Below are 57,671 nucleotides of genomic sequence, written 5' to 3'. Positions count from 1 at the left end.
AAATGCTATCGTAACGTGCAGCTAAAGCAACTGTTGCTATTTGGGTTTTATCACCAATTTCTGCTAAGAAAAACAGGATAAAGGTTGCACCAAAAACACCAAATTTTTGCCATCTATTAATACTATCCGTTTCATCATCGAGCTTATCTGGAATAAGCATCCAGAACGCCATACCAATGAAACCAGCTGCAAGGACCCAGACTAAAATTTCGGGGCTCAACACGGTCGTAATCCACTGTCCAAGTACAGCAGAAATACCATGATTAATTAGAGTAGCTAAAAGAATCGCAATAAGAATAGGGATTGGCTTACGGAAACGTGCAGACAGTAAAAGGGCCAATAATTGAGTTTTATCGCCCATTTCAGCGAGGGCAACAATTGAAGTAGAAATCAGAAATTCTTGCATGTCGTTTCTCTGGCTAGCATAAATGCCCATGACCTACCCCTCCTGCTAGCCAAATATCTGCAGAGTGGTAAATCAAAGGTCTTGCCAACTCGGAAACGATGAGACGTTTAAGCTATGATGACCATGTTCTGCTGAACAATTATGTTGATCATCACCTATTCATTCAGAAATGAATAGCGGCTACTCCCCAATGAAGTATGTGCTTATTATATTCGAGCAATTCTATTTTTCAAATAAAAAATTTTATCCATGCCCAAACCAACAAGCGTCCTAGACCCAATAGTAAAGCTAAACAAATACTTAAGTTAATAAATCCAAAATGATTAATGCCAGTTACGTGCTGAGATTGAAATTCAAACGGCAAAATAAGCATAGCCACAAATACTTCCAAACCCATTGCAACGTAGGTCATCCATCCCCAAGGAAAGTGTAAAACACTCACCCATACCCCCATCAATAAAAATACAATCAATAGGATGGGTACCATGATTTTTAAAAAACCCGTCATTTAGTATTTCTCCTTTGCTTAATAACGAGAAATTTCTCCTCTCTCGACACTTCATTTTTCGTCTTTAGATTAACTTAAAACCAATTAAATTAAATATCAAAATAAAACCCCGCCGAAGCGAGGTTTTAATGATTCATTTTAAAATATTAGATTAATAAAGTACGAATATCTTTAAGAAGTTTCGTAAGTTTATTTGTAAAGCGAGCTGCATCTGCACCATTAATTACACGGTGGTCATAAGACAATGACAACGGCAACATTAAGCGCGGATCAAAGTCTTTACCATTCCATACTGGCTGCATTGTTGCAGGTGAAATACCTAAAATTGCAACTTGTGGCCAGTTCACAAGAGGTGTAAATGCTGTACCACCAATTGCGCCTAAACTTGAAATGGTGAAATTCGCACCTTGCAAATCTTTCGGTGTTAATTTCTTATCACGCGCTTTTTGACCTAACACACCCAATTCAACTGCAATTTGCTTAATTGATTTTTGGTCTGGGTTACGAAGTACTGGCACAGTTAAACCATCAGGTGTTGCTACCGCAATTCCCATATGGATTTCATTGCGCAAGAGCACTGATTTACCGTCATCAGATAGATGACCTGCGAATTCACGCTCTTCTTTCAACAAATACGCAACCGCTTTGATAATGAATGCCATAATTGTCAGGCTGATACCTTCTTTTTTGAAGTTGCCTTTCAGTTCATTACGCCAATCTTCTAACTCAGTAATATCAGCCAAATCAAACTGGGTGACTTGCGGAATAAAGTTGTTCAACGACAATTGCGGAATTGAAACTTGCTGCAAACGTGTCAATATTTTTTCTTCTACGCCACCAAACGCAGTGAAGTCAGGAAGCTTTGGCAAACCCGAAACCGCTGGTGCAGCCGAAGCAACTGGTGCTGCTTGCGGTGCAGTTAAACGAGTCTTCACATAAGCAAAGATATCTTCTTTAACAACACGACCATGTTCACCAGAAGTTTTAACTTGAGATAAAACTACACCAAGTTCACGAGCAAGCTTACGCACAGCTGGTCCTGCATAAACTTTAGCATTTTCGGCTTCTTCTTCTTTGGTTAATTTATCATTACCAGAAGAAGCAGGAGCAGATACTGCTTGAGTCGGAGCAGGAGTTGCCGCTTTAGGTGCTGCTGCCTGTGGAGCTGGAGCTGATTCTGCTTTCGCCGCTGGTGCAGCAGCAGGTGCTTGGCCTTCAGCTTCAATTGTTGCCAGCAATACACCTTGTGAAACTTGTTGGCCTGCTTGCAAGTGAATTGCTTTCACAACACCAGCAACAGTACTTGGAACCTCCACAGTTGCTTTATCTGACTCAACAACAACAAGGCTTTGGTCTACATCAACTTTGTCACCAACCTGAACCAAGATTTCAGCAACAACTGCTTTATCTACACCCAAATCAGGAACGTTAATATCAACCGGTCCAGATTGAGTAGCAGTAGATGCTACAGTTTCTTGCTGAGTTGGTGCAGGTGCTGCTGCCGGAGCTACTGTTGTAGAAGCAGGTGCCTCAGCTGGCGCACTTGATGCAGATGTTGTTTTTACTTTAATGAGCACAACACCTTCTTTAACTGTATCGCCTTCTTTAACTTGAATGCTTTCTACAGTACCTGCAACACTGCTTGGTACTTCTACAGTTGCTTTGTCAGACTCAACCACAACGATGCTTTGTTCAACATCAATCTGTTCGCCAACTTTTACTAAAATTTCACCAACTAGTGCTTTTTCAACACCAATATCGGGAACTTGAACTTCAACCACTTGGCTAGTTGTTGCCGTTGCTGGTTGAGCAGCAGTTGAAGGCTGTTGAGCCGCTGCCGGTGCTGCTGTTTGTTCAGCTACTGGTGTAGCTTTTGGAGCTTCTTCTGCTTGAGCTACTGGTGCAGCACCCTCAGCTTCCAGTTCAAGCAATACCGTACCTTCAGTTACGCTATCACCTTCTTTGATTAAGATGCTTTTTACCACACCTGCTGAAGTGCTAGGCACTTCAACAGAGGCTTTATCTGACTCAAGCAAAACAAGGCTGTCATTTTCTGCAATGCTGTCGCCAACTTTTACTAAAATTTCAGCAACAACTGCTTTGTCTACACCAATATCAGGGGTCTTAATTTGCATGCTTAGTTCCCCTCACCTGTTTGCGTTTCATTATATTCAGCAACTGCCTGAACTTCTGGATGCGCTTGAGGAGCCCATGCCACTGGACGGTCAGTATCTAACTCAAAGTTAGAAATTGCGTCTTTAACTAAACGTGCGTCCACTTCACCTTCGTCAGCTAATTTTTTCAAAGTAGCAACAACAATATGTGCAGCATCAACACCAAAGAAACTACGTAAATTAGCACGTGTATCTGAACGACCGTATCCATCTGTACCTAATGCAACAAATGGGCGACCATCTGGAAGATAAGCACGGATTTGTTCACTGTAAGCACGCATATGGTCTGTTGCTGAAACAACGATACCTTCTGTACCACGTAACTGTTTAGATACCCAAGATTCTTTCACTTCTTCAGAAAGTGGGTGTAAACGGTTATATTCTTCACATGCCATACCATCACGTGACAACTCATTGAAGCTTGTTACACTCCAAACGTTTGAGTGGATTTGATATTCATCACGTAAGATTTTCGCAGCTTTGATTACTTCACGAAGAATTACACCTGAACCAAGTAATTGGACAGTTGCTTTTTCATCTTTTTCGAACAAGTACATACCACGTTTAATGCCTTCCTCAGCGCCTTCAGGCATTGCAGGATGCTCGTAGTTTTCGTTCATTACAGTTAAGTAGTAGAACACACGCTCTTGGTTCACATACATACGTTGTAAACCGTCATGTACGATTACAGCTAATTCATAACCAAAACATGGATCATAAGATACACAGTTTGGAATAGTGTTCGCCAAGATATGTGAATGACCATCTTGGTGCTGTAGACCTTCACCATTCAACGTTGTACGACCAGCTGTTGCACCTAACAAGAAACCTTGAGCTTGTGCATCGCCCGCAGCCCATGCAATGTCACCAATACGTTGGAAACCGAACATTGAGTAGTACATATACATTGGAATCATTGGCAAGTTATTCGTTGAATAACTTGTTGCCAACGCAGCCCATGCACTCATCGCACCAGCTTCGTTAATCCCTTCTTGTAGCATGTGACCGTCACTTGCTTCACGGTAATGCATTAACTGTTCTTGGTCTTCTGGAGTATATTTTTGGCCGTGAGCAGCATAAATACCAAGCTGACGGAACATACCTTCTAGACCAAAAGTACGTGCTTCATCTGGAACGATTGGTACTACGCGGTCTTTAATCGCTTTTTCTTTGAGTAAAGAAGCAATTAAACGAACCATCACCATAGTGGTAGATTGTTCTTTACCACCTGAGCCATTCAATACAGCATCAAATACAGATAATTCAGGAATCGCTAAAATTTCACTCTCTTTACGACGTGCAGGTAGGTAACCACCTAACGCTTCACGACGCGCCTTCATGTACTTCATTTCTGGAGAGTTTTCACTTGGGCGATAGAATGGAAGCTCTTCTAACTTATCGTCTGTAAATGGAAGATTGAAACGGTCACGTACATATTTCAAAGAGTCGATCTGCATTTTTTTGATTTGGTGAGTTTTGTTCACCGCTTCAATTTCTTCAGACAAACCGTAACCTTTAACAGTTTTCGCAAGAATAACTGTTGGTTGACCTTTAGCTTTCATTGCTTCTGCATAGGCAGCAAACACTTTGTAAGGGTCGTGACCACCACGGTTAAGATTATCGATATCTTCATCGCTTAAATCTTTTACAAGTTCCGCAGCTTCTGGGTACTTGCCAAAGAATTTCTCACGCGTGTATGCACCACCTTTCACTTGATAGCGTTGGTATTCACCATCAACTGTCTCTTCCATTACCGCTTTTAAAGCGCCTGTGCTGTCTTTTGCAAGTAGTGGGTCCCAATGACGGCCCCATACCACTTTAATGACACGCCAGCCCGCACCACGGAATAAAGATTCTAGTTCTTGAATGATTTTACCGTTACCACGTACAGGACCATCTAAACGCTGTAAGTTACAGTTAACAACCCAGATAAGGTTATCAAGCTTTTCGCGACCAGCAAGTGAAATAGCACCAGTACTTTCCGGCTCATCCATCTCGCCATCGCCAAGATAAGCCCAAACTTTACGATCTTCTTCTTTGATCAAGCCACGGTTCATCAAATATTTTTGAATATGTGCTTGATAAATCGACATGATTGGACCAAGACCCATTGATACGGTTGGGAATTGCCAATAGTCAGGCATTAAATATGGATGCGGATAGCTTGGTAAACCGTTACCGCCAACTTCACGGCGGAAATTACTTAACTGTTCTTCAGTTAAACGTCCTTCAAGGAATGAACGTGCATAAATACCAGGAGCACAGTGCCCTTGGTAATAAATCATATCTCCGCCAAAGCTATTGCTGTTTGCGCGGAAGAAATGGTTAAAACCTACGTCATATAATGTTGCACTTGATGCGAAGCTCGCCAAGTGTCCACCTAAATCGTCACCTGTTTTATTCGCACGAAGTACCATTGCTAAGGCATTCCAACGAATCAATGCACGAATACGGCGTTCCATATCTTGGTCGCCTGGCATTGCAGGTTGTTCTTCAACAGAAATTGTATTTAAGTAAGGTGTATTGAGACGTTGAATTGGAACATGCTTAGCAATTGCTTGTTGGTAAAGTTTTTCCAACAAGAATGCCGCTCGTTCAGTTCCCATATGTTGTAAAACTGAATCGAATGCATCTTGCCATTCTTGGGTTTCTTGTGCGTCGGAGTCACCGTAAAACGCCATAATTCACCTGTTCCTTGTTCTCTAATCTACTTTGTATTTTTACCACGTTTTACCCCTTTCAAGTTATTGCCTCGGGTGAATGTGGGGGGGCCCTATTATTTTCTGAATGAATAGTCATTGACCGAGCAGTAAACAAAATAACAAAAAAACGCCAATAATGGCGTTTTTTTATACAATCTTTGCGTTAAAAAAGGTTTAGCTTAGTTTTAGATTCATAAATTTAATAACCTTACGTTTTTAACTATGCTTTTATGGAAGCATCGCCAAGTAAGTAGTTGGGTTTTTACGTTGACCGTCTTTTACTACTTCATAATGCAAATGTGGACCAGTACAGCGACCTGTACATCCTACATTAGCAATATGTTCACCTGCAGATACTTGGTCGCCTACACGTACCATTAGACGTGAAGCATGAGCATAACGCGTTAAATAACCATTGCCGTGGTTAATTTCAACATATTGACCATAGCCAGTGCCCCAGCCAGATTTAGTTACAATACCTGGGCCTGTAGCATAGATTGGCGTGCCACTCGGAGCAGCCATATCTAATCCACCATGATGTTCTGCACGGCCACCCATAGTGCGGCCACCAAAGTTTGAAGAAACTCGTACAGTATCAGGAAGAGGGTGAGAAACTAACCAAGAGTAAGAATTTGAAGAAGAGGCATTAAAAGAATTTTTTGCGGTTGTGTTACCGTACTTCTTTGCGAGCGACTCATTGTTGAGTTCAACTGTTTTTTGACGTAAGGTCACTGAAACTTTCGCACTCACCGGAAGATCTAAATCATCGGGATGAGTATATGAACCTTGAGATAATGTTTTTGATAGCTGTTCCAATCGATCTGAGTCAGTAGATTGGTTAATTGTTTGATAATCTGCAAAAGCAACTGATGCTGCCGAAGCGGCAAGTGAAAACGCTAATAAAATACGACGCGTGTGCATAAAAACCTCTTGAAACTGTTCTTACTCAAGTTCCTTATGATCTCTTCCTTGATATCGATTGAAATGAACGCTTAAGATTAAGACAAGAATCCATCCGAGAATGACCATGTCTAAACCCGATAACGTTTTTCAACAAACCGGAAAACACATAAAAACAGGAAACCTTACGTTTCTAACAACGCAAGTCGCGCAATGGCAAAGACTTACGAAAATTATCCAACCCTTATTGCCCCAACCGGAACAATGGCAGGTCGTGTGTTATCAAAATGGCTCTTTAATCATTACTGGTGAAAATCAAGCGATGATTAGTCAACTCAGTTATTTACAGAACCAATATGTATCTAAATTATCTCAGCTTGAAGGGTTAAAAGACTTACAACGAATTCAGGTCCGATTGAGAAATAAAAATATTCCAAATGCACCCTCATCTGAGCCATCTAAACCCCTTCCCCCGGAAACACAAGAAATGTTACGTAGTGCAGCCGACTTCGTGAGCGACCCTAAGCTTAGCCAAGCTTTACTACGTTTGGCAAGCAATAAAAAATGACGAGCTTTCTATTTCTTAATTAGAATCATTATTATTATGTGATTATAATCACACTTTTAAATGTTACATTATAACGTAGCCAAGTAAAGACAATGACTTATGTCACGCTCACATATGGAATTGGACATTGACTCTCGTCATCAAATGTTACAATTTCATAATTACTCGGATCACTTTGAACATTGCGTAACAACTGATTATTTAAAGCATGTCCTGATTTATAGCCATCAAACTTGGCAATAATTTGATGACCAAGCAAATACAAATCACCAACTGCATCTAAAATCTTATGTCTAACAAATTCATCGGCGAAACGTAAACCTTCTTCGTTGACGACCCCTGTATCATCAACACCAATTGCATTATCTAAGCTTGCGCCTAGTGCTAAATTGTTTGCCTTCAGATAGTCCAAATCTTTCATGAAACCAAAAGTACGTGCTTCACTGACTTCATAAACAAACGTTTCAGTCGAAAAATCGATAGTCGCAGATTGATATTCTTTAGCAAATGCCGGATGGTCAAAATCAATCGTGAAATTTAATTGAAAACCATTGTGAGGGCTAAAAATTGCTTTCTTATCATCGATGAGTGCTTCAACTGGTTTTAATATTCTTATGAATTTTTTCGGTGCATCCAGTTCTCGTAATCCACCTTGCATTAAAAGATAAATAAATGGACCAGCACTACCATCCATAATTGGAACTTCAGAAGCAGATACCTCAACAATCAGGTTATCAATTCCTAAACCTGCAATCGCACTCATTACATGCTCAATTGTTCCTACTTTTATATCTCCGGTTACCAAGTTGGAACACATAAAAGCTTCTTGAATGAGCAATGCATTAGCAGGGATATCGACTGGCGGATCCAAATCGATACGGCGAAATACAATACCCCCATCCACGGTATGTGGAATGAAATTGATCATCACTTTTTGACCGCTATGAAGACCTATTCCACTCGCTTTTACCACACGATTGAGAGTACGCTGTTTCACCATGCTTTGTAACTTCTTTTTTAAAACCGCTATACGTTAGCATATTTAGTCATTGATCAAAAATAAAAAAAGGCAGTGTTTAAACACTGCCCTTCATTAAATCTAACGATAATTTACTTACGTTGCTGATTTTTCAAGTAATCTTGAATGCTCATTGGAGAAGAACGCGGAGTAGAACTTGCTGTGCTACTGACTTCATTATCGGCGTTTTGACGCTTATTAATTGCAGGAACGTCATCTTCATCAACAGATTGAGCTGATTGAGACGATGCATGGCTTACCGTATTACGTTTTCTTGGTTCAGCATCAGCTGCATTACGAGTTAAACCAGTTGCAATCACTGTTACGCGTAATTCATCACGTGCATCTGGATCAAATACTGTACCGTAGAAGATTTCGCCTTCATCAAGGTCAACAATCTGGTTCACAACGTCAGTAATGATTTCAGTCTCACGTAGCGTAATATCATCACCACCCGTAATATTAATTAACACGCCCTTGGCATTAATAATATTTACGTTATCAAGTAATGGACTACGGATCGCTTGTTCAGCAGCTTGACGCGCACGATCTTCACCACGACCTAAACCAGCACCCATCATTGCGTAACCGCGAGTACTCATTGCAGTTTTCAAATCGGCGAAGTCAAGGTTAATGTGACCACGGTTAACAACCAAGTCAAAGATACTACGTACGGCATTTAACAATACATCATCAGCTTTTTTATAAGCATCTTTCATTGAAATATCGCCATATACGCTCAATAAGCGTTGGTTAGGGATAATAATCAATGAGTCGACATGTGCTTCAAGTGCTTCAATACCACGTTCAGCAGACTTTAAACGGCGGCGGCCTTCAAAGTTAAATGGCGTTGTAACTACACCAACAGTCAAAATGCCCATTTCTTTAGCAACTTCAGCCACAACAGGCGCTGCACCAGTACCCGTACCACCACCCATACCAGCGGTAACGAAAACCATATCCGTACCTTCAAGGTGGTGACGAATGATTTCACGGCTTTCTTCTGCTGCAACTTGCCCTACTTCTGGGTTAGCACCAGCACCTAGACCACGTGTACTTTGCTCGCCTAACTGAATTTTGAAAGGTGCATTCATACAGTCCAGTGCTTGTTTGTCTGTATTGGCACAAACGAATTTAACGCCTTGAATATCAGACTGCACCATATGTTGAACGGCATTACCGCCACCACCACCTACACCAAATACAGTGAAACGGGCTTGACCGTTGCCATCGTTTAGTTCATCTTCTATAAATTCAAATGAGGCCATGACCTTTAGGGTTCCTAATACATTATGGCAGTCACTTCAGCCCGTATACTGCCTTGATTTTCAAAAATAACTAATTTTAAGAATGCTGTGCAATACCAACCTTGTCAAGTACAGCGGTTTTCTCTTACAACTTCCTAACAATTCTACCAATAAATACATACATCCTAAAAAATGGCTTTTAACTTGCTATTAAACGCATTCCAGCCATTTACCATTCGTTCCCATACCGAACGGTCATTTGCCTCTTCAGGCTCTTCAACAGCATCTTGCAACTCACTTTGGCTAAACATGAGCAAACCAGCTGCTGTTGCATACATAGAACGACGTAAGGCTGCTTGATGTTGATCATCAGCATAAACCTGTAACGGCGGATTACCCAAATGTGCAGATACACCCAACATACGACGAGCTAAACTCACCATACCTTCTATTTGACAAGCATCCCCTGTCAATACTACCCCATGGTATAAACCATGAATTGCACCACTTTGTTCGAGTTCATCGCGAATCTGGCTAAAGATCTCTTCATAACGGGCAATAATAATTTCTGACAACTCAATTCGGCTAATTGTTTGAGGGCCATCAATTCCTTCTACCTGAATCATGTGATCTGGCTTAACAGCACTTAAATCGACACAACCATACAGAATTTTAATTCGTTCAGCTTCTTCTGTCGTAGTTTGCAATACAGCTGCAATATCACGTGTAACGTGCTCACCACCGCGTTGCAATGTACGTGCTAGAGCTAAACGTCCATCTAGATAAACAGCAAGATTGGTAATGCCTGCGCCAATATCAACCAGACAAACACCATATTCTTTTTCATCTTTCAGCAAGCTTGCCTCAGCGGTTGCCAGACAAGACACCACCATTTTTTCAACCCCGATATTTGCACCTTTCATGGCACGATCAAGGTTTTGCATAGTCGCTATAGGCATCATCATTAACTGATAATGTCCAGTCATACTATGGGCAGTCATGTTAATTGGATTCTGCACCCATTCAGCAGAATCACCCAACTCAAAGCCTAACGGCACTGCACTTGCTAAATAGTAATCAGAAGTCACATGACTTGCTTTTGCCAATTCTAACGCGCGCACGACTTCATTTGTTGTAATCACATGTGCTGGATTAGATACTGGTGTGCGACCAGAGGCATAAAAACTTTGCAACTCGGTACTCGGAATAGATACCCATGCGCTATGAATGCGACATTCGGCCATATTTTCCGCTTCAGCAACAGCATTTTTAATCGCAGCAATGACTTTATCGAGGCTTACAATTTTTCCTTTATTCATGCCTCGATTGCGAGCAGTTGCCATACCGATAACTTGAATGTTATCCGGCGCATGAATTTTTCCAATCAAAACTGAAACTTTATGCGTCCCAATGTCAATCGCAACAACTGAGGGAACAGCTTCACTCATCACTCATACCATTTCTTTGTTGTTTAATACCAGGCAAATTGCCTATTTTAAAGCCACGTATTATGGCTTTGCTTTTGTTCCACCTGCAATGCTTGTGTCATCACTCGTTACAACAAACTGACCATTCACAATTTTAGGTGGTGTTGCGTTCTTCCATTGAATAGATAATCCATTACGATATCGCAAATCAATGGCTGAGATTTTCGACCACACCGGTTTTAAGTCAGATTGTGCCAGATGACTTAAACGTTGCAACTTATTCATTGTTTGATCTTGGTCAACAATAATACGTAAACCAGAATCAAATTGCATAAACCAAGTCATTCGCTCAGTCAGATATAACTCTTTTAAGCGTAAATTAACAGGATGGAATAATTGATTAATTTCATTATAGCGTCGCATCATCATTTTTGACTGACTTACCGGCCCATGAAGCAACGGAAGTTCAGGATGAATTGTCGGCTCCGCCTCACTAAATACATCGCCTCCATCGCTTAACAAGCGACCTGTTCCCCAACGGGCGATAGCATGTCGAGGCATGACACGAACACGAATACCATTGGGCCAAGCACGAGATACAACAACTCGGTCTACCCATGAAATTTCTAATGTTTTGTCACGAATTTGTTCTAAATCAGATGTGAAATAATTCGCTTTTATAATTGGAGCAACATGTTGCATCACTTGTTGGGTTTCAACAGAAGATGCTGAACCTACAACTTCTAGTTTTGCAACTGTTGCATCTGTAATAACTTTATATAACCCATAAATTCCGACTGCCAGCACTACAAAAGCAATAACCAACAGCACCCATCCACCAGCATTCGCAAGCTTCTGCTTACGCGTAGGCGGTTTATCATGAATAGAGGTGATGGCCGCACGTTTACGGCGCATGGAAGCCGGAAGTTGTGCCATATTTAAGCCGTACCTTCCAATGTTTGCTCAAGAATCGCAACACACAATTCATCAAAGCTATAACCAACCGCTTTAGCAGCTTTTGGAACTAAAGAGTGACTGGTCATACCTGGAACAGTGTTTACTTCTAAAAGCCAGAAATTGCCTTGCTCATCCTGCATTGCATCAATACGGCCCCAGCCTTCCGCACCCACCGCCTGAAAAGCACGTAAACATAAAGCTTGAAGGTTTTTCTCTTCAGCCTCACTCAGACCACAAGGGATACCATACTCTACATCGTTACGTTGATACTTCGCTTCATAGTCGTAGAAAGCAACATCTGCTGGTGGTTGCAAACGAATAACCGGCAAAGGCTGTCCATTGAGGAATGAAATTGTGAATTCACGACCAGTGATCCATTTTTCTGCCATCACCACAGCATCGTGCTGAGTCGCCTTTTCAATTGCAGCAGCAAAGTCTTCTGCTTTCTCAACCTTACTCATGCCGACACTCGAGCCTTCATGTACAGGTTTGATAATAACGGGTAAACCTAACTCAGCAATCACCGCATCTAAATCTGTTTCTTTAGTAATAATGCGATATGGCGCTGTAGGTAAATCGCTACCTTGCCAGATTTGCTTGGTTTTAACTTTATCCATGCCAATAGCAGAACCTTGCACGCCTGTTCCTGTATAAGGCAGATTTAACCATTCAAGCACACCTTGAATTTGGCCATCTTCACCGCCGCGACCATGCAATACAATAAATGCACGATCATAATTTACAAGTTCAGTCACACTGCGGTCTTGTGGATCAAATGCTTCAGCCTGAACACCTGAACGTAACAAAGCGTCCAAAACTGCCTGACCACTATCCAAAGACACAGCACGCTCAGCCGATTTCCCACCAAACAACACGGCAACTTTGCCGAATTTTGTAGCATTTGACACGTTTAAATCCTTAACCCGATTATTCAATACTTTTTGTTTATTTCACATACAAATGGTGTTGTGCAAGTTCTACTGAAATTGCTCCCACGTTACCCGCACCTTGCGTTAATAACAAGTCATTTGGTTGTAACACATTTTGCATGATGTTTTGCAAATTACCTTCAACCGGATCAACCAAAATCGGCTCTACTTGTCCACGTAAACGAATACTACGCGCCAAAGTACGGCTGTCTGCACCCACAATAGGTTTTTCACCAGCTGGGTAAACTTCCAATAATAATAATTGGTCGACTTGAGAGAGCACTTCAATGAAGTCATCAAAACAATCGCGAGTACGAGAGTAACGATGTGGCTGGAACAACATAACCAAACGACGGTCCGGATGGCTTTGGCGTGCAGCTTTAATGGTTGCTTCTACTTCTTTCGGATGGTGTCCATAGTCATCAACTAACTTAACGTTGCCATCAGCAAGTTCAAATTCACCTTGCACTTGGAAGCGACGACCAACACCACTAAACCCTTCTAATGCACGGCTAATTGCATCATCAGAAACACCTTCATCTGTGGCAACACCAATTGCGGCCAAGGCATTTAAAACATTATGTAAGCCTGGTTGATTAATTGTTAAACGCAATGGTTCACGACCTTTACGCAACACAGTGAAGTGCGATTGCATACCATCTTGTTCAATATCAACTGCACGAATGTCATTATCTTCATTAAAACCATAAGTAATGACCGGACGGCCTACACGCGGCAAAATTTCACGAATGTTCGCATCATCACCACAAACGACAGCCAAACCATAAAATGGTAAGTTATGAAGGAACTGTACAAACGTATCTTTTAATTTATCAAAACTACCTTCATAGGTATCCATATGGTCAGCATCGATATTGGTTACAATCGCTGCCATTGGCTGCAAATAAAGGAAAGATGCATCTGATTCATCAGCTTCAGCCACGATGAAACGGCTTTCACCTAATGCCGCATTTACGCCTGTACTGTTAAGTAAGCCGCCAATAACATAAGTTGGATCAAGGTTTTCTTCTGCCAACATCGTCGTCAAAAGACTAGTAGTTGTGGTTTTACCATGTGTACCAGCCACAGCAATACCGTGACGGTAACGCATAAGCTCACCTAGCATTTCTGCACGACGCACAATTGGAACACGCTGTTCAATCGCAGCTTTAATTTCCGGATTTTCCGGATCAATTGCTGTAGAAACTACAAGCACATTGGCATTTTTAATATTTTCCGGTTGATGGCCAATATAAACTTTGATGCCATTTTTCTCTAATTGTTCTGTAGTTTTAGACGCCTTAATGTCCGAACCGGAAATTTTATAGCCTTGGTTACCCAAAACCTCTGCAATGCCACACATCCCAGCGCCACCGATCCCCACAAAATGAATGTGTTTAATACGGCGCATTTCAGGCACTTTAATCAGTTTTTTTGCTTGGTTCGCAGCTGTTGATGGAGACATAGTAAATCCGATTACATTTTTTGGATAAGATCAACCACATGCTGAGTCGCATTTGGTTGGGCATGTTGACGCGCTTTCACTGCCATTTCAGTAAGTAATTGGCGGTTCATCAGCGAAGTGAACAATTCATTTAAAACATCTGGCGTCATGGTCGATTGCTGGCAAATTTTCGCAGCACCGACATCCGCCAGAAATTTGGCATTTGCAGTTTGATGGTCATCAACTGCTATAGGGAGTGGTACAAAAACTGCGGCCACACCTGCTGTTGCAACTTCTGTTACTGTGAGTGCTCCAGCTCGGCAAATAATTAAATCCGCTTCACTATAAGCTTTTGCCATATCTTCAATAAACGGCAAAACGTGTACAGTTAAATTAGCTGGTGCATCTGCATAAAGTGCTTGAGTTGCCTCAACTTGTTGCTGACCACACTGGTGAAAAATATTGAGTGGAACTTGTAATTGTTTTAATGCTGGCGGTAAGCGTTCATTGAGTGCTTTGGCACCTAAAGAACCACCAACAATTAGAATATTTAGAGGCTGTCCTGCTTGCGCACGCTCATCATAACGCCACTTTGGGCTTAAAATATCTGTGATTTCATGACGTACAGGATTTCCTGTTGTAACGACTTTTCCACCAGCAGGAAAGGTATTTGGAAATGCTTCACATACGACTTTAGCAACACGAGACAACTGCGCATTGGTAAAACCTGCAACTGCATTTTGCTCGTGAATCAGTACAGGAATACCTAACAAACGTGCGGCCAAACCACCCGGCCCCGCAACATAACCGCCAAAGCCTGCAACCGCATCAACTTTTAGCTGTTTCATATAACGCATTGCGCTTAAAGTGGCTTTTAAAACTTTAAAAGGTGCAGCAATTTTACGGACTAATCCGTTGCCACGAACACCTTGAATATCAATTTGATATATCGGAATATTTTGATCTTTTAATAATCGGTTTTCCATACCTGTTGGCGTGGCTAACCATGAAACCTGACAACCTTGTTGTTGAAGTTTTTTGGCTACGGCGAGGGCTGGAAAAACATGTCCACCTGTACCGGCAGCCATCATCATGACATGTTTAGGTTTGCTTTGCTGTGAATCGGTCACGGTCTAATTCTTCAACTCAAAAAACAATGGAAATTGTCATCTATTTTTGTAGCCGTTTATTTTAATCCTAAAGCTTCATTAACGAAAAGCTAATTTCACTCGTTTATAACAGAAAGATGTGCTTTTTTGAAAATATGCCTACAAAGCTGTGGTGTATTTAGTATTGTTATTTTATTAATTCATATATTTTCAGGTGATTTCCAATAAATACCGCTGAAAATCACCTGAAATAAATAATTAAGCTATACGACCAGCTTCTAATACATCAAATAGATCATCGGCAATTGATGTACCAAATTGAGCATCAATTTCACGAATACAGGTCGGGCTAGTGACATTAATTTCAGTGACATAATTACCAATCACATCTAAGCCTACAAAAACTAAACCTTTTTCGCGCAAGAAAGGACCAATTTTAGCTGCGATCAATTTATCATTTTCAGTAAGCGGACGCGCTTGGCCTAAACCACCTGCCGCCAAGTTACCGCGTACTTCACCATTTTGTGGAATACGAGCTAGACAGTAAGGAACAGGTTCACCATTCACCATTAAAATACGCTTATCCCCTTCTACAATTTCAGGAATATAACGCTGAGCCATAATTGGACGAGTACCTAGCTCTGTAAGCATTTCTAGGGTAGAACCAATATTTACACCGTCTTGGTACAAACGGAAAATGCCCATCCCCCCCATACCATCAAGTGGCTTAACAATTACATCACCATGTTCTTTAATAAATTCACGAATTAAACTTTGTTGCGATGTTACAAGTGTAGGCACTTGCAGTTCTGGAAACTGCGTTGCAAAGAGTTTTTCATTGCAATCACGCAGTGATTGAGGCTTATTAATAATCCATGAACCTTCGCGCTCAGCTTGCTCAAGCACGTAAGTCGTGTAGACAAAATTCATATCAAACGGCGGGTCTTTACGCATGAGCACGACATCGTAAGCTGCGATAGATTCTTTTTTCTTTTCGCCTAACTCATAATAATGGTTGTAATCTTCGAACACCTTTAACGATGAAATGAGACCGTAAGCCTTGCCTTGATCGATATATAAATCTTGTTGTAATGCATAACCTAATTCATGTCCACGACGGCTCGCCGCCCACAACATTGCCATGGTTGAATCCTTTTTAAGGTTTACGGTTTCAATCGGATCCATGACGACAAGTACACGCATGCTCAAGCTCTTCTTAAAATTTAAATTAGCATGAGTATAACTGAGATTTTTCACTGGTTTTTCTTAATTTCAGTAAAACCTTATCGGTTATTTCTTTATCTTGAATTAAGGTAAATTCAGTTAAAATATGATCATAAAATATTATTTTTAAAGGCTAAACATGAAACTTTATCGCTATTTAACTGGCCCCGATGACTCTGCTTTTTGTGCGCGAGTAACTAAAGCTCTGAATCATGGTTGGGAGTTATATGAAGCACCCACTATGACCTTTAACGGCACGCATGTCATTGTGGGACAAGCAATTTGCAAAACAATTGATGAAAATTATGATCCAGAAATGGATATTTTAGATGTTCTCAAAAATAACGCGTAATTCTAGAAGGGTGCTTTTAATCGATAAAAAGTCCCCTTTAAAACCCAATTAACAAGAAAAACTAATGAGTTAACTCATACAATTCGTTTACTTTGCTAATTAACTTACTAAAAATCAGTTATTAAAAAATAAATATGTCATTTTTTAAGGTAATAGTTCTTTTATTCTAAACAATTAAATGATTATAATTATCATTTATACTTTTATTTTTGTTAATTGATTTTATTTTTATGTTAAGAATTTCTTTATCATCTCCCCAAATGAAGCGTCTTTTCCCGCTGAGCTTACTCAGTTTAATGATCCTGAATATTCAAGATGCCTACGCAGAAGATGTGACTGACTCATCAAAAGTCGCCGCTACCATGCCTACCATAAAAATTGAAGCCATGAGTGAACTCGACCCAATTAAAAGTTATATCGACTACGACAAAGCCAATGTCACACGTAATGGTTTAGACAAAAAAGATATTCCCCAAACCGTTGATACGATTGATGTTCAGAAATATAAAATTTATGGATCGAATGATTTAAGCGTTATGCTACAAGGCACCCCAGGGGTATCAACCAGTTATGATATGCGCGGTGATGGGATCACGATACGTGGTTTTGGTGCTGATACAGGTGATATTTATCGTGATGGCATACGTGAAAGCGGACAAGTACGTCGTAGTACAGCAAATATCGAACGTATTGAAATTTTAAAAGGCCCCGCCTCTGTTTTATATGGCCGTAGTGCTGGCGGTGGAGTTGTGAATATGGTGAGTAAATTCGCCAATTTTGACTCTAAAAGTTCAGTTGGTGCATATGCAGGTTCTTACGACAACTATGGAACAACGGCTGACATTAACCAAGTCATTAATGACAATTTAGCAGTACGTTTAACTGGAGAATATGGCGAGTCAGGCAGCTTCCGCTCTGGCATTGAAAATAAAATTGAAATGTTTTCACCAAGTTTCACTTATAAAAATGACGATGGAACACTCACTTGGACCACACAATACACCTATGACAAATTAGGTCGTGTGCCTGATCGCGGACCATCACGCGACATTCTGCCTGCGGAAACTTCAATCAAAATGGGATTTGCCCAAGACGGCGATTATGTTGATGATATTTTGCAAGTGGTCCGCACCGATGTGAATTATCAATATGCGCCTGATTGGAACTTTCACTGGGCAGCAAGTTACCGACAAGCAGAACAGAACTTTGACCACTTTTATTTTGGAACTTATTGTGGTTTAGATGGTAAAAACTCAAAGAATGAGTCTTGTACTAAAAAAGGTTACATCGACCAAAATTACTACTGGCAACAAACCAGCAATAAGACCACCACCAATACCTTTGATATTAAGGGTAAGTTCAAAACTGGTCAGCTTGAACACCAAATTATGGTGGGTACAGACTGGACTTATGAACAACGAGAGCCACGTCTAGCCAATAAAACTCAAAATGGGTCAGCCATTTATGGTTACGTTAATCCAATCACTGGTGAACGTGAGTACAGTCGTGGCAATGGCCCATTAAAGATTAGTCAGCATAACTATAATGAAGGCACAACTTACGGCGTATTTATTCAAGATTTAATTGGTCTAAATGACCAACTTAAACTCATGCTGGGTGTGCGCTACGATTACTTCGATTTTTCAACCACCAACAAGTTGACTAAAGAACATCGTAATGTAAAAGATGGCAGCTTTAGCCCAAATGTTGGTTTGGTATGGCAACCGCTTCCTGAACATAGCTTTTATACCTCTTACTCTAAGAGCTTTGCACCATTTGGTGGACAAATGGGTGTTAACCAAGTTACTGGAAGCACCGATGTCACAAAAATGGATAAAGAGCCTCAATATAACGAGCAATATGAAGTTGGGGTAAAAAGCGAATGGTTAGATAATCGTTTAAATACTCAATTTTCTGTCTTTGATATTCGTAAAAATAATATTCGCTATAAACCAAATCCTAATGAACAGCCAGATGTATGGGCAACAGCTGGTCAGCATCAATCCCGTGGTCTTGAATTTAGTTTTATTGGCCGTGTACTTGATAATGTCTTTGTCCGTGGTGGTTATGGTTACACAGATGCAAAAGTGAAAGAAGATAAACAAAAGCCTGAACAAGAAGGTAACTATTTAGCCAACACATCTAAAAACACGGGTAATTTATTTGTTCGTTATTTACCAACCGAACAGTGGTATACCGAGGTAGGTGTAACCTATGTAGGTTCGTATTATCCAAATCTTAATAATCAAGTAAAAATGGAAGGTTTTAACCGTGTTGATGCAGCGATTGGCTATAGTGCAGACCCATGGAATGTCACACTTGCAGTAAACAATTTAACCAATAAAGAGTACTGGCGTTCAGACAGCATGCCCGGCACACCACGTAATGTGTTATTGCGTTTGAATTATCAGTTCTAAGTAAAATATTAAAAAGGCATACCTTCTTTAGAAGTATGCCTTTTTCTTTTTAGATACCGTATTTTTCGCGATAAGCTTGCATGTTTGCTAGCGCTTCTTTTTCACCTTTGGGATGGCTGAACAAGGATACAAAGAGAAATTAGGCATGATGCTAGAGTGTAAAAAGTGTGATGAGAAAGATTTCGTAGATTCGCCATTATCTTAAATGAACTATTAAATAAGGCTAAACTCAAGATAGCTCAGCACGGTACTTTTTAAAATTAAAAGTCATATACCAATTGGCATTTGCTGTGATTTCTCACCAACCCTTCAGTTTGTCGTTTAGTTACTTCAACTTCTATCCATGAAAATTTAAATCATCAATACCTGATAATTCTAAAGTTATTGATGATTTAATTAGACCATTTCATAGTCCAAGAACTATGATTACAGCTATTTTTTAAATGGCCACAACAACTGCTTGAAATATCGATTCGATATAGGGGTACGAATGCCCAAACTATCTGCGTAAACTGCTTTTTCTTCGTAGTGAAAAGTGCCAAAAATATGATCCCAAATCACAAAAACCTCGGCAAAATTTTTACTGCCAAAGCCCTGTTTATGGTGCCAACGATGTACTTCAGCAACAGCAAATACATGTTTTAATGGCCCTGCCCGATAGTCTAAGTTGGCGTGTTGAAAACTTAAATGTACCGCAGTAAAGGTTAGCCAACAACCTATCAGCAAGGTTGGTGCCCCTAATATCGTTAACACCAATAAACCAGGCGTTGCCAGTGCAATCGCACTTAATGGATGACGTTTTTCACCATTTAACCAATATAAGCGTTTAGGTTGATGATGAATGGCATGTAATTTCCACAACCAGCGCCGACGATGACTCAGTTTATGCATATACCATAAACCAAAATCGATAATTATCCCCACCAGTAAAAATTGTACCCATATTGGCCATTGAATAGGCCATAATTTAGAAAAAAACTCGAATTTCAGGATAAATTGTAAAATTGTTGCGGTTATTAGAATAAGTGCTACATTAAAAATCGCATGAAAAATGTCAGTGAATGTATCCTCTTGATCATGTAACCATTTTTGTTGATATGGCAAAAAGCGCTCTAACATTGCAACCATAACGCTAATGGATACAATGCATACTAGTGCGGATGGCCAATAGGGTATTTTTTGATAAGCCATCAATAATACTATTGCTAAGGTCGTAACAGATAAAATCGGATAACTCAAATAACGTATTAAAAAATGACTATACTTTAGCATGATGATGTCCTCTATTTAGATTGATCACTACCATGCAGGATTGTTTGATATTTAAATTGAATAAAACGGCTATATTTTATTTAAAAAGTGAATTTACTTAAGATTCAGGCAACAAGATCATCTTGTTTTGAATGTTTTTGACAGCCGAAGGTTGTATGCCAAACATTTGCATACAGGTTCTAGAAAAATGTGCTTGATCGGTAAAGCCACTCTGATACGCTGCTGCAGTTAAATTATTTTCTTCATGTAGATTTTTAAGTGCAATAATCAAGCGTAACCACTTGCGATAACTACGTAATGAAATACCAAAATGAGAATTGAACCAATGTGCTAGACGACTTTCAGATAAGTGATGTAACGCTGCCAGCTCCTGACGTGAAGGAACATAATTATATAATAGATGTTGATAGATATAGCCATTCATTAATTGAGCACGTTCACTAGCTACCATACAATCAAAATAGCACTGTAATTGAGCAAAGGCTTTGGTAATATTATTAGTATGCAAAAAATAAAACCGCAATTGCTCCAGAAGCGTTGTTGGCAGTATTTGTATATGAGAAGTTGAGGCAAAAAATTGATGTATAGCCTGCCCTAAATAATAAGTTCCATCCAAATAAATCGAACAATACTTGCCTTTCTGTAACTGATGCACAGTATTTGCTGGAATGAAAAAACCCCTACCCGTATATAACTGCTCGTATCCAATAATCTGCATAGATTGTAGTGGATCGAGGGGAAAAGTGATCTGATGCGCAAGATGTCGATGTGGTCTGTTATCTCCTGCTTGTCCACAAAAATAACCGTAACCCAAACCAATAGCCATCTGACCTTGCCAATGTGATAGCTGCTCTTTTTTTATCATGTTTATATTTTACAAGATTAACACTAAGATTGAATGCTTTATAAAGATATTTAAATAATTCAGTTATATTAGATTGAGATGGAATATATAAAATTTAAGAGTCCTCAAAAATAAAAACTTGATTTCTTTTAATTTAAGAAATTCTAGAGTTGACATAATGTAATCATACGAAGTTCTTTTTAAATCAATTTCTTATTTCACTTACTAAAACCCAGTCACACTCGATCGGGCTTTTTCATGATTTCCACATTCCACGACTATGATTCAACCCATTTTTTACAAATTTAATGAGATCTACTCAACCATTTAATCCTCTGATAAATGAAAAAGGAAGCCATCGCTTCCTTTTTTCAATTCAATATAGACTTAGATACCGTATTTTTCACGATAAGCTTGCATGTTTGCTAGCGCTTCTTTTTCGCCTTTCGCTTCCAAATAATCCATTAAATCTTTCATGGTAATCAGTGCATGCACAGGGATTTCTAATTCTTTTTGAACTTCTTGAATTGCAGAAAGTTCACCTTGACCACGTTCTTGACGATCTAGCGCAACCAACACACCCGCGATAGTTGCACCAGCATTTTTCAAAATCGTTACAACTTCACGAATAGCAGTACCTGCGGTAATTACGTCATCAATAATCCAGACTTTTTTACCTTCAACCGCAGCACCAACTAAAACACCGCCTTCACCATGATCTTTCGCTTCTTTACGGTTAAAGCCCCATGGTACACTTTTGTTATGGACTTGAGACAAAGCAACAGCAGTCGCTGCTACAAAAGGAATACCTTTGTAAGCTGGTCCAAAAATCACATCAACATTTTCACATTGTGTTAATTTATCAGCATAGCCTTGCGCTAAAAGAGATAAAGCTTCACCATCGTTGAGTAGGCCTGCATTAAAAAAATAAGGACTTACGCGTCCAGATTTTAAAGTAAACTCACCAAATTTAAGCACACCGCGTGATAATGCGAGTTCGATAAATGCTTGCGGGTGAAATGACACAGGCGTTGTCATGAGGTGCTCCAAATTCACAATTGAGGTTAAATTTTCGCATGATACCAAAGGATCAGTATCCAAGTGATGTAAAAATTCTTCGAGTCGTTTCCATTAACGTAAATGGCTTACGTTCTTCAGTAACGAAAGGCTTACTTGAATGGTTAGAACAATCAGATGCCGATGTCGTATGCATGCAGGAAAGCCGCATTACCCATGAACAATGGACTGAAAAATTTAGACCCGAAGGATGGCATACCCATCTCTTTCCAGCAGAGCGTGCAGGTTATGCGGGGACTGCGATATATAGCCGCCTACCCTTTGTCTCTGTTAAAGATGGATTAGGGTTTGAGCTGGCTGACAGTCAAGGCCGCTTTATTTCTGCGGAATTCGATTTAGGTTTGTCACATCCGGTACATATCGCATCATTATACTTACCTTCGGGCTCAAGTGGTGAAGAAGCGCAAGCACGTAAAGATTTATTTTTAGGTGAATACGCAAAAATCTTGAAACAATGGCGTGATGAAAACAAGTCAGTCATCATTTGTGGTGACTACAACATTGTTCATAAACGAATTGATATCAAAAACTGGTCAGGTAACCAGAAATCATCGGGTTGCTTACCACATGAGCGTGCATGGCTTGACCATATTTATGATGAACTGGGCTATGTCGATACTTTCCGTGTAGTTCGCACAGAAGGGGAACTTTATTCATGGTGGTCAAATCGCGGTCAAGCTCGTGCAAAAAATGTAGGTTGGCGTATTGATTACCATGCATGCTCGCCAGACTGGAAAGCACGTACAATTAATGCTTGGGTTTATAAAGATCAATGGTTTAGCGACCACGCACCCGTTATTATCGACTATAAAATTCAAGAATAAGTGAACACTTGTTCACTTACATTGTCGTTTTCGCTTACAGCATATGTCGTTTTTGAGTATTTTTCTTACACAGCTTTAACGGCATTATAGCCCCACGGCACAGGGAAGCAGTCAGGATGACGCAAAAGGATAGGACGCCGTAGGAAGATAAAATAAACTTATGATAAGTTTATTTGCAAGGATGTGACATTGGACGTTGAAATGAGACCCGCATGATCAGGATGATTAAATGCGGGTTTTCTCTTTTCTGTCTCTTATTTTGCGCTAAGTTCTTTTAGTTTTAACTTCTTCTTATTAAGCTCATTATTACCTTGTCTTATGACAATAACATGACATTTCTCTTTCGATTAATCATTAATTTTCATTTGTTTTAAAAGTATCGGTATAAAGTAGTGCTTAAAAGCATTTTGGGTTAGGCTGTGTGATCTCTCTTTTTGACATGGTCCGATAAAATGTTAAAAATTTATGGAATTAAAAACTGTAACTCAATGAAAAAAGCATTTGATGCCTTGCAGGCTAAAGGGCTTAACTATGATTTTCATGATTATAAAAAACAAGGCATTGATGCAGATACTTTAAAAATCTGGTTAAAAGAAATTGGACAAGATACCGTTCTTAACAAAAAAGGGACGACTTGGCGCAAGCTTTCAGAAGAAGAACAAAACCGTGCTCTAAGCAGTGAAGAAAACCTCATTGAAGCACTCATTGCTCAACCAAGTTTGATTAAAAGACCTGTTTTAAAAACTCCACAAGGCTTTATTGTAGGTTTCGATGAAACCGCCTATCAAAATATTCAAGCATAAAAAAACGAGCCAAATGGCTCGTTTTTTTATTAAAACTTTTAGTTCGCGCGAATCCATGTTTGGTTACGACCAAGTGCAGAAACGCCAATATAACCACGTAATTTAAGCTTTTTGCCGCCATCGGTTAACTCACCTTTCAGTTTGTAAGTTTTACCTGATTTTGGGTCTAAAATCGTACCGTTTTCATAACTGTTACCACCTACATTTTTTAAATTATGTACAATGGTGACACCTTTAAGCGGTTTGTTTTTGTACGGACCTTCACATTTTGTACAAGCGTTTTCTTCACCTGGTGTCAAAATGCTCTGAATGGTTGCAGTTAAGGTTCCGTCCTTCTGTTCCGTAAATTTCACTACGGCTTTTGGCTTGTTGGTCTGATCATCAATCGTTTTCCATACCGTTCCATTGAGTGAATCAGCCGCATTGGCAAATGCAGCCATACCAATGAGTCCTAAAGCTAAAGCAATCTTTTTCATTTTTGTAATATCCTTGGGTCTTTCAAGATTTTCAGTATTCAGAAGTCGCAAAGATATTGCAATTTTTGAATGTGACTGTTTCGTGTAACCTTGTAATCTTGCAAAATAAAATTTACAAGAAAACAAGAAACTAGCATAAAAATGGATGCTATATGAATATATCAAATGTTTGGAAATATTATTTTACAGAAACTTTTCTTAAAACAACAATTCGCAAGCCAAGCCAGCTAAATTTGCCGGCTACTGCCTTACGCCCTGTGCTGGATCAGATGTGTCGTGCTTTCCCACGACAAAAAAATGTTTCTGTGCGCCCGATTCGACTAGCAGGTATTAAAGGTGAAGAAATCAAGCCGCAAGATTCTGCGACTCAACTAATTTTTCACATTCACGGCGGTGCTTTTTTCCTTGGTAGTGTCAAAACACATCATGCTTTTATGACGGATTTAGCTGCCCGTACTCAAATGCAGATTATTCATGTGGATTATCCTCTTGCACCAGAGCATCCATACCCTGAGGCAACCGAAGCTCTATACGACATCTATCAGTCTTTAGTGGTCCAAGGCATCCAACCGAAAGATATTATTTTATCTGGTGACTCATGCGGGGCAAATTTAGCGCTAGCACTTTGCTTGCGTTTAAAAGAACAACCCGAACTCATGCCGAGTGGCCTGATTTTATTGTCTCCATTTTTGGATTTAACACTCACGAGTGAGTCTCTTCGGTTTAACAAAAAACATGATGCTTTATTATCTATTGAAGCCCTACAAACAGGCACTCAGTACTATATAGGCAATCATATCGCAGCCGATGACCCGCGTGTTTCACCTATTTTCGACGATTTGCATGGTCTTCCACCAACTTTGGTTCAAGTGGGCTCTAAAGAAATATTATTAGACGATGCCAAGCGTTTTAGAGAAAAAGCTGAAGATGCTGGTGTTAACGTTCAATTCAAACTTTATACGGGCATGTGGCATAACTTCCAGATGTTTAATGCTTGGTTTGATGAAGCTAAACAAGCATTGGCAGATATTGCTGAATTTGCCCATGAGCTTGATAAAACTTAATTTACTGATGAATGATGTGAATAGTCCCAAAACTTTTCACATCATTTTCTTTATAAAAGACATCATGTATAAATTGAAAATCATGTTATGTTTAAAATATAAATTATTTATACAATCCAATTTTAGGATGGTCTAACAAAGAGGCATCTATATTTAGGAGCCCTTACTTACTATGAAAAATCGTTTAATCACTCATCCAATACATAGAACAAAACAGGTGATAATCGATTTCATCCACAATAATCACATTATCAACTGGACTCCATTACAAAAAAGTGCACTGATGCTCACACTTGCCTGTGCAATGAACTTCAGTTGGATTTTATGGAAAGGCTATATTTTAATTACGCCAAGCGTTTGGCAATGGGCAAATCTGCCTTTAGTTGAATCACAAATCTTGCTCAATTTATTTACTTTATTTTTATTAGGCGCTTTGATAATCCCCTGTTATCGCTACAAAAATGATGAATGGGCTCAAAAAGTTATTCCTTTGATTAGTGTACAGTTCTTTGCACTCATGCTATGCCACGATGGATATTTAATTGGCAGTATCAGTCCAGCCACTATGGTCGGTTATGTAGGTACCATCGGTGTGGGTTTGGTGTTATTCGAGCGAAAAATTGTTTATAGCGCCCTTATACCTGCGACGATTATCTTAACAATATGTACGTATCTAAGCATGAAAGGTGTTTTGCCTTATGCGCCATTATTTAATCTTATTGCTATGCAACGAGCCCAAACTAATCCGTTTTGGTTAGGAAGTATGGCTTTTTTTATTATGCCTATTTTATTGGCCTGTTTTATTTTATTTGAAATATTACTCACCCAATGGCGTCAGCGAGAAACTTATATTCAACGTCTAAGCCAAATCGACCCTTTAACCAATGTTTTAAATAGACGTAGTTTAAACACACATTTAGAGTCGCTACACCAACAACAATTTGATTATGCAGTGGTACTTCTTGATATCGATCATTTTAAAAAAATTAATGATATATACGGACATCACCAAGGGGATCAGGTCTTAATTGAAATTGCGCAGTGCCTTTCTGATAATTTGCGCAGTGAGGACATTATTGGTCGATTTGGTGGAGAAGAATTTATTTTATTACTCCCCCACACCGATATTATTCAAGCTGAAAAAATTGCTGAGCGTTGTCGCTGTGCTTTACAAGAATTACCTGTTTGTAGCGCCCAAAATAATCCTATTCATATTAGTGCAAGTTTTGGAATAAGCAGTTCAGCTTTTGCAGAGGACCCTTATCTTGTTATTCGACAGGCTGACCAAGCTCTCTATGCGGTAAAAGCTTCAGGCCGTAATCAGGTACGCACATTTCATCAGACCGAAACTATCAATACCTTATGATTCTTTGAGCTTTGCCAAACTCGCGAGTTGTTGCAAAAGTTCTTGCTGACTAAAAGCACCCGTTAATCGTAAAGCACGAATCTCTTTTTGCTCTGGGCTTAAGAATAAATAGGTCGGTGGTCCTAAAATATTCCATTGTTTGAGTAGCGCTTCATGTGACTGGTCATAATGGCTCAAATCAAGCTTAATTAAATAATATGGCGCAAGAGCAGATTGAACCTCGGGTGCTTTTAAAATACGGTGTTCAATCGGTTGGCAGGCAACACACCAATCTGCATAGACATCAACCACAATAGCTCGATCAGCAGGTGCTGCCGCTAAAATTTTCTCAAAGTCTACCGCACTAGTCGCAATATGCCACGCGGCCATATGATTAGAACTTTGCAAGGTTCGATTTTGAATATGTTGATATTGGTTATAGGCTACAAAAGGTGTAACGATTAATAATAAAATCGCGTAGAGCCCTTGTAGTTGCCCTTTTTTCCAGAAAAACTGATAAACAGCATAGGCTATAAAAGCGAGGCCTAATACTAAACTAAGTACTTGCATGCCCCAATCTGGTAATAAAGGGCGAATAAAATAAAGACTTAAACCCAACATCAGAAAAGCAAAAATTACTTTAATCTGATGCATCCAGTCACCAGCTTTAGGCAAGAATTTTGCCCCTAAAATACTTGCCAGTAACAATGGAATTCCCATTCCAAAACCTAGGCAGAATAAAAGCAAAGCACCTTGCCATTGATTTTGTGTTTGAGAAATAAATAACAAAGTTCCGGCGAGTGGTGCAGTCATACAAGGCCCCACCAAGAGCGCAGAAACGACACCCATAACCCCAGCACCGACCAAAGTGCCGCCTTGTTGCATTGACTGAATACGGTCAAGTCGATTTAACCATGTCTGAGGTAAACGAAGCTCAAATAAACCAAATAAGTTCAGAGCAAAAACAATAAACAGCAAACTAAAAGCAATTAAAGTTGCTGGCTGTTGTAACCAGCGTTGGAAATTTAAACCTGCCGAAGAAGCAATTAAACCCAAGCCCGCATAAACTAACGCCATGCTACACACAAAAGTAAGCGCAATGGTCCATGCTTTTAAACCTTTATGTTCTCGAATAATCAGCGAAGTTAAAATAGGAAGCATTGGTAAAGAACATGGCGTAAATGCGAGCAACATGCCTAAACCTAAAAATAATAAAACTCCATACCAAAGCGAGTGTTCAATTAACTTAGCAGACCAGATCTGATCTTGCGCAATTTGAGGTGTAGCTGTATCAGCTGCTGTCTCTGTACTCTGCTCTTTTTCTAAAGATTCTGAACCCAAGGAAGTTTCGGATTGTGTATTCGCTAAATCTAGTAATCTTTTTGGCGCTGTTCCTGCTTGGTTTTGCACACCCACCAAGCCATCTGCGTCAGTTTGAAATTCAATGGTTTGTGGCGGATAACAAATACGGTCTTTGGCACAGCCCTGCCAAGTCACACTATAGTGCTCTGAAGGCTTAGTCTTAATTTGGAAATTAACTTGATGGTAGTAAACCTGACTTTGCCCATAATTTTCATCATATTGAGCAATCGCTTTAGGTAACTTTAAAGTTAAAGGTTGAGTACCTTGTTGTACGGAAAATTTATGCTGATAGAGATAATAATTTGGCTGAATCTGCCAAGACAAACTCGCAGTATGCGGCTCAGAAGATTCAACCGAAAATGAAAAAGCTTGTTCAGGTGAGAGTAGCTTATCTTGCGCAGAAACCAACTGGCTAAACACAAAAACAGCAACTGCTAGAAAATAAAAAATTCCCTGATGAATAAGCTTTTTCATTAACATAAATTTAAATTGCTTCGATTAGAACAAGAATGCCACGCCTAAGCCACCGTTGTAGCTCTTATCTTGACCCTCTAAATCAACCCCAATACTTGCATCGAGCTGAGTACGATCATTTACAGCGTAGACTAAACCTGTCCCTAAACCATATTCGTAGTCTTGGCTTTCAGCTTTACGGTAAATGAACTCAGAATAACCTGACAACTTACCTGCGATTTTATAATCAATCGTCGGGATTGCAGTTACTGCCCAGTTACTATTTTGTACTTCGTAGCGCATGGTAATTGATGTGCCTACTAAGTCATTATATTTATAAGCGACTGCTGAACTTAGGCTATAAATATCGTCATGTGCAGTAAATTCATCATTTCCAGTGGCAATGATCGCTTCAGCTAACACAGCCATTGATAAGTTTTCATCTTTTAGATCAATTGCTTTTTTCAAACCGATGCTGACATCACCAAAGCCTGAAGTGTCATGTTTTTTACCAGCACGTTTGGTTTGAGTCCATGCTGGACCTTGCCAACCTAATTGTAATTCCAAGCCGTCGGCTAAACCGGTACGGAATAACATATCCTCATTTACAGTTACGGTCTTTTCTTTAACACCATCAACCGTTGACTCTGTATAAGTTGCACTTGGTAAGCCTTGTTCCCAAGCCAATTTACCAACTGGAGTAATCCCTGTTCCAAAGCCTGCACCTGGGCGGTCAAAAGAAAACTCCGCAGCGAAAGTACTTCCAGCAGCAACAGTGGTCAGAGCAAAAGTTAAAATTTGAAATGTTCTCATTCTATTATCCAATCAAGTAGTTAGTTCTTTTGACATTTTTGCCCCATGTTGGCGCAATAACTCTAATGTTTCACGCTCTTCTTGAAGCGCTTCTGACCAATCTATTTCATCAAAGTCACAATCAAAGAACAACTGACTGATTGAAGATAAAATAGTGAGTCCTTCTTCATCACGTGTATTTGGATCAACTTTTTCATTTAATAAACGTTGAACGGCTGGCGCACATGCCGAGCTTGCTGCATCCCATAAAGGACCATAAAACTCTTCTGCATCCCAAAGGTGTACATTCGCTTTGGCTTGAATCAACGCTTCGAGTATATCGAGGTAAACCTGTAATGATTGTTGTTTTTCTTCTTGTGATAGTGGTGTACCAGCTTCATAAGCTTCTGATACATCTTCCCACCATTTAAAAATTCCATCACAAATGATTGATACAGGTGGTCCTTGTTCCGGATCAATAAAGTTCGGATCAAGTCCTTCAGCAAGTAATTTTTGCACTTGCGCGAGTTCTAATTCTTCTATGGCTTTAATTAAAGCTTGCTGCTGGGTGGTTAACATGACCATCTCTCAAAAATATATTAGGGCTATTATGCCTAATCTCTTCTGAAGATTTTAGAGGTTGATTGCATCGCATTGCAAACCTAATGTTGTGAATAGTTTTATTTTCATTAAATATAAAAAAAAGCCCCGAAGGGCTTTTTAGGATTTTAAATTAAACTTCATCATCAATGAATTCTGGTTGACCACCTCTCGGGTGTTCCTTTTTCTCAAAAGTATGTTCAAGGCTACGTTTTAATTTTTCAATCGCTCCATGAATTGAAGCATCAATATTTCCTGCTTTATGGTGTACTGCAACTGGTTTCAAACCTGAAGGACGTGCTTCAATCATACAGTGGATATCTTTGTCACCACCTTTGTCCCCATTTTCATCACTAAAATGAACCGAGAAATGCGTAATACGTTCGCTATGACGTTGGAATTCTTGAGTAAGTTCTGCACGTACATAAGTAATTAAACGTTCACTGTTATGGATGTTTTTATCTGTGCGGATTTCAATATTCATAAATACCATCCTCTCTTTCTTACTGTGGATCTTTTCTATGCAAAACTTTTTTATGTTGGCATGTTTTAAGCATGCATGAACTGACTTCAATTGTACATTTTGATGGTGTAATGGTTTGTTATCTCCTGACTTAAACGTACTGCTTTTAATTTATTTTGAAGATCTTCATATCTTCAATATCAGTCCATCTATAAAAATATGCAAGCTGATTTTTTAAATTTTTATGAAAAATTGAACAAAAGGAGAGCAATTGTGTCCGAATCTTATCTATCTGGAGCAGAACTTATTGAGCAGATTCAAAAGTCTCCTTATTCACGTGATTTAATCGGTTATCACGGGCAACCGCCACAGGTTAAATGGCCTAACAATGCCAAGGTTGCTGTGCAATTTGTGCTTAATTATGAAGAAGGTGGCGAAAAACATATTGAGCACGGCGATGAGGGCTCAGAACAGTTTTTATCAGAGATTATTGGTGCCGCAAGTTACCCAGCTAAACATATGTCGATGGACTCTATGTACGAATATGGTTCACGTGCTGGATTTTGGCGCATTCATAATGAATTCCAAAAGCGCAAACTTCCAATGACCATTTTCGGAGTTGCAATGGCGCTTGCCCGCAATCCTTATATTGTAGAAGCAATTAAGCAAGCTGACTATGATGTTGTTTCACATGGCTACCGCTGGCTTCACTATCAAGATACTGATATTGAAGTCGAAAAGAAGCATATGGAACAAGCTTTAACTGTTTTAGAAAACTTGTTTGAAAATAAAACTATAGGTTGGTACACCGGACGTGACAGCCCTAATACACGTCAGTTACTCGCAGAGTTTCCACAAATACAATATGACTCTGATTATTATGGCGATGACCTACCTTTTTGGACAACGCTTACCGATACTACAGGTGCATCACGCTCTCATCTGATTATTCCTTATACTTTGGAATGTAACGACATGAAGTTCTGCTCACCAGGCGGATTTAATAGTTCAGAACAGTTTTTTCAATATTTGAAAGATAGTTTCGATGTGCTGTATGCAGAGGGAGAAACTGCACCAAAAATGATGTCGATTGGAATGCATTGCCGCATTTTGGGGCGTCCGGGCCGTTTTAAAGCATTACAAAAATTTCTCGACTATATTCAAATGCATGATCGAGTATGGGTATGTCGTCGACAGGAGATTGCCGAACATTGGTATAAAAATCACATAACTAAATAATTGATTTTTAATTTTCAAAATTCATAAGCGAATTAAAACTCGCTATTGGCACTGTTATTGCTAAAACTCCATATCAAGACAACGAGTTTAGGAATAACAGTGTTTTTAGCCAAGTTTAATCAAGCCCCACCAGAACAACTCAAGACTTTGTTAAAAAACTGTGTCCATATTCAAGCATGGGCCGAAAAAATCATCTCAAAACGCCCCTATTCAACAAAAGCATCTCTTTTGGAATATGCAGAACAATTAAGTCAAATGTGGTCATGGCAAGAGATTCAAGCAGCTTTAGCAACTCATCCAAAAATTGGTGAACGCGAAGCTAAAAAACAACTCAATGCAAAAGAGCAAGATTTTTCATCTAAAGAACAAGCTGGCATTTCTTTAGATGAACAAACACAACAAGCTCTGCTGCAAGGTAATCTTGATTATGAGCAAAAGTTTGGCTTTATTTTTTTAATTAAAGCGGCAGGCCTCAGTAGTGATGAAATTTTAAAAAAGCTACATGAAAGACTAAAAAACGACTTAGCTATCGAAAAAACAATTGTACATGAGCAACTCGCAGCGATTGCTCTATTACGTCTATCTCAGGAAATACAAGCATGATCAGCACTCATATTTTAGATACGAATTTAGGTAAACCAGCTGCAGACGTAGAAGTAAAGTTGTTTCATGCAGCAACCCATGAACTGATAGCGACAGCAACCACCAATCAAGATGGTCGAGTGAGTGATTTTGGCATAACAGACTTTGCAGAAGGTGCTTATCAACTTGAATTTGAAATTGCTCCTTATTTTTCATCGCAGCAAGTCAAAACTTTTTTCCCGCGTGTTTGTATCCAATTTTTCATAGAAGACATCAATCAGCATTATCACATTCCTTTATTGATCAGCCCATTTGCTTACTCCACTTATCGCGGTAGCTAACTCAGATATAAATAGGAGAAAAATATGAATTATCAGCAAAAAAATGCGATTTCTCCAGAGCATGAATATTTAGGAATTTCCAAAAGTTTTGCTTACGGCTTACAGCATGTGCTGACCATGTATGGTGGCATTGTAGCCCCGCCCTTGATTATTGGAACGGCAGCTGGCTTAAGCTCAGCACAAATCGGAATGCTCATTGCAGCAGCCCTATTTGTAGGTGGATTGGCAACACTGATTCAAACCATCGGTACCAAATATCTAGGCGCAAAATTACCTCTGGTACAGGGTGTATCTTTCGCGGGTGTGGCCACCATGGTCGCCATTATCACTACAGGCGGTGGTTTACCTGCTGTCTACGGCGCGGTCATTGCTGCATCTCTAATTGGGCTATGCCTTGCACCTTACTTTTCAAAAATTATTCGTTTTTTCCCACCTGTTGTGACGGGATGCGTTATCACGATTATTGGTCTATCTTTATTACCCGTTGCGATTCGCTGGATGATGGGCGGCAACAACAAAGCGCCTGACTGGGGTAGCGTAGAAAATATCTCTTTGGCCCTGCTGACCTTAGGCATTGTGATTGTTCTAAATATGCTGCCGCAAGCAAGCATTCGTCGTTTATCAATTTTGTTGGCTATTGTGGCTGGTACTACCCTCGCCTACTTCATGGGTTTTGGTGATTTTAGTCAGGTGAGTTCAGGCGCATGGCTCCAATTTCCACACTTATTTGCTTTCGGTTTACCGACTTTCGAGCTAAGTGCAATTTTATCGATGCTAATTGTTACCTTAGTGATTATGACGGAAACCACAGCCGATATTATTGCTGTCGGAGACATTGTAGGAACTGAAGTCGATTCAAAACGTATCGCCAATGGTGTTCGTGCAGATATGTTCTCAAGTGCTTTTGCACCTATCTTTGGTTCGTTCATGCAAAGCGCTTTTGCCCAAAATGTTGGACTGGTTGCGATTACAGGCATCAAAAGCCGCTTTGTAGTCGCAGCAGGGGGTGTCATTCTGATTATTTTAGGACTACTACCTATTATGGGTCGTTTGATTGCAGCGATTCAAATGCCCGTACTTGGTGGTGCAGGTTTGGTCTTGTTTGGATCAGTTGCAGCGAGTGGAATTCGCACTTTGGCAAAAATAGATTATAACGATCAGAAAAATTTAATTATTGTCGCAACCGCTTTATCAGCTGGGATGATCCCAATTATTAACCATGAGTTTTATGCTCATTTCCCAGTTTGGGTACAAACTTTGTTCCATTCGGGCATTAGTTCAACTTGTCTCTTTGCTATCTTGTTGAATTTATTATTTAATCATTTACCTTCATTTCGTAGCTCGCGCACCCCACATTTAAGCCAAACAATAAACACAAGAAATACTCATTAAAGATTTAATTTTTAGCGCCCCACTTCGGTGGGCTTTTTTTTAACCGTTGATCAAATTTGGCTTCATTTTTGCTTAAGACCCTGTATCCTTAGCGTGCTTTATTTGGGGGGAGATCATTTAAATGCAATTAAAGCAACTTGCGGCGACTTGTGCCTTGTTATCTGCAACTGCCATGGTTCAGGCGAAACCAATCTGGCAAGATTTTAGTGTGACTGGACTTTATGGTGAAAACTATGAAGTTGTAGATGACAAAGAAACCACGATTACTTTGGAATATGCAGCGAAAGTTAAATACGCTGATGTATTTTTCTTCATGGACCACATGCGTGGCGAAGATGATCATAAAAGTACATATTTTGAATTATCACCACGTTTAAGCTTAGGCGAAGTGTCTGGTAAAAAACTGGCATATGGCCCAATTAAAGATGTGTTGATCAGTACCACTTGGGAAAGTAATACTCAAACTGGCCAAAACTTCGACAACTTCTTGTATGGTTTTGCAGTTGATTTAGATATCCCATATTTCCAATATGCAAATTTAAACTTCTACCGTGCGAATAATGAGAAAACTGACGACGATTATCAGATGACGTTCGTTTATGGCATTCCATTAAAATTAGGATCTGAAGATTTCTTAGTAGACGGTTTCCTTGACTGGTCAACTGCTGAAGGCGACCATGCGAGCGAGTTGAACTGGACAACTCAGTGGAAATGGAATGTAGGTAAACACATTTCTCCTGATACACGCCTATACCTAGGTATCGAGCACTCAGTGTGGAATAACAAATTTGGTCTTCAAGGTCGAGACGAAAATAACGTTAGTGCACTGGTTAAATACCACTTCTAAAATCCAAATTTAGAAGATAAAAACAGCAAGGAAAATTCCTTGCTGTTTTTGTTTTTAATCAAGTGGATTACCCACAATATTACTAATAATCCCCTGCATAATATGTCCACCTTGTTCACGGCGTAATTCTTCATACCATGCTTGTGTAACGGCTTCATCTTTCATATGTGTCACATCACAACGTTTGCGCGCACGAAGTACCAATTCATTAGCACGTTCATTGCGCTTGTTTTGATAGCGACGTAAAGCATCCTCTAGCCCCAAAGTATTAATTTGCAGAGAACGCGCTAAATAAATCGCGTCTTCCATGGCTTGGCAACCACCTTGCCCAATATCAGGTGTTGTGCTGTGTGCAGCATCACCCAAAATCACCACACGACCTTTATAAAATTGAGTGAACGGTTCAATATCATGTATTTCTACCCGATTGGTCTTTTGCGGATCTAAGCGTTCAATAAGCTGCTGTACGGGTTGGCACCAATCAACAAAATATTGTTTTAAAAGTTTTTTATAGTCATCTCGATTATTGTCTAAACCTGCTGGCAAAGGCACATCCAAAAAGAAATAGAATTTGCCATCTGCAACTGGCATTAAAGAAGCTCGCTTGCCTTCGCCCACATAAGTCGTCCATTGCTGGGCTGGAGCCAAATCTTCAGAGATCTCAACCAAACCATTCCAATTTACATAACCTGCGTAACGGCGCTGTAATTGCTGCCCCAATACATAGGTCCGTGTAAGTGAATGCGTACCATCGGCCCCAATTAATAGATCAGCCTGCGTTGAACTGCCATCTGCAAAATGGACCTCGACATAATCAGCTTTGTCTTCAAGACTGACCATTTTTTTGCCTAAATAAATCTGATTACGACCAAATTCATCCATCAACATATTTTGTAAATCAGCACGTGCAACCGGATAAGGTCTTTGGCCCACTTCTTCAATTAATGGCAGTAAACTGAATTGTGTCATCACATCTCCAGTTAAACCGTCCACATAGGCCAAATCATCCATTTGTCCACCAAGTTTGGCGATTTTGTCAGTTAATCCTAGATAGTTCAGACATTTCACACCATTCGACCAGAGCGAAATTGCCGCGCCGACAGGAAGAATTTTTTCAGTTTGCTCAAAAATGCGAACTTGGTGACCAAATTTCTTTAATGCAATGCCTGTGGTTAGACCTCCCATTCCTGCACCAATAATCACCACATTCATAACACGCTCCTATAGATATTCACCTATAGGGTGCTTATGCTAAAAACATGCCATCGTTCAAAATTTATTTAGCTTTTCCACAAAACTGGCATGCACCATGCTTATATATTTATGTATAAAACTCGTCTCGGCACGCTCCGTGTTAGCGCAGTTTTAAATGAAAAATCATGTTTTTAACAAGAAATACGGATACCCCATTATGGCAACATTGCACGCTCCAGCTTTTGAACTTCCTGAGATTTTGAATACTAAAACCAATTTGGCAGATGCCCGAATTGGTGCACAAGTCATTGAGTGTTCAGATGATTTCTTTGCTGAAGCAAAACGTATGCTGCAATTTGATGCACCTATTTTTGTTGAAGATAAATTTGATGACAACGGCAAATGGATGGATGGATGGGAGACGCGCCGTAAACGCCACGCAGGTTATGATTGGTGTATCGTGAAGTTAGGCGTAAGTGGAAAAATCACTGCTCTTGATATTGATACCAGCTTTTTTACAGGAAATTATCCTGCCTCTGCATCATTAGAAGCATGTTATGCACCAAATGGGGACCTGACAGGAGCAAAATGGGAAAATGTTTTAGAAAATACTGAACTCGGCCCAAGCCAACATCATATTTTTATGGTCAATAATGATGCACTTTTCACTCATATACGTCTCAACATTTTCCCAGATGGTGGTATTGCTCGTTTACGTGTCTATGGAGACGTTCATATTCAGGTGACTGATAGCGAGCAAACTCTCGATTTATTGGCCCTTGAAAATGGTGGCCGCGTAGTTGCCTATAGCGATGCGCATTTTGGACATCCGCGTAATTTGATTAACCCTGGTCGTGGCATCAACATGGGCGATGGATGGGAAACTAAACGCCGCCGTGCACCGGGTTATGACTGGTGTATTCTTGCGTTGGGTAAAAGCGGAAAAATTGAGAAACTTGAAATTGATACGGCTCATTTTAAAGGGAACTTCCCTGCACAAGTATCTATTCAGGCGGTTTACCTCGAAAATGCAACCGATGCACAGTTAATTCCTCAAAGTATGTTCTGGTCTTACTTACTAGAAGCCCAACCGATGCAAATGGACCATATTCATGAATATGTAAATGAGATTTTACAACATGAAAAAATCTCTCATATTCGTATTAACATGATTCCAGACGGTGGTATTAGTCGTGTTCGTTTATGGGGAAAAATTGCCAACTCATGATCATGAAGAATGTTCAAATTCAGCCCTTAACCATTGAAAACTTCCAGCCCTTCGGAGAAGTCATCTGTTGCGACGGGCATGACTTTTTTCATATTAACGATGCCCACACTGAGCGCTATCATGCGCTCGTTGAAACTGAAATTGAAGGGGAAGCAAAGGCTGGAATTAGTATTTTCCGTAATATTAAAGCCAGTGTGCTGCCTTTAGAGATTTCAATGTTAGAGCGTCATCCCAAAGGTTCTCAAGCATTTATTCCACTACAGCAACAAAAGTTTTTAATTATTGTGGCACCCGCTTTAGACGAGAATACTCCCGACATTTCAAAGCTATGTGCATTTATTTCCGATGGAAAGCAAAGCATCAATTATCGGGCAGGTACATGGCATCATCCTTTGCTTACCTTTGAAGCGCCGAGTGATTTTGTAGTGGTAGATCGAATTGGAAGTGGCGCAAATTGCGATGTTTTTCAATTTCCACAGGCTATAAAAATTACGGCCTAAATTAAAATATACAGATCTGTCTATTTCTAATTTAATAGCCGAAATACCAATAGCAGCTACTGTTGTAATGATTACCTAAATTTTAGGTTTACATAAAAAAATCCCCGCCTATTGAGCGGGGATTTCTTTAATTCTTTTTAAACCGTGATATCAGCTAAGTTACCTTTCTGCTCAAGCCACTGCTTACGATCTGCCGATCGTTTTTTTGCAAGCAATTTATCGAGTAAACCTGCTGTTAGATGAACATCATCTAAATCAAGCTGTACCAAACGACGTGTGTTTGGATCCATCGTTGTTTCACGAAGCTGAATCGCGTTCATTTCACCCAATCCCTTGAATCGGGTAATTTGCGGATTACGATTGCCTTTAACATTTTTCAAAATGGCTTCAAGTTCATCATCATCAAGCGCGTAATAAACATCTTTACCAATGTCTATACGGAACAATGGTGGCATTGCTACAAATAGATGACCTTCTTCGACCAAAGCAGGAAAATGCTTAACAAATAAAGCGCAAAGCAAAGTCGCAATGTGTAAACCATCCGAGTCGGCATCGGCCAAAATACAGATTTTGCCATAACGCAGCTCTGATAAATCATCACTGCCCGGATCTACACCAATGGCAATCGCAATGTCATGAACTTCTTGAGAAGCAAGTACTTCATCTGAAGAAACTTCCCATGTATTTAAGATTTTTCCACGAATTGGCATGATGGCCTGAAAGTTTTTATCACGCGCCTGCTTGGCACTACCACCCGCAGAGTCGCCCTCGACAATGAATAACTCACTTTCTTCACGCGTTTGGCCGACACAGTCTGCCAACTTACCCGGTAAAGCTGGGCCAGAAACAATCTTTTTACGCTCAACCTTTTTCGCGGCTTTTAAACGACGGCCTGCTTTAGAAATTGCCATTTCTGCCAGTTGCATAGCAATTTCAGCATGCTGATTTAGCCAGAGTGCAAAGGCATCTTTAGCAATATTTAAAACAATATTTGATGCTTCACGACTTGAAAGACGCTCTTTGGTTTGACCAGAGAATTGTGGCTCTTGGAACTTGAGCGACAAGATATAGTTCACGCCATCCCAAACATCTTCTGCCGAAAGTTTAAGATTACGCGGTAACAAATTACGTAACTCACAGAATTCACGTAACGCCTCGGTAACCCCTGAACGTAAACCGTTTACATGCGTACCGCCTTGTGCGGTCGGAATCAAGTTGACGTAACTTTCTTGAACCTGCTCACCGCCTTCTACATTCCAGCAAATTGCAAACTCACAGGCTGCGCGGTCTGCCTGACCGCTGCTTACAAATGCAGGGTTTGGCAAAATTTCACGGTCCTGCAATTCATCCATCAAATAATCGACAAGGCCATTTTCAAATTGCCATTCGATTTTTTCATCGTTAATTTGATCGATATAAGTAATTTTTAAACCAGCTGCTAAAACAGCTTTCGCTTTTAAATTATGTTTGAGTGCTTTTAATGCAAATTTTGGACTATCAAAATATTTAGCTTCAGGCCAGAAACGTACCGTAGTTCCTGTCGCGCGTTTAGGTGCTTTACCTTCTAGCACTGCCAAAGGCGCAACAGGTTCACCTTGCTCAAAGGCCATCTGGTATAAATTACCCTGGCGCTGAACTTCGACCTCAACACGTGTTGATAAAGCGTTTACAACCGAAATCCCCACACCATGCAAACCACCTGAAAACTGGTAGTTATCGGTGCTGAACTTACCACCAGCATGTAGCTTGGTTAAAATGATTTCGATACCACTTTGGCCATATTCAGGATGAATATCGACTGGCATACCACGGCCATTATCTTCAACCGACAACGAACCATCTTTATAAACCGTGACACAGATTTTGTCGGCATGACCAGCTAATGCTTCATCGACAGCATTATCAATAACTTCTTGGGCTAAATGGTTTGGACGAGAAGTGTCGGTATACATCCCCGGACGACGACGAACAGGGTCTAAACCGGAAAGAACTTCAAGCGATTGAGCCGTATATTGTGTCACGTTGTACGTTTTCCTTATTTGATGGTGTGCGCAAAGAATTCGATCACTAAGGGTAATTTTTCTTCAAAATCTTCCATGGCATGATTGCCATGAGTATCCGTCAAAATCAATGAGGATGGTGTTGCAGCACTATAATAGCGTTGTGCTTGACGATAATCCAAAATTTCGTCGCCTTGTTGCAATAAGACGAGTATTTTGTCAGCATTTTCAGGTTGTTTCAGTTCCAGTTGTTCTAACTGTCGTAACTGAACATGATCAATTGACCATTGATCATTCACCTTATAAGGCATGCTTTCAACTTGGAAGAGCTCATCAAACAGCTTCCATGGTTGCATAGCAGGGTTAATCAGTACAGCCGGAACATTATATTTCGCGACAAAATATGTCGCAAAAAACCCGCCAAGGCTACTGCCGACTAAAGCCACATCTTGTAAAGACTCGATCAGCTCTGAAACTTGCGCTACAACCTGATCTGGAGATCTATTTAAATCTGGCAAATGCACATTTATGCCCAATTCGCTACAATATTGCTTAAGGCTCAGCCCTTTAATCGAAGAAGAGCTGCTATTAAAGCCATGGAGGTAGATAATATTCATATATTTCCCTCTTAAATTGAGAATAAACTCACATTTTTGTTCTCAGTTTGTATATAAAAACACTATTGTCAGACAAGAAAAACGATTCAACTTACCATTCATCAGTATTTTAAAAACATGTGTTATTTAAACTACTAAGATGGAAACGTTAGCTGCCGTTCATAAAAAGTACAGCTTAAAACGTCGGTTATAACGTAAATGGGGAAAAGATATGCCGAGCTTAACACCGTTACATGAAACTTATTGTAAATGGGATCGTACGCCACCGAGTCAGGCCGACGTACTAGAAGGTTTAGCTCAACTGTTCAGCACCAGCTTAAATGGTGTACATGAATTAATACAAGTTATTAATATTGAAGTATTAAAAAATGCTTTTGGTATTAGTGCCCAAAATGCGAATAATTTCCAAAAACGCCCTTCTGTGCAAAAGGTATATCAGTTTTCTTATGGTGCCTTACAAAAGTATGGACGTTATTTTTTAGCGCCCGGTTTGCGTCGTATTATTGAAAAGTTCCCGACCCTTCATGAAAAGCCATTAACACCTACCCTTCATTTTTTGGTGGGCATTTTAAATGGTATTTTTGGAGACTATTTACTTAAACAACATAGTCCCCTTGCCTTGCCCATGGTTCTATACGACCACTACGGTGCAATTCAACAAGGCGAACTTGCAGGCCGTATTGTGATTTTGGCTCATGGTTTGTGTATGAACCATCTGACTTGGTCAAATGCACACTATGGTGGCATTGGTGAGCGCCTGTTAGCGCAGCGTGACCATAACACCATGCTGTATTTAAATTACAATACAGGTCGACGTATTTCAGCCAATGGACGCAGTTTTTCGAATTTATTAGAAGACTTGGTACAACGTAATCCAAGAATTACCAGTATTGATATTATTGGCCATAGTATGGGCGGGCTAGTCTCTCGTAGTGCCTTATTTTATGGCAAACAAAATATGTATCAATGGATTCATATGGTCGAGAATCTAGTCTGTATTGGCTCTCCACATCATGGGGCAGTTTTAGAGCGCTTTGGCTTTACCATACAAGATAAACTTGGGGCTTTCCCTTTTGTCGGCTTACTCGGTCAACTGGTTAATATTCGCAGTAATGGTATTTTAGACTTACGTCACGGCAGCGTTCGTGATGATGATTGGGAACATATGGATGCCCGTATTGGTATGATGGATGATAACCGCGCGCCTGCTCCACTGCCTTCCCATATCAACACCTTTTTAGTGGCAGGGACCTTAGAATTTGAAAAGGTGCGTAATAAAGCGTTGACCGTAATTGGCGACTACTTAGTGAGTGTAAAAAGCGCGCTAGGCGAACACCCTAACCCACGTTTTCAGCTTAAGGTTCCAGACTCACATAAAGCCGTGTTTTATGGTTTAAATCATTTTGAAATTCAGTATCACTCGAGTGTTGCCGAACAGATCACTCGCTGGTTATATCCTCATGCTAATGATTACGTTCAAGAGGGTATTCAAACTCATATTATTGATATGCCGAACTATAAGCTCGAAGATTTAGAAGGGATTGTAGAGACGTAAAAAAAGCCCAACTTTTGTTGGGCTTCTTCTAAATTGTATAGTTTACAATCATTTAAATCTTTCATAAGTTTTATATTTAGAAATATTCTTAATCGATGTTTCCTTAAGTAAATATCCATTTAAGACAGATATAATATTTATATCTTCCCCTATTTTACCGCAAGACAAATTTACGTCGACAGAGTGCTCTATTTTGAATCCTTCTTTAATTTTTGTTTGATCTAATGCTCTTGAGTAAGCAAATGAATTATTAGGGCTATAAATCATAATAAGATCAGTTTTATTATTTTTCATATCGGCCCAATAGATATAATAGTCTTTAGTTTTATACTGGACATGGCTACAAGATCCAGTAGAAACCCAATTTTTATCTTTTAGATTAAATCCTATTCGTTTTACTAATTTTTTATTTTCTGGCCTAAAACTATTATCCCAGACATCAGGGCATTGAACGTCTGGTAGTACACTCACTTGTACTGCGGGTTTACTCCAATACTTCATACATTCTTTCGCACTTTCTGCATATAAATTTATACTATTTAATGAAATATATGTCACTACTGCTATCTTTAATAGCTTCATTAATAACTCAGACCTTTATTCTAAAATTTTCAAAAAACTACCGCTATCTTACATTCAAGCTTATCTTATATTTTATAAATCCAATAATATTTTTGGATAGTACTAAAATTAGCTAAAAACATTTTAAATCCTCGCAATCAATCATTTTATTATTCACAAGATTTCTTAATTATTTTATTAAAGTATAAGTTATCACTATTTTTATCAACACCTGCTAACGTTGCTACTAAATGTAGCTGTCCTTGATCATCAAAATATGAACTTTCTTGAAATGAGTTATATATAGCAACATCGATTGGAACATTATTGAATTCTTTATTTTTCAAATCAACGATCATTTTTTTATTTTTATTAAAGAGTTTTCTAGCATAAATAAGATTTCGTTTAGAGTCACTTTCAACTAGGCAATTATTATTTTTATCTAAAGTAATAAACTCTTTAGTCTGATCTTCCTCTGTTTTACTTATAAAAAAGTGATATTGACATGGTGAGCCACAACTACCATAAGCATGAAAAATATTTTCATTTACTTTATCAACCTCCGGGTATCTCATGTCTCTTAAAATAAAATTAGTTTTATTATCAGCGTTTTTTACGACATCACAATATTCTTGATCATGCCCTTTACATTTCAATTCAACATTAAATGTATCTTTTGCATAGATGGTCGATCCAATAATAAATCCACAAAATGTAAGAGCGAATATAGTTAGCTTCGTAATATAAAAAAGGTAAAATTTTATAATTTTATTTTTTAAATCTTTAAGCAGGTTTATGTTTTTCTCTATAACCATGAACACTAATCTCTTAATCATCAAAAGACTCAATTTTCCAACCAGAAATTAATTCTGATACTTTTTTTTAACACTTACACTAGACCTAAAAGAAAATTAGTATTTCTATCAATTAAAGGCACTAAATAAATTATTTCTTATCACCACCACAAGGATTTTTTATTTTCTTTTTAACCAATATTTCCCCATAATCATTTGCAATTAAATTTAAACTACCATCAGGTGAGAAAAAACTCTCCTCCTTAAAATAACTATAATAATCAAATCTTTGTAATAAACCATTAAATTCTTTGGTTTTTAAATCGACAATTTTTCCAGGCTTATTTGTAAACAATTTTCTAGCATAAATGACTTTTTTCTGACTATCACTTTCAATTAAACAATTATTTTTATTATCAATAGCAATAAATTCGTCTGTGGAATCCTCTTTATTTTGACTATAGAAAAGCGTAACTAAACATGGAGACCCACAAGATGTTTTCACTTTATATAAGTTTTTATTTATTTTTGAAATATTTAAAAGTTTGACATCTTTTATAACTATTTCATTCTTACTATTTATAGTTCTCACAATGTCACAATTAGAACTATATTCATCCTTACAATTTGCAGAAACTACAAAAGTATCATCATTTGCATATATATTAAAACTAAAAATAATTCCGCTTAATAAAAAAATTAATATAAAAGTATTTTTCATATTAAATCCTGTAACTTCCGTTATTTTTCGTTTAAATATTTCAATCATATTCTATCCTATAGCTACTTCCATAAATATCTTCATCAATTAGGTATTAAAACCTTCATCTTAGATATGCCGAGCCATATGCTTAAATGCTAACAATGAAGTGTAAAGATATATAAAAAGTGAACTTATGTTGGGCTTTTTTATAAAATTTTAAATCTTTTCTTATTTTTTCAAATATTAAAAAATAGAAAAGGTCATAAAGAACCCTATATCAATTATTTATCCTTATAAAATAGATTATCTTTGATATCTAAAACTTCATCTGAATAAAGATAATATTTTCCTTTCTTAAAGACTACTTTTCCTAACTTTTCACCACTTTGAACTTTAAAGAAATATAGTTCGTTATTTTTCTCTTTCACTTTACATATATAAGATTTATCAACCTGAAAGCCAGCAATAGAATACTCACACTTTTTGGGTGTTAGCGTTAAAACCGATTCTATCGTCGCAACATTACCACCCAGCAACTCTTCTGAACTATAATAATGATAAGTACCATTCCACTTATCTGCATTTGCAAATGTGGTAACAGAAAGAGCCAGCAATAATGAACAAAATTTTTTCATTTAATTAATTTATAAATAATCAAGTCAAACTATTATAACCAAATTACAATACAATAAAATATTTTATTGTTTTATAAATCAACTATTAAAAATACTCTCTTTTGAAAATTAATTCTTACCACAATTACCAAATCTAGAGAAATATATGAAAGAAATTGTTGTTTTTGACTTAGATGGGACATTACTATCGGGTGACTCTACAAAGGCATGGTTAACAGATAAATTGAAATCTAATCTTCTCAGATTTATCGCTGCACTCATTGTTACGCCAGTTGCTTTGCCTCTTATGAAGTTTAAGAAGTATAAATCTAGAGGCGCTTCATTATATTTATGGATTGCAACGTATGGTGTGAATGAAGAAGAATTAGAATACAGTTTTAAAAATTTTTCCAATAATATCAAAGATATTACTTCTGATTCATTATATTGGTTTGAGCAAGGTATAACTGAAGTTAAAGATCATTTAGCACATGGAAGGATTGTGTTTATTGCCACGGCTGCACCAGAAAAGTTAGCGAATGTTTTACTCGAGTCTATCAATTTAGATGTACAAATTATTGGTACTCCTTTGCAAAAGAAACTAGGAGGATGGATAAGTGGGATACATTGTAGGTCGGAAGAAAAAGTAAGAAGATTGAATAAACTTGATATCAAACAACCTTGGTTCGCGACATATAGTGATGATATTGAAGATGACTTGCCTATTTTGATGGGTGCCAAACTCCCCTATTTAATTAATAGTGATAACAAGAAAATTAAAATTAATAATTTAAAAAAATTAAATTGGTTTTAAATAAAAAAGGATGCTTCGAATAGCATCCTTTTTTATTTACATTTAACTAAGAAATTCTATTTATTTTTACCAAATTTAATTATTGGATAAAAACGGAATAACTGCCATAAACAGACCAGTAATAGTAAGAGGAAATAGACCAATGACCAAACTGGTAAAGATTGACCTAAAAAGGTCCAATCAATTGCTGCACATTCACCTGAACCCGACAATACTTCTTGTAAAACCGTTTTCATTGGTAAGGCATCAATTAAATAATTTAAACCTGGGCCACAGCTTGGTACTTGATCTGGTGGTAAATGTTGTAACCAGACATGACGTCCTGCCACACCCACTGACCATAAAATTGCAATGCCTGCTAAAAATGCATAAAAACGTTTAACCGCATTGGAAACTGGGTTATGCAAAAAGGCTATGAGTGCTACAAGGCCCATCGCTATTAAGCCAACACGTTGAAAAATACAGAGCGGACATGGCTCTAAACCTTTTACATGTTCCAGATACAACGCAAAAGACATGCCGACTATACTTGCTAAAACAAGTAGTCCACTCACCAAACGGTAACTTAATCGCATGTAAAACCTCGTTTTATTATCGATATTGTTCAAGATATTGATCAAAACTGATCTTGGTATCTTGCTCAAGTTTTTCTTGCTGCTGTAAAGATTGCGCAGCCAACTGTTCAAAATGTTTCAAAGTTTCCACACTAAGCTCATGCTGTTCATAACTTTCAGCATGTAACTGAGCCATGTGGCTACCAAAACTCCAAGTTCCACCATGCTTTAACGTATCGTCAATGACATGGGCAGATAAAGTTTCATCAACTTCATCAATTCGTGCTTGCATGACCGCCAAAGCTGAACCATACAAGTCTGTTGCATAGGTCTGATCGAGTAGCTGTGCACAATCTTGCATTTTTGCAATATGTAAACGTGCCCAATCTTCGATGTGATATGACCCAGTTAAATCTGTAATGGTTGCGTTTGGCGCTCGACCTCGGTTGACCACCTCTGTCTGGTTTTTTTCAACCAAGTCTTGCTCAGAACATAACAAGTCTGGGCTATCACTTAACAAACAATAAAGTGCTAAGACTTCAAGAAAGCCTGCTGTCGTTTCATCAACGCCAATTGCCGAGTATGGATTTACATCTACAGCACGTAACTCAACATAGCCCACGCCTCGATTTTTTAAAGCTTGAGACGGTGTTTCACCTGCTTGAGGCACCTGTTTTGGACGTACTAGACTGTAATATTCATTCTCAATCTGCAAAACATGATCATTAATTTGCAACGGCTCACCAGATGCATCATTTAACCCTAAACGGCTAAATGGTGGGTAAGGAGAATGAACGGCTTTTTGTAAACCATCCAGATAGCCAGACAAATTGTTGTAATGAATACCTAAGCTTTTTTGGGCTGAGTTTTGATAGCCCAATCGCCCCATACGGAGTGCTGTAGCATACGGTAAATAGTATGAACCTTTGATTAAAGGCAACAAATGATGTTTGTGTCCGGTCAAGAAACAACGACATACTGTTGGACTCGCGCCCACCAAGAACATGACCAATGGTGTTAAACGAATAAAATTACGAATAAGGCCAAAATAACGATGGCTACGATAATCCTGCAAACTTAATGATTTTAATTGTTCGTCAGTTTCATGAGCTTGTAGCTCAGCAAAAAGTGTATCTGGGAAAGATAAGTTGTAATGCACCCCTGAAATGGTCTGCATACGACGACCATATCGAATTCCTAACCCACGGCGATATAGTGTTTTAAAACGACCAATATTAGAGGTGCCGTATTGCGCTAGACGAATGCGTTCTTCATTGTCGTCTAACATACATGGCATAGACAGCGGCCAGAGTTTTTCACCATTTTCTAAATGACGATGCACAACCGCATGAATATCGGTGAGCTCATGCAAAGCTTCTTCAATGGTTGGCTTAGGTGAAGTAATAAACTCCATCAACGCTTCTGAATAATCAGTCGTAATTTTTGGATGTGTTAAAGCTGAACCTAATGCTTTCGGATGTAACTCTTGTGATAAGAACCCATTACTTTGCATACGTAGGCTTTCACGCTCTATTCCACGTAACATGCCTTGTAGTAGCGACGAATCCACCCAAGCAGGAATAACTGATTGAGATGGTGTAGTGGGTTGACTCATGCATTTGCTCGCTTATTAAAGATCACTATATACAAAATCGTGAGATGATACGGTTACTTATATAATCACATCATTCCAGTTTGGCAATTTTTATCACAATCTTGTTATTTAAGACACGAAAGAATTGTGATTTTATTGAAGAATAATTGCTAAAGAGTTGTCAATATCATGAACGAACAAGACATTTTAAACTTCTGGTTTTCTCCTGAACACCGTTCACTTTGGTTTGCAAAAAGTGATGATTTTGACAAAAAAATCCGTGAAAATTTTTCTGATGTTCATCGACAGGCAACTCAAGCAGAACTCTGGTCTTGGCGAAAAACAGCAGAAGGTCGTTTGGCAGAGATTATTGTACTAGACCAGTTTTCTCGCAACATCTATCGTGATCAGCCCCAATCTTTTGCCTATGACAGCTTGGCATTAGCTTTGGCACAAGAAGCAATTAGTTTGCAATTAGACGCACAGCTTAATCCAGAGCAACGCTCTTTTTTATATATGCCGTTTATGCATAGTGAATCAAAATTGATCCATGAATTTGCCTTGAAACTATTTCAACGTCTTGGTAATGAAATTAACTTAAGCTTTGAAAAAAAGCATAAAGTCATTATTGATCGCTTTGGACGCTATCCTCATCGCAATACCATTCTTGGACGTGTTTCTACTCCAGAGGAAACCGAATTTTTATTAGAACCGAACAGTAGTTTTTAAAGCTTCTTAATTTTTAATGCTGAGTCATCTTTGTTTTAATACTCAGCTGGGAGTTCACCATGAAATATCTCTCTCTTTGTTTAGCATTAGGCACTGCCTTAACTTTAACTGCTTGTGCGACGACTCCAAGTAAACCAAAAACCTTTGATCAACTTGGCCAGTTTTCCGCATACCCTTTAAATGCGCAAACGTTTCGTATTAGTTTCCAAGCCGATCCGAATATGAGTTACGGTGCAGCTGAAGAAATCACTTTGGTAAAATCAGCACAAACGACCGTCCAAAAAGGTTTCCGCTTTTTTAAAGTACTGAATGACCCAAGTAACCAAAGTCAGAAACCACCACGTCAGGCTGTGGTTTATCCATCTGCGCCGAGCTTTTATCCTTATGGCTATAGTCGTCGCTATCCGGGTTTCTGGCATGATCCGTTCTATGATTTCCCACAAGTGGTCAATATCGACCCTGTTCAAGTGTCGTATACTATTGAATGTTATCGGGATCAAAAGCAGGCTCCTCAAGACGCTTTTGATGCAAGCTTGATCTTGAAATCACTCGGACAAAAATATGGATTGAGTCCGACAGGAGAGCTGTTGCCACCGCCCGAGCCTCCAGTAAAACAAAAATGAATAGGATAAATTTATGAGCATGGCAGAAGAAGTTCACCACGTGCCCAGTCTTAAACGTAGTAAATATTTTGCTACCCTAGCGCTGATCATCGTCGTTGTGCTGTGGATTGCACTGATGGTAGCCGACCGTTTTCTGCCAGAGTACACAGGTTTTATTCATATTTTAATGCTAGGGGCCGAAGCAGGTGTAGTTGGTGGTCTAGCTGATTGGTACGCGATTACAGTTCTGTTTCGGAACCCTTTTGGTAAGTTACCGATTCCTAAGTTTTTACGCGACCATACCGAGATTATTCCGCGCAATAAGGCACGCATTGCAGAGTCAATGGGCCGTTTTGTACAGGAAAATTTTCTTTCGCCTCAAGTGGTCGAAAAAAGCTTAGAAAAAACGGACTTGAGCCTCGCAATTGGTCAATGGTTGGCAAGTCCACAAAACAATACTCAAGTAGTGCAGCTCATTCAGCAAACTGTACCGAAAATTTTTGAATTTGTGAGCCAAGAGCAAATTGCTAATTTCGTGCAAAACAACAGTGTGCAATGGGTACGTAATACCCAAGTCAACAAACTCGCCAGTGAAATGCTTCGTGCGGTATTGGAAAATGATTTCCATCAAGACGTTTTACAACGTGGTCTCGATATTGCCCATGAGTGGGTCGTACAGAACCCAGATAAAACCCGTGAATTAACCCGAAAAATGTTTAAAGCACTGGGGGTCTGGTCACTTGCAAGAGGCGCGAGCTGGATTGGTATTGATGTTCAACAACGTACCATCGACTCATTGGTTGAAAAAGTAGAATCAATGCTGGCCGACCATGAACACCCATGGCGACAAGAAATTGAAACTATTGCACATTCACTCATGCTGGAGCTAGCGAAACCCGATAGTGTTGCCAGTCAACGTCTCAACAGCGGTAAAGATGCGCTCCTTGATAGTCCTCAAGTTCTAAATTTTATTAGTGGTGCTGTCACTATTTTGTGTGATGCCATTAAAGAAGATTTAATGAAAGAAGACTCTGGCATTGCAATGAACCTGCGAGCTGCGATTCAACAGCTCGGTGAAAACCTTGTTCAAAATGTAAAAGTACGTGAAGTTCTCAACAAAGAAATGACAGGACTTGCCATGAACTTTACGGATCAATATAGCCATAAAATCATACGCTATGTGAGTGAACGCATTCATGAATGGGATTCACGTGAAATGATCGGAAAAATTGAAAATGAAGTCGGTGGCGACTTGCATATGATCCGAGTAAATGGTGTTGTAGTGGGTGCATTTATTGGTTTGACACTTGGTGTAATTCGGGCAGTAATTGAATCAATTTTATAACTTTAAATATTTTTAATAAGAGAACAATATGCTTCAGCTACAGTCAAAATTGGCTACTCAAGGCGTGACTATTTTTAGTACCATGACGGCACTGGCACATCGTCTAGGCGCACTCAACCTGTCACAAGGCTTTCCAGATTTTCCAGCGCCACAAGCCTTACTTGAAGCCTTATCTCAAGCGACTTTAGCTGGACATAATCAGTACCCGCCTGGCGATGGTATTCTCGGTTTACGGGAGCAACTCGCTTTACAATTTCAGCAGCGTGATCAACTTCAACTTGACCCTGCAACGCAAATCACGATTACTCCCGGCGCAACCATTGCAATTTTTTGTACCATACAAGCGTGCATCAATGCAGGTGATGAAGTCATTATTTTTGACCCAAGTTATGATAGCTATGGCCCTTCTGTCGAGTTAGCAGGCGGTAAAGCTGTTCATATTGCGTTGCAAGCACCTGACTTTAAGGTGAACTGGCAACAAGTTAAAGATTTGATTAATGACAAAACCCGTATGATTGTGGTGAATACACCCCATAATCCAACCGGTACGATCTGGGCAAAACAAGACTGGTTAGAACTCATTGAACTGATTCAAGATAAAAATATTCTGGTTTTATCCGATGAGGTCTATGAACACTTAGTTTTTGATGGTCAACAACACTTTAGCGCATTGCATTTTCCAGAGCTCAGAGAGCGTAGTTTTGTGATTGGTTCTTTTGGAAAAACCTTTCATGTGACGGGATGGAAAACGGGTTACTGCGTCGCTTCACCTGAGCTAATGCGTTTATTCCGCCAGATTTATCAATATGCGAATTTCTGTGGCACGACTCCTTGTCAGATTGCGCTAGCGCAATATATGGAGCAACATCCAGAACATATTCAAGAGCTTTCTCAGTTTTACCAAACGAAAAGAGATCGATTTAATCAGGCAATTCACAATAGTCGTTTTTTACTAAAACCTTCTCAAGGTACTTATTTCCAAAACCTTGATTACAGTCAAATTAGACCTGATTTAAACGATGTAGAAATGTGCCAGTTTCTTGCCGAGCAACACAAGATTGTGGCAATTCCAGTTTCGGTTTTCTACCAGCAAGCGCCTGAGTCTTTACGCTTGATTCGATTCTGCTTTGCTAAACATGATGAGACTCTGCAAAAAGCAGGAGAAATTCTGGATCAATGTTAATAAATTTAGCCACTTAGCACTGTAAAAATACTACAAGTCATTCACTCCAAATATGCTAAGTTGAATATCCGCCCAGCTCAACAAAGAGATGGGCGATGGAGAATACATGCCACCAAGACAGTCCTTAATTCAACAGCAAAATCTATGGAAAACATTTTTTGTTTTCTTGCTACCCTTGATCGCAACCAATATTTTGCAGAACTTGTCGGGAACTATTAACACCATTTTCGTTGGTCAAATGATGGGAGTAGATGCAATTGCGGCAGTTTCTGTATATTTCCCTATCTTATTTTTGCTCCTCGCTTTTATTATCGGGATTTCAACGGGTACTACTGTTTTAGTAGGGCAAGCATGGGGTGCGCAAAATATAGAGAAAGTCCAAAGTGTGGTCGGTTCTACCCTGTTTATGACGATCATTGGTGGAATTATTACCGCGATTATCGGTGTGTTTTTCGCCCATGATATTTTGGAGCTTTTAGGTACCGACCCAAAGGTAATGCATCTTGCTTTACCTTATGTACAATGGATGTTGGCGGGTAGCCCTCTTCTGTTCGTTTATATTATCTATACCTCAATTTTACGTGGTGTGGGAGACAGTACGACCCCTTTACTGGCCCTCGCTTTAACCAGTGTCATCGGTGTAATTATTACACCAATTCTTCTCAAAGGTTATTTTGGCTTTCCTGCCCTAGGGATTATTGCTCCTGCTATAGCATCAATTATTAGTTATATCGCAATATTAATTTTTCTTGCGATTTATCTTAACAAGAAAAATCATTCACTTCGGCCGAATCGTCAACTTCTGCAACATATTCGTCATAATCCAGAACTGAGCAAAATCATTTTACGCTTAGGCGTCCCAACTGGTATTCAAATGATTACGACCTCAATGGCAGGTTTAGTTATTGTTGGGTTGGTTAACCATTATGGTTCACATGCTACAGCAGCGTATGGTGCAGTGAATCAGGTACTCAACTACATTCAGTTTCCAGCGATTTCGATCTCCATCGCAGCCTCAATTTTTGCAGCGCAAGCGATTGGTGCGGGTAAATCAGATCTATTAGCACGAGTAACTCGCACGGCTCTGGGAATGAACTTTTTATTTACAGGTGCCTTAATTGCACTTGGTTATCTATTTTCAAAATATTTAATGGCTTTGTTTATTACCGACCCAACTGTGGTGGTGTTAGGTCAACAGCTTTTGTTTATTGTACTTTGGGCGATTTTATTCTTTGGCGCAGGTGCCATTTTTGCATCTATCATGCGTGCGAGCGGCACCGTGACTGTTCCAATGCTGATTAACATCTCTGCCATTTTATTTATTGAAATTCCATGTGCTTACTGGTTTAGCTCAATGTGGGGACTTAAAGGCATTTGGGTTGCCTATGCCTTGGCATTTGTGAGTTTATGTATTATTCAAGGCTTGTATTATCAATTTATCTGGAAGAAAAAGACGATCAAAGTTCTTATTTAGAACCATCCAAGCCACATAAAAGAAGCCATCATTTGATGGCTTCTTTTAATTTGAATCTTATTTCATCCATTTGGTCACAACGGTTGAAGCGCGTTGATATCCTGTTGGGAACAAACGCTGCAATGCATCAAGAAATTTTGCATCACTACCAATCAATAAACGGCGTTTATTTTTCAAAACGGCATCCAAGATTTGACGAGCCGCTTCTTCTGGTGGAGTACGTAGAAACTTATCAAAGTTTTGAATCGATTTAGCTGGGTCCATACCTAAAGTACTCAAGCTATCACTCATTTTTGCAGCTTTAGCAATATTGGTGCGAATTCCCCCTGGATGTACGCACAAAGAACTCACGCCACTTTTTTCAATATCCAACTCTTGGCGTAACGATTCGGTAAAGCCGCGTACAGCAAATTTAGTTGCATTATAGCCAGATTGGGTTGGTTGTGCAGTCAGACCAAATAAGCTCGAGATGTTGATAATGTGCCCATCTTGAGTTTGCTTAATGAACGGTAAAAATTCTTTAGTACCGTATACGACACCCCAGAAGTTAATCCCAACAATCCACTCTAAATCTTCGTAGGTTGCGCCTTCGACAGTCGAACCTAACGCAACGCCAGCATTGTTAAAAATCAGGTTAACAGAACCGTGATCTTGCACAGTTTCTTGCGCCCACTGCTTTACTGCTTCACGGTCAGACACATCAAGCTTTTTGGTGGTAACAGTAATATTGCTGTACGGCTTTAAAAGCTCGACAGTTTGTTGTAATCCTTTTTCATTAATATCACTCAACGAAAGATGGCAGCCCTGTTTTGCCAAAAGAATTGCTAACTGTTGCCCAATGCCAGAACCCGCGCCCGTAATTGCAGCGACTTTGTTTTTAAAATTTTTCATTGTCCATCCTTTGTTTTTCGTTTTGCACAACCGGTTCATTGCATGTGCACTTTAGACACCTTCAATATAATTTTGACAATACACATTGTCAATATAGTACACTGTAATTTCAGATAGAATGGCACAATTCTGCTGAGGGCTTTATCATAGTGAGCATATTTGGCTAAAACCTATAAATTAGGAAACCATTCTTTAGGAAACAATTTATTTATGGCGACTAACGACTCAACCAGTAAAAAGAAAACAAAAAGTGTGAGTAAAGAACGTCAGTTCAAAGGGTTATCTCTATCTGAACGTAAAGAGGCACGCCGTGAAAAGCTGATTGAAGCGGGTATTGCAACCTATGGAACCCTTGGTTTTTTTTCAGTGACGGTAAAAGATGTCTGCCAAGAGGCAAAACTCACCGAACGTTATTTTTATGAATCATTTAAAAAGAGTGAAGATTTATTTCAAACCATCTTTTTAAAAATGATTGAAGAATTACAGCAAAATCTGATGCAAGCCGTAATTAAAGCTGCTCCCGATCCAGAAAAAATGGTCGATGCGGGTTTAAGAGCACTGCTGACGACATTAAAAGATGACCCGAGATTAGCTCGTATTGTCTATGTCGATGCTGTTCTGGTACAAGAATTACATAATCAAGCCACCATTCAAGAAACACTTGCGCAATTTGATCGCATGATTCAAGCCTTTGTTATGCTGACCATGCCCCAAATTCAGCACCATGAAAATGAGCTCTCTTTAATCGCAACGGGTTTGAATGGATATGTCACACAAATTGCGATTCGATGGGTGATGGGAGGGTTTGAGCAGTCTCTTGAGCAGGTTTTAACTGCATGCCGTATCGTTTTCTTATCTTTATTAGCTCAAGTTTCAAAATAATATTAAAGTTTTTTGACAGCTAAAAATGTGAAAAAATAGCGAAGCAATTAAGGTGATAACCTATTGAATGATTTTAGAAATTTTGAGGCTTAGATGTCATAATTTGGTCATACCTTTGCCTTAGTTTTGTCACAAATTATTGCTAAATTCATTTTTATAGACTTTTCTGCAATGAAATTGTCATAATTAATCTTTGTAATAAGCCTGTCATAACTACAAAACGGTTCACCGTTAAATCTATAGGATATTGCGTTGTGAAAGATGACTATATTTTAATTGTCGATGATGAGCTTCCTATTCGTGAAATGATCCATACTTCTTTGGACATGGCAGGCTTTCAGTGTTTACAGGCAGAAGATGCCAAACAGGCTCATCAAATTATCGTCGACCAACGTCCGGCGCTTATCTTGCTTGATTGGATGTTACCTGGAGGCGTAAGCGGTGTCGATTTATGTCGCCGCTTAAAACGCGATGAGAACCTAGCAGAAATTCCAGTGATTATGCTGACCGCTCGCGGAGAAGAAGACCATAAAGTACAAGGTCTTGATGCGGGTGCAGATGATTACATGACGAAGCCTTTCTCAACACGTGAATTGGTTTCACGTATTAAGGCAGTTCTGCGCCGCGCGAATGCATTAAGTGGTGAAAAAACAATTGATGCCAATGGTTTAATTCTTGATCCTGTAAGCCAACGTGTTAGCTTTGGCAACAGCATTTTAGATATGGGCCCAACTGAATATCGCTTACTTGCGTTTTTTATGACCCATCCAGAACGTGCCTATACGCGTGCCCAGTTGCTCGATCAGGTATGGGGCGGTAATGTATATATTGAAGACCGCACTATCGATGTGCATATCCGTCGTTTACGTAAAGTGTTAGAACCTTTTGGTGTTGACCGATTTGTTCAAACTGTACGTGGAACTGGCTACCGTTTCTCAACACGTGCAGATTTAGCCGCAGGTTAACCAAGATTTATGTATGAACCCTACCCCGTCCCTGAACAGGTACGTGAACAAAAGCTTTCTCGCTACAGTAGTTTATGGACGTTTGCCAAACAAGATTTACGGCTTTTATTATTTTTTCTAATTATTGCCGGTTTAGTCGGTTTCGGTATTGGGTATTTCTGGAGCTGTATTTTTATCGCCTTCGTGGTGTTTTTTACACTCCAGTTGCGTTCTTTATATCTGGTCAATGACTGGATTGCCAATAAACCTTATGACGTGCCTCCAAACCTTAACGGGATTTGGGGGGCATTGTTATTTAATGTTTACCGTGCCCAGCGCCAAGAACGAATTGTTCAGGCGGAAATGGTCGGTTTAATTGACCGGGCTCAGTCTTCATTAGTTGCTCTTGCTGAAGCGGTTGTACTCATTGATGACCAACATCAAATCGAGTGGTGGAACCCTGCTGCGGAACGTTTGTTAGGAATCAGTCCTCTCGACCGTGGCCGCAACTTATTAACCATTTTACGTCAGCCTACTTTTATTGAATATTTTAACAATATTGATCAGGCACCTGATGGAATTAAGCTTCACTCAAATTTTGATGATGACCGTTATGTGCAGGTTAAACTCACACGATTTGGTGGAGAAAGCCGTTTATTGGTGGCTTACGATGTGACTCGTATGCACAACCTTGAGCAAATGCGTAAAGACTTCGTCGATAATATTTCTCATGAACTTCGTACACCATTAACCGTACTGAGTGGTTATATCGAAACATTTACCGATCAGGAAGATATTAGCCCACGCTGGAAACGTGCATTTGACCAGATGCAATCACAAACCAAGCGTATGAATGCGTTGGTTAATGATTTACTGCTGTTATCGAATTTAGAAAATAACAAAAAAATTGCAAAAAATCAGATTATTGAAATGCCGAGTTTAATGAATCAATTGTTTGATGATGCTCAGGCCTACAATGCCGATTATGGACACACGCTCAATTTACACATTGATAGCCACTGTGACCTGATTGGTTCCGACATGGAAATTGCCAGCGCGTTTAGTAATTTAATTACCAATGCCATCAAGTACACGCCAAAAGGTGGAACTATTACCATTGGTTGGCATGATGATGGTGAACATGCTTACTTTAGTGTGCAAGACACAGGCATCGGAATTAACCCTAAACATTTGCCACGACTGACTGAACGCTTCTATCGTGTGGATAGCGACCGTAGTCGTCAAACAGGTGGTACAGGTTTAGGCTTAGCCATTGTAAAACACGTGCTGATGCAACACGGCGCGTATTTAGATGTTCAATCTAAAGAAAATGAGGGATCAACATTTACCGCAGTTTTTCCAAAAGAAAGACTCTATAACATGACCTAAATTTGGCCCTCTCACATTTAAAAAGCCGACTCATGAAAAGTCGGCTTTTTTGTATTATTTAAACCAATTTACTTAGAATTCAAGCAATACGATTTTGTCTGATTTTTCTCTATGACATTTAAAAAGTGAGTGGCAAAAGTATTACTTTGACGCAGTGCATCACGATGATCGCCACCATCAATCGTTTGATAAATAGCTGGTTTTTTTAATTTACATAGCTGTTGGTAATAAGCAGATGTCCCTCTAGGGTCGACTAAATGATCTTTAGAGCCTTGAACAATCATTAATGGTACGGTCGGCACCATATTCTCAATGGACTGCTTTTTAAGATAAGCCAAAAGAGGTT

At 39.2% G+C, this 57,671-nt stretch carries 56 protein-coding genes and 1 riboswitch (2 of these 57 running past the window's edge); of the genes, 24 read left to right on the top strand and 32 right to left on the bottom strand.

The window, feature by feature from the left end; translation table 11 throughout:
* The 5 genes from KIP84_RS00805 to KIP84_RS00785 all read right to left on the bottom strand — a co-directional run.
* A protein-coding gene (locus KIP84_RS00805) for a TMEM165/GDT1 family protein (RefSeq protein WP_005804434.1) crosses the window boundary here: on the bottom strand, nucleotides 1-406 show its 5' portion. Its footprint begins 170 nt before the window's first position; only the first 406 of its 576 coding nucleotides appear in the window; it begins with the start codon at nucleotides 404-406; its stop codon lies beyond the left edge, outside the window.
* Between the two features lie 15 nt (nucleotides 407-421).
* A riboswitch (yybP-ykoY riboswitch) is annotated at nucleotides 422-607 on the bottom strand.
* Between the two features lie 28 nt (nucleotides 608-635).
* A complete protein-coding gene (locus KIP84_RS00800) occupies nucleotides 636-914 on the bottom strand; it encodes a hypothetical protein (protein ID WP_213689144.1) in 279 nt (92 codons plus the stop codon).
* A gap of 146 nt (nucleotides 915-1,060) precedes the next feature.
* Nucleotides 1,061-3,049: a 2-oxo acid dehydrogenase subunit E2 gene (locus tag KIP84_RS00795; RefSeq protein ID WP_213689143.1), complete on the bottom strand. Its 1,989-nt coding sequence runs from the start codon at nucleotides 3,047-3,049 to the stop codon at nucleotides 1,061-1,063.
* 2 nt (nucleotides 3,050-3,051) lie between these two features.
* Complete coding sequence (gene aceE, locus KIP84_RS00790) at nucleotides 3,052-5,769, bottom strand: pyruvate dehydrogenase (acetyl-transferring), homodimeric type (protein WP_002121885.1); 2,718 nt, start codon at nucleotides 5,767-5,769, stop codon at nucleotides 3,052-3,054.
* Nucleotides 5,770-6,018: 249 nt separating this feature from the next.
* Complete coding sequence (locus KIP84_RS00785) at nucleotides 6,019-6,711, bottom strand: M23 family metallopeptidase (RefSeq protein ID WP_213689142.1); 693 nt, start codon at nucleotides 6,709-6,711, stop codon at nucleotides 6,019-6,021.
* 100 nt (nucleotides 6,712-6,811) lie between these two features.
* On the opposite strand from KIP84_RS00785, the gene KIP84_RS00780 reads away from it, so the two are divergent.
* Entirely contained in the window at nucleotides 6,812-7,258 is a 447-nt protein-coding gene (locus KIP84_RS00780; protein WP_213689141.1) for a DciA family protein, read from the top strand.
* A 97-nt stretch (nucleotides 7,259-7,355) separates the two neighbouring features.
* On the opposite strand, the gene lpxC is transcribed toward KIP84_RS00780, so the two are convergent.
* The 8 genes from lpxC to gshB all read right to left on the bottom strand — a co-directional run bounded on the left by lpxC (nucleotide 7,356) and on the right by gshB (nucleotide 16,592).
* The gene (lpxC, locus tag KIP84_RS00775; protein WP_002121967.1) at nucleotides 7,356-8,258 is read right to left on the bottom strand and encodes a UDP-3-O-acyl-N-acetylglucosamine deacetylase; all 903 of its coding nucleotides are present in this window, start codon (nucleotides 8,256-8,258) and stop codon (nucleotides 7,356-7,358) included.
* A 110-nt stretch (nucleotides 8,259-8,368) separates the two neighbouring features.
* The gene (gene ftsZ, locus KIP84_RS00770) at nucleotides 8,369-9,544 is read right to left on the bottom strand and encodes a cell division protein FtsZ (protein WP_002121912.1); all 1,176 of its coding nucleotides are present in this window, start codon (nucleotides 9,542-9,544) and stop codon (nucleotides 8,369-8,371) included.
* A gap of 164 nt (nucleotides 9,545-9,708) precedes the next feature.
* The gene (gene ftsA / locus KIP84_RS00765; protein WP_060465091.1) at nucleotides 9,709-10,971 is read right to left on the bottom strand and encodes a cell division protein FtsA; all 1,263 of its coding nucleotides are present in this window, start codon (nucleotides 10,969-10,971) and stop codon (nucleotides 9,709-9,711) included.
* A gap of 60 nt (nucleotides 10,972-11,031) precedes the next feature.
* Nucleotides 11,032-11,886 (bottom strand): cell division protein FtsQ/DivIB, encoded by an 855-nt coding sequence (locus KIP84_RS00760; RefSeq protein WP_014207933.1) that lies wholly within the window; start codon nucleotides 11,884-11,886, stop codon nucleotides 11,032-11,034.
* Nucleotides 11,887-11,888: 2 nt separating this feature from the next.
* Complete coding sequence (locus KIP84_RS00755) at nucleotides 11,889-12,815, bottom strand: D-alanine--D-alanine ligase (RefSeq protein ID WP_032054508.1); 927 nt, start codon at nucleotides 12,813-12,815, stop codon at nucleotides 11,889-11,891.
* Between the two features lie 37 nt (nucleotides 12,816-12,852).
* Nucleotides 12,853-14,301 (bottom strand): UDP-N-acetylmuramate--L-alanine ligase, encoded by a 1,449-nt coding sequence (murC, locus tag KIP84_RS00750; protein WP_002122011.1) that lies wholly within the window; start codon nucleotides 14,299-14,301, stop codon nucleotides 12,853-12,855.
* An 11-nt stretch (nucleotides 14,302-14,312) separates the two neighbouring features.
* The gene (gene murG, locus KIP84_RS00745) at nucleotides 14,313-15,410 is read right to left on the bottom strand and encodes an undecaprenyldiphospho-muramoylpentapeptide beta-N-acetylglucosaminyltransferase (RefSeq protein ID WP_087400256.1); all 1,098 of its coding nucleotides are present in this window, start codon (nucleotides 15,408-15,410) and stop codon (nucleotides 14,313-14,315) included.
* 237 nt (nucleotides 15,411-15,647) lie between these two features.
* Nucleotides 15,648-16,592 (bottom strand): glutathione synthase, encoded by a 945-nt coding sequence (gshB, locus tag KIP84_RS00740; RefSeq protein ID WP_213689140.1) that lies wholly within the window; start codon nucleotides 16,590-16,592, stop codon nucleotides 15,648-15,650.
* A 160-nt stretch (nucleotides 16,593-16,752) separates the two neighbouring features.
* Here gshB and KIP84_RS00735 point away from each other — a divergent pair, with 160 nt between their 5' ends.
* Both KIP84_RS00735 and KIP84_RS00730 read left to right on the top strand, forming a co-directional pair.
* Complete coding sequence (locus KIP84_RS00735) at nucleotides 16,753-16,965, top strand: DUF1737 domain-containing protein (protein WP_002122004.1); 213 nt, start codon at nucleotides 16,753-16,755, stop codon at nucleotides 16,963-16,965.
* Nucleotides 16,966-17,195: 230 nt separating this feature from the next.
* Nucleotides 17,196-19,382 (top strand): TonB-dependent receptor, encoded by a 2,187-nt coding sequence (locus tag KIP84_RS00730; RefSeq protein ID WP_213689139.1) that lies wholly within the window; start codon nucleotides 17,196-17,198, stop codon nucleotides 19,380-19,382.
* 432 nt (nucleotides 19,383-19,814) lie between these two features.
* On the opposite strand, the gene KIP84_RS00725 is transcribed toward KIP84_RS00730, so the two are convergent.
* From KIP84_RS00725 to pyrE, 3 genes are all read right to left on the bottom strand, one after another.
* A complete protein-coding gene (locus KIP84_RS00725; protein ID WP_213689138.1) occupies nucleotides 19,815-20,654 on the bottom strand; it encodes a sterol desaturase family protein in 840 nt (279 codons plus the stop codon).
* A gap of 97 nt (nucleotides 20,655-20,751) precedes the next feature.
* On the bottom strand, nucleotides 20,752-21,519 hold the full coding sequence (locus KIP84_RS00720; RefSeq protein ID WP_213689137.1) for a helix-turn-helix domain-containing protein: 768 nt from the start codon (nucleotides 21,517-21,519) through the stop codon (nucleotides 20,752-20,754).
* Nucleotides 21,520-21,885: 366 nt separating this feature from the next.
* Nucleotides 21,886-22,536 carry an orotate phosphoribosyltransferase gene (gene pyrE, locus KIP84_RS00715; protein ID WP_000211305.1) on the bottom strand — a complete coding sequence of 217 codons (651 nt, stop codon included), beginning with the start codon at nucleotides 22,534-22,536 and terminating at the stop codon, nucleotides 21,886-21,888.
* A gap of 38 nt (nucleotides 22,537-22,574) precedes the next feature.
* Between pyrE and KIP84_RS00710 the strand changes: the two genes are divergently transcribed.
* Nucleotides 22,575-23,399, top strand: a complete 825-nt coding sequence (locus KIP84_RS00710; protein ID WP_213689136.1) for an exodeoxyribonuclease III — start codon at nucleotides 22,575-22,577, stop codon at nucleotides 23,397-23,399.
* A 452-nt stretch (nucleotides 23,400-23,851) separates the two neighbouring features.
* Entirely contained in the window at nucleotides 23,852-24,202 is a 351-nt protein-coding gene (locus KIP84_RS00705) for an arsenate reductase (RefSeq protein WP_068564562.1), read from the top strand.
* Between the two features lie 38 nt (nucleotides 24,203-24,240).
* Here KIP84_RS00705 and KIP84_RS00700 read toward each other — a convergent pair whose 3' ends face one another.
* On the bottom strand, nucleotides 24,241-24,678 hold the full coding sequence (locus KIP84_RS00700; protein ID WP_005066784.1) for a DUF2147 domain-containing protein: 438 nt from the start codon (nucleotides 24,676-24,678) through the stop codon (nucleotides 24,241-24,243).
* A gap of 152 nt (nucleotides 24,679-24,830) precedes the next feature.
* On the opposite strand from KIP84_RS00700, the gene KIP84_RS00695 reads away from it, so the two are divergent.
* Nucleotides 24,831-25,742 carry an alpha/beta hydrolase gene (locus tag KIP84_RS00695; protein WP_086355271.1) on the top strand — a complete coding sequence of 304 codons (912 nt, stop codon included), beginning with the start codon at nucleotides 24,831-24,833 and terminating at the stop codon, nucleotides 25,740-25,742.
* A gap of 172 nt (nucleotides 25,743-25,914) precedes the next feature.
* Entirely contained in the window at nucleotides 25,915-27,108 is a 1,194-nt protein-coding gene (locus KIP84_RS00690; RefSeq protein WP_199977154.1) for a GGDEF domain-containing protein, read from the top strand.
* Here the strand turns inward: KIP84_RS00690 and dsbD are convergent.
* From dsbD to KIP84_RS00670, 4 genes are all read right to left on the bottom strand, one after another.
* Nucleotides 27,103-28,929 (bottom strand): protein-disulfide reductase DsbD, encoded by a 1,827-nt coding sequence (gene dsbD, locus KIP84_RS00685; protein WP_213689135.1) that lies wholly within the window; start codon nucleotides 28,927-28,929, stop codon nucleotides 27,103-27,105. The two genes, KIP84_RS00690 and dsbD, sit on opposite strands and share 6 nt — an antisense overlap.
* Nucleotides 28,930-28,947: 18 nt before the next feature.
* The gene (locus KIP84_RS00680) at nucleotides 28,948-29,715 is read right to left on the bottom strand and encodes a transporter (RefSeq protein WP_005066775.1); all 768 of its coding nucleotides are present in this window, start codon (nucleotides 29,713-29,715) and stop codon (nucleotides 28,948-28,950) included.
* 12 nt (nucleotides 29,716-29,727) lie between these two features.
* Nucleotides 29,728-30,273: an ankyrin repeat domain-containing protein gene (locus tag KIP84_RS00675; RefSeq protein WP_032062527.1), complete on the bottom strand. Its 546-nt coding sequence runs from the start codon at nucleotides 30,271-30,273 to the stop codon at nucleotides 29,728-29,730.
* A 154-nt stretch (nucleotides 30,274-30,427) separates the two neighbouring features.
* Nucleotides 30,428-30,778, bottom strand: coding sequence for an HPF/RaiA family ribosome-associated protein (locus KIP84_RS00670; RefSeq protein ID WP_001019316.1), 351 nt, complete (start codon nucleotides 30,776-30,778; stop codon nucleotides 30,428-30,430).
* A 252-nt stretch (nucleotides 30,779-31,030) separates the two neighbouring features.
* On the opposite strand from KIP84_RS00670, the gene puuE reads away from it, so the two are divergent.
* The 5 genes from puuE (at nucleotide 31,031) to KIP84_RS00645 (ending at nucleotide 35,158) form a co-directional block, all read left to right on the top strand.
* Nucleotides 31,031-31,996, top strand: coding sequence for an allantoinase PuuE (gene puuE, locus KIP84_RS00665; protein WP_199964051.1), 966 nt, complete (start codon nucleotides 31,031-31,033; stop codon nucleotides 31,994-31,996).
* 99 nt (nucleotides 31,997-32,095) lie between these two features.
* Nucleotides 32,096-32,599 carry a 2-oxo-4-hydroxy-4-carboxy-5-ureidoimidazoline decarboxylase gene (gene uraD / locus KIP84_RS00660; protein ID WP_213689134.1) on the top strand — a complete coding sequence of 168 codons (504 nt, stop codon included), beginning with the start codon at nucleotides 32,096-32,098 and terminating at the stop codon, nucleotides 32,597-32,599.
* A complete protein-coding gene (gene uraH, locus KIP84_RS00655; protein WP_005066767.1) occupies nucleotides 32,596-32,919 on the top strand; it encodes a hydroxyisourate hydrolase in 324 nt (107 codons plus the stop codon). Before uraD ends, uraH begins: the two co-directional genes overlap by 4 nt.
* 24 nt (nucleotides 32,920-32,943) lie before the next feature.
* Entirely contained in the window at nucleotides 32,944-34,311 is a 1,368-nt protein-coding gene (locus tag KIP84_RS00650) for a nucleobase:cation symporter-2 family protein (protein WP_213689133.1), read from the top strand.
* Between the two features lie 121 nt (nucleotides 34,312-34,432).
* Nucleotides 34,433-35,158: an outer membrane protein OmpK gene (locus KIP84_RS00645; RefSeq protein WP_033849090.1), complete on the top strand. Its 726-nt coding sequence runs from the start codon at nucleotides 34,433-34,435 to the stop codon at nucleotides 35,156-35,158.
* Nucleotides 35,159-35,212: 54 nt separating this feature from the next.
* Here the strand turns inward: KIP84_RS00645 and hpxO are convergent, their stop codons facing one another.
* Nucleotides 35,213-36,370 carry an FAD-dependent urate hydroxylase HpxO gene (hpxO, locus tag KIP84_RS00640; protein ID WP_033849092.1) on the bottom strand — a complete coding sequence of 386 codons (1,158 nt, stop codon included), beginning with the start codon at nucleotides 36,368-36,370 and terminating at the stop codon, nucleotides 35,213-35,215.
* Nucleotides 36,371-36,569: 199 nt separating this feature from the next.
* Here hpxO and alc point away from each other — a divergent pair, with 199 nt between their 5' ends.
* Together alc and KIP84_RS00630 are read left to right on the top strand one after the other, a co-directional pair.
* Complete coding sequence (gene alc, locus KIP84_RS00635) at nucleotides 36,570-37,580, top strand: allantoicase (protein WP_213689132.1); 1,011 nt, start codon at nucleotides 36,570-36,572, stop codon at nucleotides 37,578-37,580.
* Complete coding sequence (locus KIP84_RS00630; RefSeq protein ID WP_213689807.1) at nucleotides 37,577-38,080, top strand: ureidoglycolate lyase; 504 nt, start codon at nucleotides 37,577-37,579, stop codon at nucleotides 38,078-38,080. The genes alc and KIP84_RS00630 overlap by 4 nt, the downstream gene beginning before the upstream one ends.
* Nucleotides 38,081-38,217: 137 nt before the next feature.
* Here the strand turns inward: KIP84_RS00630 and parE are convergent, their stop codons facing one another.
* Nucleotides 38,218-40,101 (bottom strand): DNA topoisomerase IV subunit B, encoded by a 1,884-nt coding sequence (parE, locus tag KIP84_RS00625; RefSeq protein WP_213689131.1) that lies wholly within the window; start codon nucleotides 40,099-40,101, stop codon nucleotides 38,218-38,220.
* A gap of 14 nt (nucleotides 40,102-40,115) precedes the next feature.
* The gene (locus KIP84_RS00620; protein ID WP_213689130.1) at nucleotides 40,116-40,697 is read right to left on the bottom strand and encodes a YqiA/YcfP family alpha/beta fold hydrolase; all 582 of its coding nucleotides are present in this window, start codon (nucleotides 40,695-40,697) and stop codon (nucleotides 40,116-40,118) included.
* 211 nt (nucleotides 40,698-40,908) lie between these two features.
* Here KIP84_RS00620 and KIP84_RS00615 point away from each other — a divergent pair, with 211 nt between their 5' ends.
* Entirely contained in the window at nucleotides 40,909-42,252 is a 1,344-nt protein-coding gene (locus tag KIP84_RS00615) for a GPI inositol-deacylase (RefSeq protein ID WP_213689129.1), read from the top strand.
* A gap of 48 nt (nucleotides 42,253-42,300) precedes the next feature.
* On the opposite strand, the gene KIP84_RS00610 is transcribed toward KIP84_RS00615, so the two are convergent.
* From KIP84_RS00610 to KIP84_RS00595, 4 genes are all read right to left on the bottom strand, one after another.
* Nucleotides 42,301-42,834: a hypothetical protein gene (locus KIP84_RS00610; RefSeq protein WP_068564586.1), complete on the bottom strand. Its 534-nt coding sequence runs from the start codon at nucleotides 42,832-42,834 to the stop codon at nucleotides 42,301-42,303.
* Nucleotides 42,835-42,983: 149 nt separating this feature from the next.
* Nucleotides 42,984-43,628, bottom strand: coding sequence for a hypothetical protein (locus KIP84_RS00605; protein WP_228141268.1), 645 nt, complete (start codon nucleotides 43,626-43,628; stop codon nucleotides 42,984-42,986).
* Nucleotides 43,629-43,758: 130 nt separating this feature from the next.
* A complete protein-coding gene (locus KIP84_RS00600; protein ID WP_213689128.1) occupies nucleotides 43,759-44,376 on the bottom strand; it encodes a hypothetical protein in 618 nt (205 codons plus the stop codon).
* 215 nt (nucleotides 44,377-44,591) lie between these two features.
* Nucleotides 44,592-44,945, bottom strand: coding sequence for a DUF5991 domain-containing protein (locus KIP84_RS00595; RefSeq protein ID WP_068564593.1), 354 nt, complete (start codon nucleotides 44,943-44,945; stop codon nucleotides 44,592-44,594).
* 145 nt (nucleotides 44,946-45,090) lie between these two features.
* On the opposite strand from KIP84_RS00595, the gene KIP84_RS00590 reads away from it, so the two are divergent.
* Nucleotides 45,091-45,738: a haloacid dehalogenase-like hydrolase gene (locus KIP84_RS00590; protein WP_068564596.1), complete on the top strand. Its 648-nt coding sequence runs from the start codon at nucleotides 45,091-45,093 to the stop codon at nucleotides 45,736-45,738.
* A 56-nt stretch (nucleotides 45,739-45,794) separates the two neighbouring features.
* Here the strand turns inward: KIP84_RS00590 and KIP84_RS00585 are convergent, their stop codons facing one another.
* Together KIP84_RS00585 and gshA are read right to left on the bottom strand one after the other, a co-directional pair.
* Nucleotides 45,795-46,313, bottom strand: coding sequence for a disulfide bond formation protein B (locus KIP84_RS00585; RefSeq protein WP_213689127.1), 519 nt, complete (start codon nucleotides 46,311-46,313; stop codon nucleotides 45,795-45,797).
* Nucleotides 46,314-46,329: 16 nt separating this feature from the next.
* Complete coding sequence (gene gshA / locus KIP84_RS00580; RefSeq protein WP_087400272.1) at nucleotides 46,330-47,907, bottom strand: glutamate--cysteine ligase; 1,578 nt, start codon at nucleotides 47,905-47,907, stop codon at nucleotides 46,330-46,332.
* Between the two features lie 168 nt (nucleotides 47,908-48,075).
* Here gshA and KIP84_RS00575 point away from each other — a divergent pair, with 168 nt between their 5' ends.
* From KIP84_RS00575 to KIP84_RS00555, 5 genes are all read left to right on the top strand, one after another.
* Nucleotides 48,076-48,615 carry a DUF924 family protein gene (locus tag KIP84_RS00575; RefSeq protein WP_002121850.1) on the top strand — a complete coding sequence of 180 codons (540 nt, stop codon included), beginning with the start codon at nucleotides 48,076-48,078 and terminating at the stop codon, nucleotides 48,613-48,615.
* Nucleotides 48,616-48,674: 59 nt separating this feature from the next.
* The gene (locus tag KIP84_RS00570) at nucleotides 48,675-49,238 is read left to right on the top strand and encodes a hypothetical protein (RefSeq protein WP_151282537.1); all 564 of its coding nucleotides are present in this window, start codon (nucleotides 48,675-48,677) and stop codon (nucleotides 49,236-49,238) included.
* A 13-nt stretch (nucleotides 49,239-49,251) separates the two neighbouring features.
* Nucleotides 49,252-50,562: a DUF445 domain-containing protein gene (locus KIP84_RS00565; RefSeq protein WP_017387594.1), complete on the top strand. Its 1,311-nt coding sequence runs from the start codon at nucleotides 49,252-49,254 to the stop codon at nucleotides 50,560-50,562.
* Between the two features lie 28 nt (nucleotides 50,563-50,590).
* On the top strand, nucleotides 50,591-51,745 hold the full coding sequence (locus KIP84_RS00560) for a pyridoxal phosphate-dependent aminotransferase (RefSeq protein ID WP_213689126.1): 1,155 nt from the start codon (nucleotides 50,591-50,593) through the stop codon (nucleotides 51,743-51,745).
* 106 nt (nucleotides 51,746-51,851) lie between these two features.
* The gene (locus KIP84_RS00555; protein ID WP_068564602.1) at nucleotides 51,852-53,219 is read left to right on the top strand and encodes an MATE family efflux transporter; all 1,368 of its coding nucleotides are present in this window, start codon (nucleotides 51,852-51,854) and stop codon (nucleotides 53,217-53,219) included.
* Between the two features lie 57 nt (nucleotides 53,220-53,276).
* On the opposite strand, the gene KIP84_RS00550 is transcribed toward KIP84_RS00555, so the two are convergent.
* Entirely contained in the window at nucleotides 53,277-54,110 is an 834-nt protein-coding gene (locus tag KIP84_RS00550; protein ID WP_002121857.1) for an SDR family NAD(P)-dependent oxidoreductase, read from the bottom strand.
* Nucleotides 54,111-54,320: 210 nt separating this feature from the next.
* Between KIP84_RS00550 and KIP84_RS00545 the strand changes: the two genes are divergently transcribed.
* From KIP84_RS00545 to phoR, 3 genes are all read left to right on the top strand, one after another.
* On the top strand, nucleotides 54,321-54,992 hold the full coding sequence (locus KIP84_RS00545) for a TetR/AcrR family transcriptional regulator (RefSeq protein ID WP_000224580.1): 672 nt from the start codon (nucleotides 54,321-54,323) through the stop codon (nucleotides 54,990-54,992).
* Between the two features lie 254 nt (nucleotides 54,993-55,246).
* Nucleotides 55,247-55,957 carry a phosphate regulon transcriptional regulator PhoB gene (gene phoB / locus KIP84_RS00540; protein WP_000650776.1) on the top strand — a complete coding sequence of 237 codons (711 nt, stop codon included), beginning with the start codon at nucleotides 55,247-55,249 and terminating at the stop codon, nucleotides 55,955-55,957.
* Nucleotides 55,958-55,966: 9 nt separating this feature from the next.
* On the top strand, nucleotides 55,967-57,325 hold the full coding sequence (phoR, locus tag KIP84_RS00535; protein WP_002121907.1) for a phosphate regulon sensor histidine kinase PhoR: 1,359 nt from the start codon (nucleotides 55,967-55,969) through the stop codon (nucleotides 57,323-57,325).
* 68 nt (nucleotides 57,326-57,393) lie between these two features.
* Here the strand turns inward: phoR and KIP84_RS00530 are convergent, their stop codons facing one another.
* On the bottom strand, nucleotides 57,394-57,671 hold the final stretch of the coding sequence (locus KIP84_RS00530; RefSeq protein ID WP_213689125.1) for an alpha/beta fold hydrolase. It continues 919 nt past the right edge of the window; the window shows 278 of its 1,197 coding nt (coding positions 920-1,197); the start codon falls outside the window, past its right edge; its stop codon occupies nucleotides 57,394-57,396.

This window comes from Acinetobacter sp. BHS4 (assembly GCF_018454425.1).
Classification (GTDB): Bacteria; Pseudomonadota; Gammaproteobacteria; order Pseudomonadales; family Moraxellaceae; genus Acinetobacter; species Acinetobacter pittii.
The sequence above is the reverse complement of the archived record's forward strand: the minus strand, read 5'-3'. Positions and strand labels throughout refer to the sequence as shown.

Bases quoted from the DNA above. Each gene is read 5' to 3' on its own strand.
- KIP84_RS00695 (WP_086355271.1), top strand. From the start codon at position 24,831: ATGAATATATCAAATGTTTGGAAATATTATTTTACAGAAACTTTTCTT.
- KIP84_RS00570 (WP_151282537.1), top strand. From the start codon at position 48,675: ATGAAATATCTCTCTCTTTGTTTAGCATTAGGCACTGCCTTAACTTTA.
- KIP84_RS00610 (WP_068564586.1), bottom strand. From the start codon at position 42,834: ATGAAGCTATTAAAGATAGCAGTAGTGACATATATTTCATTAAATAGT.
- KIP84_RS00795 (WP_213689143.1), bottom strand. From the start codon at position 3,049: ATGCAAATTAAGACCCCTGATATTGGTGTAGACAAAGCAGTTGTTGCT.
- KIP84_RS00545 (WP_000224580.1), top strand. From the start codon at position 54,321: ATGGCGACTAACGACTCAACCAGTAAAAAGAAAACAAAAAGTGTGAGT.
- hpxO (WP_033849092.1), bottom strand. From the start codon at position 36,370: ATGAATGTGGTGATTATTGGTGCAGGAATGGGAGGTCTAACCACAGGC.
- dsbD (WP_213689135.1), bottom strand. From the start codon at position 28,929: ATGTTAATGAAAAAGCTTATTCATCAGGGAATTTTTTATTTTCTAGCA.
- KIP84_RS00645 (WP_033849090.1), top strand. From the start codon at position 34,433: ATGCAATTAAAGCAACTTGCGGCGACTTGTGCCTTGTTATCTGCAACT.
- uraH (WP_005066767.1), top strand. From the start codon at position 32,596: ATGATCAGCACTCATATTTTAGATACGAATTTAGGTAAACCAGCTGCA.
- alc (WP_213689132.1), top strand. From the start codon at position 36,570: ATGGCAACATTGCACGCTCCAGCTTTTGAACTTCCTGAGATTTTGAAT.
- murC (WP_002122011.1), bottom strand. From the start codon at position 14,301: ATGTCTCCATCAACAGCTGCGAACCAAGCAAAAAAACTGATTAAAGTG.
- KIP84_RS00590 (WP_068564596.1), top strand. From the start codon at position 45,091: ATGAAAGAAATTGTTGTTTTTGACTTAGATGGGACATTACTATCGGGT.
- KIP84_RS00680 (WP_005066775.1), bottom strand. From the start codon at position 29,715: ATGAGAACATTTCAAATTTTAACTTTTGCTCTGACCACTGTTGCTGCT.
- gshB (WP_213689140.1), bottom strand. From the start codon at position 16,592: ATGCGTGTACTTGTCGTCATGGATCCGATTGAAACCGTAAACCTTAAA.
- KIP84_RS00550 (WP_002121857.1), bottom strand. From the start codon at position 54,110: ATGAAAAATTTTAAAAACAAAGTCGCTGCAATTACGGGCGCGGGTTCT.
- KIP84_RS00620 (WP_213689130.1), bottom strand. From the start codon at position 40,697: ATGAATATTATCTACCTCCATGGCTTTAATAGCAGCTCTTCTTCGATT.
- KIP84_RS00555 (WP_068564602.1), top strand. From the start codon at position 51,852: ATGCCACCAAGACAGTCCTTAATTCAACAGCAAAATCTATGGAAAACA.
- KIP84_RS00730 (WP_213689139.1), top strand. From the start codon at position 17,196: ATGTTAAGAATTTCTTTATCATCTCCCCAAATGAAGCGTCTTTTCCCG.
- KIP84_RS00725 (WP_213689138.1), bottom strand. From the start codon at position 20,654: ATGCTAAAGTATAGTCATTTTTTAATACGTTATTTGAGTTATCCGATT.
- ftsZ (WP_002121912.1), bottom strand. From the start codon at position 9,544: ATGGCCTCATTTGAATTTATAGAAGATGAACTAAACGATGGCAACGGT.
- KIP84_RS00615 (WP_213689129.1), top strand. From the start codon at position 40,909: ATGCCGAGCTTAACACCGTTACATGAAACTTATTGTAAATGGGATCGT.
- KIP84_RS00585 (WP_213689127.1), bottom strand. From the start codon at position 46,313: ATGCGATTAAGTTACCGTTTGGTGAGTGGACTACTTGTTTTAGCAAGT.
- KIP84_RS00630 (WP_213689807.1), top strand. From the start codon at position 37,577: ATGATCATGAAGAATGTTCAAATTCAGCCCTTAACCATTGAAAACTTC.
- KIP84_RS00670 (WP_001019316.1), bottom strand. From the start codon at position 30,778: ATGAATATTGAAATCCGCACAGATAAAAACATCCATAACAGTGAACGT.
- KIP84_RS00605 (WP_228141268.1), bottom strand. From the start codon at position 43,628: ATGGTTATAGAGAAAAACATAAACCTGCTTAAAGATTTAAAAAATAAA.
- KIP84_RS00595 (WP_068564593.1), bottom strand. From the start codon at position 44,945: ATGAAAAAATTTTGTTCATTATTGCTGGCTCTTTCTGTTACCACATTT.
- gshA (WP_087400272.1), bottom strand. From the start codon at position 47,907: ATGAGTCAACCCACTACACCATCTCAATCAGTTATTCCTGCTTGGGTG.
- KIP84_RS00700 (WP_005066784.1), bottom strand. From the start codon at position 24,678: ATGAAAAAGATTGCTTTAGCTTTAGGACTCATTGGTATGGCTGCATTT.
- KIP84_RS00675 (WP_032062527.1), bottom strand. From the start codon at position 30,273: ATGTTAACCACCCAGCAGCAAGCTTTAATTAAAGCCATAGAAGAATTA.
- lpxC (WP_002121967.1), bottom strand. From the start codon at position 8,258: ATGGTGAAACAGCGTACTCTCAATCGTGTGGTAAAAGCGAGTGGAATA.
- KIP84_RS00800 (WP_213689144.1), bottom strand. From the start codon at position 914: ATGACGGGTTTTTTAAAAATCATGGTACCCATCCTATTGATTGTATTT.
- aceE (WP_002121885.1), bottom strand. From the start codon at position 5,769: ATGGCGTTTTACGGTGACTCCGACGCACAAGAAACCCAAGAATGGCAA.
- KIP84_RS00565 (WP_017387594.1), top strand. From the start codon at position 49,252: ATGAGCATGGCAGAAGAAGTTCACCACGTGCCCAGTCTTAAACGTAGT.
- KIP84_RS00780 (WP_213689141.1), top strand. From the start codon at position 6,812: ATGACCATGTCTAAACCCGATAACGTTTTTCAACAAACCGGAAAACAC.
- ftsA (WP_060465091.1), bottom strand. From the start codon at position 10,971: ATGAGTGAAGCTGTTCCCTCAGTTGTTGCGATTGACATTGGGACGCAT.
- KIP84_RS00705 (WP_068564562.1), top strand. From the start codon at position 23,852: ATGTTAAAAATTTATGGAATTAAAAACTGTAACTCAATGAAAAAAGCA.
- phoR (WP_002121907.1), top strand. From the start codon at position 55,967: ATGTATGAACCCTACCCCGTCCCTGAACAGGTACGTGAACAAAAGCTT.
- KIP84_RS00600 (WP_213689128.1), bottom strand. From the start codon at position 44,376: ATGATTGAAATATTTAAACGAAAAATAACGGAAGTTACAGGATTTAAT.
- KIP84_RS00735 (WP_002122004.1), top strand. From the start codon at position 16,753: ATGAAACTTTATCGCTATTTAACTGGCCCCGATGACTCTGCTTTTTGT.
- KIP84_RS00760 (WP_014207933.1), bottom strand. From the start codon at position 11,886: ATGGCACAACTTCCGGCTTCCATGCGCCGTAAACGTGCGGCCATCACC.
- KIP84_RS00785 (WP_213689142.1), bottom strand. From the start codon at position 6,711: ATGCACACGCGTCGTATTTTATTAGCGTTTTCACTTGCCGCTTCGGCA.
- pyrE (WP_000211305.1), bottom strand. From the start codon at position 22,536: ATGACAACGCCTGTGTCATTTCACCCGCAAGCATTTATCGAACTCGCA.
- KIP84_RS00560 (WP_213689126.1), top strand. From the start codon at position 50,591: ATGCTTCAGCTACAGTCAAAATTGGCTACTCAAGGCGTGACTATTTTT.
- KIP84_RS00650 (WP_213689133.1), top strand. From the start codon at position 32,944: ATGAATTATCAGCAAAAAAATGCGATTTCTCCAGAGCATGAATATTTA.
- KIP84_RS00690 (WP_199977154.1), top strand. From the start codon at position 25,915: ATGAAAAATCGTTTAATCACTCATCCAATACATAGAACAAAACAGGTG.
- KIP84_RS00720 (WP_213689137.1), bottom strand. From the start codon at position 21,519: ATGATAAAAAAAGAGCAGCTATCACATTGGCAAGGTCAGATGGCTATT.
- KIP84_RS00710 (WP_213689136.1), top strand. From the start codon at position 22,575: ATGATACCAAAGGATCAGTATCCAAGTGATGTAAAAATTCTTCGAGTC.
- KIP84_RS00575 (WP_002121850.1), top strand. From the start codon at position 48,076: ATGAACGAACAAGACATTTTAAACTTCTGGTTTTCTCCTGAACACCGT.